The following is a 57,671-nucleotide window of genomic DNA, read 5'->3' on the forward strand; positions in this document are numbered from 1 at the left end:
AGTACATTTGTATGATATAAATGCGAAGGCCGGACTTGCAAACGGTTATTCCGATGGTGTTTTAAATCTTTTCGTGCAAGTTTGGAATCAATCCGAGCAAAGTAAAGCAGATTATCAACTTGAAGCATCAATTTTTGATGATAAAAATAAAAAGATTTGGGCAGAAACAAAAAATATTCCGCAAATAAAACGAAGTAATAGTAAAACGGAACTCAACTTTTTCGCTAACATTCCGTTTGTAAAACAGTGGAGTGCCGAGATGCCTAATCTGTACAGATTGGAACTTCTGTTGAAAGATGAAAAACAACAAGTAAATGAGGTAGTTAGTCTTTTTGTCGGATTCAGAAGTATTGAAATCAAAGGGAGTGATTTGCTTGTTAACGGAAAACGAATTTTCATAAAAGGGGTTAATCGACACGAAACAGACCCTACCTTAGGACAGGTAATTACTCGCGAAAGTATGGAAAAAGATGTGCTGTTAATGAAGCAATTAAATGTTAATAGCGTGCGTACATCGCATTATCCGAATGACCCATATTTTTATGAACTTTGTGATAAATACGGACTTTACGTGATGGATGAAGCCAATGTAGAAACTCACGGAATGGGATACAGACCTGAGAGAACGTTGGCAACAAATCCTGTTTGGGAAGAAGCTCATACACTTCGGATTAGAAGAATGATAGAACGAGATAAAAACTATCCGAGCATCATTATATGGAGCTTAGGAAACGAAGCTGGCAACGGTTGGAATTTTTATCAAGCCTATAAAATGGCAAAAGGATTAGATTCAAGTCGTCCTATTCATCACGAATTGGCTCATTATGATTGGAATACAGATATAGAATCACGAATGTATCGTCGCATTCCTTTTTTGGTAGATTACGGATTGTCGCATCCTAAAAAACCGTTTTTATTATGTGAATATGCACACGCGATGGGGAACAGTGTCGGAAACTTCCAAGAATATTGGGACGTTTTTGAGAGCTATCCGGGGTTGCAAGGTGGCTACATTTGGGATTGGGTTGACCAAGGTTTTTATAAGAAAAATTCCAAAAATCAAACGATTTTAGCCTACGGAGGAGATTACGGCGATGAAACTACACCAAGTGATAATAACTTTTTGATTAATGGAGTGATAGCCTCTGACAGAACTTTCCATCCGCATTCTTTTGAGGTGAGAAAAGTATATCAAGAAATAGGATTTTCTTACAAAGACCAAAAATTGACGATACAAAACAAATATTTCTTTAAAGATTTATCAAATTTTGAATTCACTTGGAAGATTTTCAAGAACGGAATTTTTGTAAAAGAAGGAAAAATAAATAACGTAGATGTTTTGCCTCGTTCCAAAGCAGAATTTTATATTGATTTTGATGAAAATTCATCGAAAAATGCAGCTTCCCTAACGGAAACTATAGCTTCTGATAAAGAAAATGAATATTTTTTACAAATAGAAGCCAAATTGAAATCAAAAGAAGGTATTTTGGATGAACACACACCGCTTGCTTTTGCTGAATTTCAGTTAAGTACGTATAAAAAACCTGTTTATAAACCTAACAATACATCTATTATCGTTAAACAATCGGATAAAGAGATAATTCTTCAGAATAAAAACTTCAAAGCCGTTGTTTCAACTGAAAAAGGGAAACTCGTATCATATGAGGCAGGTAAAAATATTCTGCAAGCAGACGGATTGTTTTTGAATTTATGGAGACCGGCAACAGATAATGATTTTGGGGCAGGTTTGCCGAAAAAACTCAAAGATTTACAACACGCCGATGCTAATGCAAAAGTGGAAAGTGTAGAAATTTCCAATTTGGAAGACGGACAAAAACAAGTGTGTATTACTAAAAAAGTCTTGGAAAGCATCACATATACACAAAAATTAACTTTTGACGGAAAAGGAAGTGTTTTGGTTGAAAATGAGCTTCTTCCATTGAAAGAAAGTAATGAATTGACTTTCAAAATAGGAAATCATTTAATTCTTCCGAAGGATTTTGTAAATGTGGAATGGTATGGACGAGGTCCTTGGGAAAGCTACGAGGACAGAAAAACTTCTGCCTTTGTTGGTTATTACAAAGGAACTATTGACGAACAATATCATCCATACGTTCGTCCGCAGGAATCGGGCAACAAAACACAAGTGCGTTATGCGAAAATTCTTCGCAAGGACGGAAGCGGAATTCTGATACAGTCGGAAAGTAATTTGCTTAATGTGAACGTATTGCCTTATAGTCCGCAATCGCTTTATCCGGGCGAAGAGAAAAAACAAACGCACTCAGCCGAGCTTGAAAAAGACAAGTACATTCACTTGGATATTGATTATCAACAATTAGGGTTAGGCGGAGATAACAGCTGGGGTAATCTGCCTATGGAGCAATATCTGTTGTACTTACACAAACCATACAAATATTCTTACCGAATTATTCCAATAGAAAAATAAAATAAAAAGGGAAGCGAAAGAAAGTACTTATAAAAATTTTAAAGTACTTTCTTTCGCCCAACCTATTTTTCCGTCAGCTAATTTTATTTTTACCCAATCATTTAAACTTTCAATAATCTCAACCTTTGTGCCTTCGTGTAATAAAAAAGCCTCTGCACTGAAAGCATTGGGTTCAGAGAATACACGAACTGTTTTTTCAAACAAAATAGCATATTTCTCATTTTCGATATTTTTTCTGTGAAAATCAGCAATAAAATATGTTCCGATGCTACAAATTAGCCCGAGTAACATTGTTGTAAAGAAAAGGCGTTTGAAGATGGTTTTTTCCAGAAAATAATATAATAAGAAGCTAATTACGAACACAAATACTCCGATGATGGGAAAAATTGCCCACGTGCTTAATGAAAATAGTGAAACTATGGAATCAGAAAGATTCTTGAACCACGTTTTCGGAAGAGGCGTAATGGCATCAACGGTCATTTGATTAGCAAAAACCAAATTATTTTTAGCATCTTCATTTTCAGGATTGAGTTTCAACGCTTTTTCATAATAATAAATACTTTCGGGTACGTGATTGAGTTTGTAATGTGCATTCGCCAAGTTGTAATACAATGCCGATGATTCAAATCCCGAATCTAAAATGGACATATAACTCTCTACAGCTTTCTGAAAATTCCCAGAATTGTAGCTTTCAGTAGCTTGTGAGAAAAGAGCATCGTTGTTTTGTGAGAAAAGTAAAAGAGGGTTGGATAATATAGCAAGAAAAATATATTTTTTCATCATAATATTACATTTTTGTGACTAATAAAATTTTGATAATTCATTTGAGATTTTTCGGCAGTCATTCAAATAATCATCTGCATAACTTTCAATGAACTCATATTCTTCAAATTCAGTTACATTATTGATGAAGTAATCCAAACAAGTTTTTATGAGTTGTACTTCTTCTTTTGTCGCAATTATTCGGATAGTTATGTCATAAGGAAAGCTATTATCCTCATTTTTCATTGTAAACTTTCCTTCTTTAAGGCTTTCTGATAAAATCATAGCTAAGCTGACTAAAACGGAGGTAGATAAATTAAAATGAGGAATGAAATCTTCACTTTCTTTGTAGTACAAATCTCCATCTTTGAATGTTTTTTTCTCAATAACAGATTCTAAATGAATGTCCCTTATTATCTCCGATAAAGTGAACTCTTTTTGATTTTTCCACTTAAAATAATCCAATAACAATAGAGCATCATCGCTAACCCATTCGTTCCATAAATCAGTTATATATGACATATTTTCAAATTTTTAGTGTTTTATTTGCTTGTCTAATTCGGATAAAATTTTAACCGATTTTTGATAATCGTTTTCCATTGAAACGGTGTCAAATGGGGAATAACGTGCCATTTCACAATTTTTGAGCAATCCTAAAAATTCAGAAATGGTTTGTTGGCTTACATTTTTAAGTGAAAGTAATTCCGATATTTTTTCTTTACTCATTTCCGAAGTTTCAATTTTTAGTTTGGCTTTCAGATAATTATGTAAAGCTCTCTCTAATGCCTCATAGAATGTGTTTTTATCGTTTAGTTTTCGTTTAGCCTCACTCAAGTATTTCTTTGCCAATCGATTGGCGGCTCTGACCTTATTTCCTTCAATATCTCCGGCCCTTGTTTGTCTGGCTTTCCACAGAATCAAAGCCATTGGGATTAAGAGCAAAGGTAAAAATAACCATAAATAATAGTTTGTTGAACCGAAAAATAATTTTTTTCCAATAGGTTGTAAATCAGAATTAAGTTGTAAGAAGCGGAATTGGTTGCCTTGTGTCTTAACATCTTGCTTAACAACGTTGCTTGAAGAGTTTTGACTGCTTCCTGTTGGTCCTTCAGTAACATCAATCCATATTTCGTCAGAATTTAAAGTTTCATATTTTTCAGTTCTTGGGTTGAAATATGAAAATGACACGCTTGCAACAGGATATTTTCCTTTAAACTGAGGAACTACGGTGTAAAATTCACTGACTTGCCCTCTCATTCCTGAGATAGAGGTGGTTATATTATCTTTCTTTTCAGGATTATATACTTCCAAAGCGGTAGGGAAGGTAAGTTTTGGTATGTCAAACAATTTAAGATTTCCGCTACCTGAAATTTCCACCTTCGCTTGTAAACTTTCGTTGGATTTAAGCGTTGTTTTAGAGGTTGTTACATTGAAAGAGAATTCTCCCACAGCTCCCGAAAAGTTTTCCGGCTTACCAGCTTCTGGTAAATTTCGCACATTTAGGTTTTTGTTACCGGAAGTTACCCGCTTTGCCACTTGCTCCATAATGGGTCTTCCGAAGAAGTCGCGTTGTGTAGTGGGTATACTCAGGATAGCATCTAATGTGAGAGGCTCAAGGGTAATATTTCCGGATTTTTGCGGATACAACACCACCTTTTTCACTACAATGCAACGGAAAGGTTTGCCGTCATAGGTACAATTTTCCGGTTCGTAGCTTTGCAGTCGGATTTCTTGGCTCCAAAAGTTCGGATATTTGGGATTATCTACCTGACGTAAATCATTTAAAGCTACTTGCCCACCAACGTAAAGACGGTAAACAATGCTTACAGCTTCATTCAAGTATGGATTTGGTTTTGAAACTTCCGCAACCAAAAACAAATTGTCCTTGGCTACATCGTTGGTAGTTTTATTTATTGAGGGGGAGCTGACAGCTTCTGTAACAGTTATTTGAATGGGGGTTGTTTTGTAAGTTTTTCCATCAATTTCAATGGTAGCTTGCCCAATGGTAAATTTTCCTTTGGCTGTGGGTTGTAAAATATACCCGTAAGTTTTTGAAAAACTACGTTTTCCGTTTATCCACGACTCGGAAACGGATTGAGAAGGTCCCATCACAACCGAAAAATCTTTGAAATTTGGCGGGGTGAAGTTATCTCCATTTTTGTTCATCGAAAATTCAATTCGTAAACGCTCATTTACTCCCAAAGTTTCTTTACTTACTTTGGCAGTGAATTCTATATTTTGTGAGTGTAATAGATTGATTACAAAACTAATAAAAAATAATATGCGGTATTTCATCTTCATTGTGTTTTTAGCTTAGTCTGCTTTTCATTAGTATATTATTTTCTCGCTACCAGTCTTTTTCTGATTTTGAACGATTTCCTTTCACTTTTTGTGCATTGATTTTTTCTTGTGTTTTTTGGTCTTCGTTGTTCATTGCCTCTAAAATGCGTTCCATTTGTTGAGGTGATAATGAAGAAGGTCGATTTTGTCCTTTTCTTTCATTGTTTTCGTTTTTGTCTTTCCCATCTTGATTAGGGGCTTTGGATTCTTTTCCTTGGTCTTTATCTTGATTTTGCTTGTTTTCGTCTTGATTTTGTTTGTTTTGATTGTCTTTTTCTTTGTTTTTATCGTTGTTTTTGTCTTTTTCGTCTTGTTTATCTTTATTGTTTTGATTGTTTTGTTGGTCTTTATTATCCTGATTTTGCTGATTGTTTTTATTTTGGTCTTTGTTTTCCTCAGGTTTGGGCGGATTTTTCTTTAATAGGTCTTGTGCTACTGCCAGATTGTATCGAGTTTGTTCATCGGTGGGGTTATTACGAAGTGCCTCTTTGTAAGCCTGTACAGCTTTATCGTATGCTTTTTCCTGCATAAAGGTATTTCCGATATTATGAAATATTTGATGCTTTTCTTCATTGCTCATTTCACCGGAAGTTGATGCGTTTTTCAGACGTGTAAAAGCCTCATCGTAGCTTTTTTGTTTATAGTACATCGTACCTAAATTATACTGAGCTACACCATTATCCTTGTTTTTGGCAATAGCGTTGCGATAATCCACTTCGGCTTGTATGGGTTGGTCGTTTTTCAGTGCGTCATTGCCTTTATGTGTATATTTTTTTGATATTTCTTTTGATTTTACCGATTGAATTTCGTTATTATTCTGTGCAAAAGAAGTAAATCCTATCAAAAATACTATGTAGTAAAATAAATTTCGTTTCATTTTTCTTCTAAAATATATGATAATTCATAAAAGAATGGGTGAAAATGTAATATTATGATTCATTAAACAGATTTAACATCTTAACCCATAATGTTTTTCTCTCAAAAATAAACAAATCTAACACCAAAAGAAATAATGCTCCTGCCAAAAACCATTGAAATTGGTCTTTGTAGTCCACAAACTTTTGTGTTTCAAACTCACTTTTTTCGGTTCCGTCCAAAATTTTCACGATTTGCTCAACGGCTTGCTTGGTATTGTTTCCGTCTATATACTTTCCTCCCGCATTTTGGGCGATTTGCCGTAGTAATTCTTCGTTTAGGCGGGTAATGACCACCTCTCCGTTTCGGTCGCGTTTGTAGGTTTGTGTGTTTCCTTCCTTAATTGATATGGGTGCCCCTTTTTCCGTCCCTACTCCGATGGTGTAGATGGTAATTCCTTGATTTAGTGCCTCTGTTGCAATTTCCGCTGCTCCCATTTCGTGGTCTTCTCCGTCTGAAATGATAATAAGAATGCGTGCTGTAGGCTGACCTTCGTCGAAATAGCTGCTTCCCATTCGGATTGCTTCCTGAATAGCCGTGCCTTGCGATGAAAGCATATCGGTATTCATACTTCGCAAAAACATTTTCGCTGCCGAGTGGTCAGTGGTTAAAGGTAGCTGCGGATAAGCACTCGCCGCATACGCAACTATCCCGATGCGGTCGCCTTTTAGCTCGTTCATCGTTTCAAATACCAAGCGTTTGGCTTTTTCGAGGCGATTGGGAGCTACGTCTTCGGCTAACATACTTTTTGATACGTCGATGGCAAAGACAACATCTACGCCCTCACGCTTAACGGTCTCAATTTTCGTGCCGATTTTCGGGTTTGCCAATGCAACACACAGAAGTATGATGACAACAGCCAATAAACTGAACTTAACCCAAGATTTGAAGCGGGAACGATTGGGAGCCAGACGTTTTAAAAGATGTTCGTCGGCAAAATGTTTCTGTTTTCTTCTTTTTCGAATTTGTGATAATGCGAAAACAAAAAACATCAATACTATAATGGGAATAAACCATAAATATATCTTTTCATCAATATGTATCATAATTGTTATTTTGAAATAAGATATTGCAATTTTTTTAGTGAAGAAAGATAAACGAATTAAATATCATTCCTGAAAAGAGTGTGTTTGAGCAAAAACTCAACCAATAGTAACAATCCTGCAATGATAACCAAAAGCCGAAACTTTTCATCAACCTGTGTATATTTAAATTCTTCAATCTTTGTGGTTTCCATCTTGTTGATTTCAGCGTATATTTCCTCTAATTTTTTATTGTTTGTGGCACGAAAATAGCGTCCTTCGGTAGTTTTGGCAATATTTTTCATTAGTTGCTCATCAATTTCGACCTGTTGCATCCGATACATAATGCTCCCGTCGGCGTTCAGGGCGTATGGAGAAAGAGCCATACCGTTTGTACCAATGCCTATGGTATAAACTTTAATGCCATATTCCGCTGCTATTCCCGCTGCGGTCTGCGGGTCAATGAAACCACTGTTGTTCACCCCGTCGGTAAGCAGGATAATCACGCGACTTTTGGCTTTACTGTCTTTTAGACGATTAACTGCTGTTGCGAGTCCCATTCCTATGGCGGTTCCGTCCTCAATCTGTCCGTAAGTAAGTTCTTTAAGGGCATTCAATATAATGGATTTGTCGCTGGTTACCGGTGTTTTGGTGTAGCTTTCACCCGAATAGATGACCAATCCGATGCGATCGGAGATGCGGTCTTTTACAAATTGCGAAGCCACCTTTTTTAAAGCCTCGAAACGGTTTGGTTTTAAATCCTGTGAGAGCATACTTGCCGAAACATCGATTGCCATAACAATGTCTATACCGTCTGTGATTTTGGTCTTTGCCGAATGCGAACGTGTTTGGGGGCGTGCCAAGGCGATAATGATTAAAACTATTGCCAATATTCTTAAAACGAATAAGGAATGGTATAATCTGCTTTCCCAAGAGGTCATTTTTTTAAAGGCACTGGTTGTTGAGACCGTAAGCGAGGCTCTTGACTTTTTATTCCAGAAGAAATAAGCCAAAATCATCAGCGGAATGAGCAACAATAGCCAAAAAAAGGTCGGATTTGCAAAAGTTATATCTTTGAACATAAGTAAATTTCTTTATCAATCGCGTTTAAAGTTAATGGAAAGCAATACTCGCTGAGCAATTTCTTTTGCCTGCGGGGTATCAACATAGGTAATGAGCAGTTGTTGTAAGGCTCCATTTTCCGTAAAGCTATATAATTCATAATTAGCATCGAAAGTTTTTTGATTTCTCTCATCGTTCAGCTTCATTTTGCCCGAAACTTTAATCCCTTGCACCCCGTTTGGAGCAGTATATTCCTCTTTAAGGGTTGTAATGTTCTTGGCTCCGGCTGCATCTAACTGTGAAAGTACGATTTCATTAACCATATCAGGGTCTAAGTTGATATTCTGGTCTGAACTCGTTTGCTTGAAGGTAATAACGCTGGTCATAATGTACAATTCGGAATTAATGCTCCCGAAATCAAACACGTACTGTTTTTTTATCTGTTCATTAAAGCCTTTAATATCGATTATCTGCCTACGGGTTAATATCTTTGGAGTCGAAAGCTCTGTAATGGGATACCCGTAATCACTTGTTACCCATTCGGTTTTACTGATTTTCTCAATATAATTACCGCCAAAGAAGTTATATGTAAGGTAGTAAGCCAAAGCTCCGGCAAGGATGGCAGCTGTTACCGCTACAACTATATTTGTAATCTTTTTCTTTTTGTGTTTTTTCTTCTGTAAAATTTCGATTTGTTGTTTGTCGGAGTTGTCAATATTCTCGGAAACTTCAGGAATTGCACTCTTTGTTTTTACAACCACATCTTTGATAGTCTCTCGGTCATATTCCGCAATAGTATCTTCAGGCTTACTTTTTGCGAATTTTACCAAATCGGCGGTTTGCAATACCCTTTTCAGATTGTAAATGGTTTCAAGCGTAAGATTAAGTTTTCCGCTTTCTTGAAGAAGATGAATTTTTTCTAACAATTCATCGCTGGTACTTTCTTTGGCGGATATATGCACTTCATCTTCCAAGTAGTTTCGGATAATATCGGTCAGTTCCGAGTAATATTCTTTGTGTTTTGACTCTATAAGATACTTGGATTCTTGTAATTTTTTAAGTTCTTCAATGGCACGTTCAAATGGCGGGAGATTTTTTATTCTTTCCGTTTCCGAAATTTGTTTCTTGCGGAACATTACCAAATAAACAATGAGCAAAGCCAGAGCAATCACGGCTATAACGGAGCCGATCCAGAGCCATAAATTCATACTTTTAGGCGGAGTTACCTCCATTATAGGCTTGATGTCATATAATGGCTGCTTTAAGGTATCCACCGCTATTGAGTGTACCTCAATTCGGAGTGAATCCGTATAAAAATCTTTGGAGTTTATGCTGATTCGTTGGCGAGGTATGGTGTAATTTCCCGCATCGAACTGGGTTAAGAAGTATTCCTTCTCTAAACGTATTTTTTCTCCTTTGCTAATGGTGTCAGTAGGGGAGGTTCTGACCATTTCCAACGGCATAAAGGTTTGTCCGTCAGGAAACAAAACAGGTTCTCCTTCCGATGCCTCTACGGATATTTTGTATTTTATTTGTTCTCCTATCTTTATCTCTTTGGTGTCGGTTTCAAACTGAATTTCCTGTGCCTTTAAGCCCGAAACCAATAGCAACAGAGCGTATAAAATCTTATTTTTCATTCTGCTTTTGCATTATTCGTCCAAATCTTTCTCTAATTTATCATTTATTCTTCCTTTTTTATTGAAGAATTTTCTTACTTCATTGCTAATTGTTCATTCTTTATTGAAAAACTACCCTCTTCGTTTAAAATATCCTAATAGTTTCTGTGTGTAACTCTCATCACAACGACAACTTACGGTGCCTGCTCCTGATTTTTGCAGTAAATGTTCAAAATAAGATACCGTTTCTCGATAATGTTTCTCGTATTCGAGCCGTGTTGCTTTTGAACTGGTATTGACCAGCAGTAATTCGCCCGTTTCTGCATCCTTTACCGTGATGTAGCCCAAATTAGGTAAGGTCGTTTCTTTTGCATCATAGACCCGAATGCCCGTAACATCGTGCTTACGTGAGGCAATACGAACCGGTTTTTCGTAGTTTCTGTCCATAAAATCGGATAACACGAAAACAATCGCCTTTTTTTTCATTACACTGCTCAAAAACTGAAACGCTTGGGCAATGTTTGTTTTGTAACTCTTCGGTTCAAATTCAATAAGCTCACGAATGATACGCAAAACGTGTGATTTTCCTTTTTTGGGAGGGATATACAGTTCTATTTGGTCGGAAAACAGAATGAGTCCGGTCTTGTCATTGTTTTGAAGAGCCGAGAAAGCCAGTGTCGCGGCAATTTCAGTAATCATTTCGCTTTTGAATTGCTGTGAAGTTCCGAAAAGTTCACTTCCACTAACGTCCACCATCAGCATAAGGGTAAGTTCGCGTTCTTCTTCAAAGACTTTCACGAAAGGTTCGTTATAGCGAGCCGTAACATTCCAGTCAATTGAGCGAATATCATCACCATATTGATACGGACGCACTTCGGAAAAAGTCATTCCACGTCCTTTAAAGGTAGAATGGTATTCTCCCCCGAATATATTATCGCTAAGCCTACGCGTTTTTATCTCAATCTTCCGTACTTTTTTTAATATTTCTTTGGTGTCCATTTTGTTTTGAATTAATAAATAATTCGTATTACAAATATTTATCCTAATTATAGACTATAACATTCTATTTTTGACAGTGTTTCAATCCAGTTATTAAATCGGGGTGCTTTATTGCGTATGCGATGTAGTCCGATAGTCTCTGCAAGGATATTTCCATACACTACTTTATCGTATCCCTTGATAATTCTTGCCAAACGATGTGACGGAGACGTCTCTTTCTTGTCATTTATCATCTCAGGATTATCAAAATTAGCAAAGATATAGGCTAACTCGTCCTTGCCAATGAGTTCATCGGTCGGGATTATTTGTAAAAATACCTCTTTTTCACAGAAAAGCAAGCCTTCAAATTCGTGTAATTGCATATATGGAATAAAACGGTGTTGTAAATCGCTTGAAATACCAGCTTTCATTTTCATTTCCAGATGTTTTAACTTTAGGTTTTTATCTGTTATACGTTTGGCTTGTTCCCAACCCGGAAATTTATATCCGGAATGAAGCCCATAGTAATCAATAAATGTACTGACGATGCTATTTTTGTCTTGTATTAGATGATTTTCAATCTGTTTTTTTAACAATTGCCAATCAACCATCCCACCTCGTGAGTGTTTTATCAAGGGAGCATCCAGAATAATGTGCTTACCGATAAAAAACGGATACATTATTTTCCGAACGAACTCTTGTTCGGTCTGTCCTTCACATATTATGATAATTCGTTTCATCAAGTCTTAAAAATTAGGCTGCCCTTTGGTGATGATATTACGTTTCCATAGGTCGTCAAGGGTATAATCTTCCAACCAAACTTGCAATTCTTCTGACTTTAATCGCTGAAAATGACTCTCACCATCAATTTGGTCAACGGTAATGACATCTTCCGGTTCAAAATGACTGATTAAATCCGTTGATTGAGTTGCGATAATCACTTGAACATCTTTTTTCGCTACTGATTTGATAAGACCTGACAGCTTAGCAATGGCAGTTGGGTGTAGTCCCAACTCGGGTTCATCTATGATAATGACTTCCGGAAGTTGAGGTTGTAAGAACAAGGTTGCCAACGCAATAAAACGTATCGTTCCGTCTGACAAATCATTCACACCATATACTGTGTCAGCATATTTACTACGCCATTTTAGTCTGATACTTCCATTACTTTCAGGTTTCAGGAAGAAATCGAAGAAGTACGAAGCAATACTCTGCACGGTTTTGACAATAAACTGATACGAAACAGGATGTTTATGTTGTATATCGAATAAGAATGCAGCTAAATTCTCTCCCTTTTCATACAGAAAATACTTGTCATTCTCCACATTAGAAGCTTTTCCAAAGGGGGAATGCTCACCTGTGTCGTGAAAATGATATTTTTTCAATCCTGATATGTAGTTCTCTATATATCTTGCTCTGGGGGCATTATTATAATACAAATTAGATTCTGTATTAAAAGATGCAATATCAATAGGATTTATAAAATGTATATTATCATACCATAGTCCTTCTTCTGTGAATATGAAGCTATCATCTCCTTTTTTAAGAGTAAATGAATACGCATTGGTATTTTCAAACTCCAATTTAGCTGAAATTTCTTGCGTAATCTTATCTCCTTTATGTAAAAAGGTGTCAATTCCTTTCAGGGCAACATATTCACGCAAATTTCTACGATAAATCTGCTTTAAAAAGTCAAAAAATGACAAGAAATTACTTTTACCACTGCCGTTAGCACCAATAAAAATATTGATGTTTTGCATTGTAAGGGAAAGTTCCCGAATGGATTTATAACCTTTTATCGTTATTCTTTTCATTCTTACTTTAATTTATGGTAATTCCTTGTCATTCTTTGTCAGATTCATTATAGTATGATATCAAATCTTTATAAAAAGATTGCTTATCAGGCTAAACGAAGTCAATACGTTTTTATTTTTATTAATTTTGATTTTGTTTATAATAATAAAATATTGTATTACAGACTATATCACTCTTTGTTTGTAACGTGTGATGATGCTATTGATGTTTGTGATACAATTTACGTATTCGGTTTCGCCTTCCACGATGGCAAGAGCGTTGATGAGTTTTACCAATTGCCTGTAAATAGTATCGACCTCTTTACGTGCTTCCTTCATCGTTCCCTTTTTTCCTGATTTTTTCTCCTCATCACGTTCCGACATTCCGTTTACCACTCGGTCATTGGTTTGTTTTAAAGGAGTAACAATCTTTTTCAGCCCTAAAACCTCTACATCGGAAGCGTATTTGGTCTCTAATTCTTCAATGAACTTCACGAGCAATCCTGTTTGCTTGTCGAGTTGCATTGAAGTTTTGATGCCGTAATCTTTGATTAACTGTGAAAGTCTTTTTTGAGCTTCCTTTATGTCCGTATCAGGCACAGAACCAAATGCAGCAACAGCACTTTTGAATCCCATATAGAGTTTATCACGTTCTTTATCGGCAATTTTAATCTCATCGGTCTTAAAACTTTTTTGAGATTGATTCATCGCTTCCTTTTCCTTTGCGATTGCAGCTTTGTAAGGACTTAACAGCCTTTGAACCTTTTCAGAAACAAGTGTATCGGTCTCCACAAAGTTTAAAACTTGATTATGAAATGCAAAATGTGCTCCGTTTGCAATGGTACGTAAGGTTAATTCTTGTATTTCCATATGATTTCAAATTTAATTGTGTTTATATTACGCTAAAAATTACTTCTACATAATCAAAAATTATACCAAATTATATTGAAAATCAGTTTCTGTTGATTTAAAATAAAATACAAACAGATTGTGTTTTGTTTATTTTTATTTTGATATATTTTCATTATAGAGTATAAATTACATATTTTTATTTTCAAATATGTTTTATATGTTCTGTAAGTTTTTTAATATTTGAGTTTAATGCGTAATATGTATTCTGTAATTTTTGTGTTTTTGTATTTTTACAGATGAGTTATACTCTGTTTTTGCGATAATTTTATATGAAACGTGATTGTTTATAGTCTATAACTGTTCTATTTTTGTTTGTGAAATTATTCTGATAATTCTGTCTTTGTGATGTTGTTTGTCTCAGATAGGTTTGTGTTTTGTTGTTTTTTTAATTTATTTCTGAAAAATAAGGTTGCTATAATGATTTCCGGTGTCGGTAAATATTGAATGTGTCCAACTTCATATTGTATTGCTTTTGATGTTTAATTTAAATCATTCTTCTGTATTAAAGATGTTGTTTGTTTTTATGTTTAAACATTGTGTGAATAGCCTGAAAAACGTTCTGATTTCATCATATTTAAATTCAAAAGTTTTGGTGAACTTCATATCGGTCGTGAAAACTTTGTGTTTTGAGTCTGTAATCGTTCGTTCTTTCAGAAAATATTATGATTCCGAGTTGATGTTTGTTTGTTTTTGTGTTAAAATAGGCTGTCTCGTCGGGAAAATAGTGTTGTTTTGTGTCTTTTGATTAAGGAACTTCAATGGTATTGACAATTTTGTGAATGATTTCAACCGAAGTGATGTTTTCGGATTCGGCTTCGTAAGTAATTCCAATACGATGACGGAGTACATCGAACACCACAGCACGTACATCTTCCGGAATCACGTAGCCGCGACGCTTGATGAAAGCATAACATTTCGATGCCATTGCCAAATTGATGCTACCACGAGGTGAAGCACCGAAGCTAATGAGTGGTTTTAGCTCCGACAAACCGTATTTTTCAGGATAACGCGTTGCAAATATGATGTCCAAGATGTATTTTTCGATTTTTTCATCCATATACACCTCCCGAACGGCTTGTTGTGCTCGCAGAATTTGTTCGAGCGATACCGTTTGATTAACGATTGTTTGCGTATTTAGCAAGTTATCACGCATAATGCGTTGTTCTTCGTCGAGTTTCGGATAATCGATGACGGTTTTCAGCATAAAACGGTCTACTTGTGCCTCCGGAAGTGGGTAAGTTCCTTCTTGTTCTACGGGGTTTTGCGTTGCCATTACCATAAACGGGGCATCAAGTTTGAAGGTTGAGTCTCCAATGGTTACCTGTCGTTCCTGCATTGCCTCCAACAAAGCGGATTGTACCTTAGCTGGGGCTCGGTTTATCTCGTCTGCCAGTACGAAATTAGCAAAAATAGGTCCTTTCTTGATGGAAAATTCATTTTGCTTGATGTTGTAGGTCATTGTCCCGATAACATCGGCGGGAAGTAGGTCGGGCGTAAACTGAATGCGGCTAAAACTTCCGTGAACTGCCTTCGCCAAAGTGTTGATGGAGAGTGTTTTTGCAAGTCCCGGCACCCCTTCGAGCAAAATATGCCCTTTTCCGAGTAATCCGATAAGCAATGCGTTCACCATATGCCTTTGCCCAACAATGACTTTGTTCATTTCGTTAGTAAGTGCGTCAATAAAAACGCTTTCCCGTTCAATTCGTTCGTTGATTTGGCTGATATCAACTGATGTTCTATGTTCCATAATAAAAAAATATGTCTGTATTAAGTTCGTTTTGTTAATAATGTGTTTATTACGTTATAGATGCACGCAAGTTATGAATATTTTCTGTGTTTGATGTTAAATTTTTTCTAAAAGTTTAATCTGTTTTTAAAAACAATGAATTGTTAAAAATAATTGTCTTTAAATAATACATATTACATAAGGCTTTTTTTCTTGTTTTTGGATATGAAAATACGTTATTTATACATCTTTCGGATAGCAAAGATAATGTTTTACAACGGGTTCGGACAGTGCTTCTAAGTTTAACTGGTCAGATGCTTTAATAACATCTATGATTTTGCCTTTTTTAGTTAGAATATGTATTGTTTGTTGTTGTGCATTGTATGCAGTGTTTGAGATTTTGTCCGAGAACACAAAATATGCAGCCTCTTCCTTTGATATTCCATAAGCAGAAGAAACCTTTTCATATAAAATTAAGGTCTTTTCAGCATCAAATGGTACGTTCTGCAATTTTACTTTTGGCAAATCGCGATTTAAAATCATCTTGCTTAATTTTGAAAGTACGAAATTAGGGTGGAATTGCCATTCTTTCATCGCCGAAATGATGTCGGTATCGTCTAAAAGAGCGAATTTATTGAGTATATCCTTACTGAATTGCTGTTTGTTTATCTTATTTTGAATGAAAAACAGTAATGCGTTTGACATCGGCAGGCTTTCTCCGCTTTTAACTAATTCCTTGGCACGTTTTAACACTCTGATTAGTAGTTGTTCTCCGGCAACGCTGGTTTTATGAAGATATACTTGCCAATACATTAATCGGCGGGCTACTAAGAATTTCTCCACTGAATAAATTCCCTTTTCTTCAACAACCAATTCATCATTTCTGACATTGAGCATCGAAATGATTCGTTCCGGATTGATGTTTCCTTCTGCCACACCAGTATAAAAACTATCACGTTTTAGGTAGTCTGACCTATCCATATCCAATTGACTTGAAATAAGTTGGTGCAAAAATTTACGAGGATAACTACCTTTGAAAATTTCGATGGCAACTTCCAATCTTCCTTTAAATTCACGATTAAGTTCTTGCATAAACAACAATGAAATTTCTTCGTGTGCTATGTTACTCACGATGCTGTGTTCCATTGCGTGAGAAAAAGGTCCGTGACCAATATCGTGTAATAAAATGGAAATATAAAGTCCTTCTGCTTCTTTATCGGAAATCTCAATTCCTTTATAGCGAAGATTTTCAACAGCTTTTTGCATCAGATGCATACATCCTAATGCGTGCTGAAACCGCGTATGCCTCGCTCCGGGATATACTAAATAGGATAATCCCATCTGAGTAATGCGTCGTAATCGTTGAAAATAAGGGTGTTCTATTAGGTCAAAGATAAGGCTGTTGGGAATGTGAATAAATCCGTGAACAGGGTCATTGATGATTTTTAATTTGTTTCTTTTCACAATTGAAAAATTAATTCGCAAACTTACGGAAAATCAATGAATTTCACAAGTAGAAAGCAAACGAGAGTTGCTCACTAATTTTTAATTTATGATTCAAAACAAAAAACTTTGGCAAAAGTATAAGTTTCACCAAAGTCAATATTTATAAATTGTTTATAATGAGATTATTTTTTTCTCAAAATCGGATTAAGTTCCTCATCATTGTACATTTTCATTTGTTTATATACTTTCATATATTTTCTGCCCGCTTCAATGTCCTCCAAAAGTTGATTGAGAGCCAGTGAAAGGTCTTTTTTCTGCTCCAAAAGAATGTCAAGTTTTTCCTTACATTTTGCTTTGTGCTCAGTTGATGCTTCAGGACGATTTACCTCCTCTTGCATATGGTATATTTTTAAAGCAAGAATTGATAATCTATCAATTGCCCAAGCCGGACTTTCCGTGTTTATTGTAGCATTGATTTGAGGTTTAACATTTTTGTACAGATTAAGGAAATAACTATCAATATATTCCACAGTATCAGTTCTATCCTGATTTGAAGCGTCTATTTTACGTTTTAAATCCAATGCGGCTACGGGGTCAATTTCAGGATCACGAATAATATCCTCGTAATGCCATTGCACTGTATCAATCCAATTTTTTCGGTAGAGTAAATGCTCAATACTTCTGGAAGGATAAGGGTTTTCAAATGGCTGATATACATCATCTAAGATATGATATTTGTTGATACTTTCTTCGAAAACTTTAAAAGCTCTTTCACTAAACATAATCAGATTATTTTTTACAAAGATAGAATTAATTTTTGAAATTTCTAAAATTTGAGAAATTCAAGATATGTTTTTGCCAAAATACATATTTTTAGTAAAAAATTAACCTGAAACAGAAAAGGTTTCCCTTTTTTGAGAAACCTTCTTTTGAGTTTTTAGATTATTCTGTTTTCAGTTTAATTTCTGCTCCTTTCACTCCTTTTGACTCGGCTTTGAAAGTGATTGTTCCTGCCTTTTCGGAAGACTGTACAATGGCAACTAATTTTCCGTTGAAAAGTTTCATTTTCGGCAGGTGAAATTGCTCCAATGAAGTAGCATCACCGTTGGCTGCGGCTCGATAACTTCCTGCTCCGCTCACTTTGAATTGAACCGAAAAATCAGCTGTAGGGCATACATTTCCGTCTTTATCTACCGCCTCTACTGTGATGAAAGCAAGGTCTTTTCCGTCAGCAGAAATTATGTTTCTGTCAGCTGTAAGTCGCAAAGAATGCGGTTTTCCTGCGGTTTTTATCACTTTTTCGGCAACGGCTTTTCCGTTTTTGTCATACGCCACCACTTTCACTTCGCCTTTTTCGTATTTGGTATCCAACCACATTAGGCGATAACGTTTCTGACGCTCAAACGATTGCTGGGCTTCTTTGGTATAACTTCCGTTAAGCGGAATGCTCAAATCTTTGGTACGTTTGCCTTGGCTTTTTCCGTTGATGAAAACTTCCGCCGAAGGGTAATTCGTATAAACGAAAATCGGAGTTACCTCGCCCTCGCGTCCTTCCCAATTCCAATGCGGTAGAACGTGTAGCGTTTCGGCTTCTTTGTTCCAATGGCTTCGGTACAAATAAAATCTATCTTTGGGAAGCCCTGCCAAATCCACCGCCCCGAAGTACGAACTATGTGCCGGCCATTCTACATAATAAGGAGTCGGTTCGCCCAAATAATCAAATCCTGTCCAGATAAATTCACCAATGGTGTAAGGCAAATCCTCGTGCTGAATCCAATCGTCTTCGGGAAGATTTGACCAACCACAATGCTCCACATCGTAAGAAGAGGTTTGTTGGTCTTCATACTTTGGCATTGATTTTCTTTCCACAGGAAATTTATAAACGCCTCGCGAACTGATGGTTGAAGCCGTTTCGCTTCCTAAAATGATTTGTTGCGGTAATTTTTTGTACGCCTCTTGGTATCGGAACGGACGATAGTTGAACCCTGCCACTTGCATCGTTGCCGCCATATTGTTTTTGAAAACGTGGTCGGGTCTGTCCATTCCGTTGGAAACAGGACGCGTGCCATCGTGCTTGTGGATAATATCTTGCAACCATCGAGCCACTTTGGCACCTTCTTCAATGCTTTGCTCTTCCACTTCGTTTCCGATGAACCACATCACCACGCTGGGGTCGTTACGGAAATGACGCACCAAATTGGTCAAATCCTTTTCTGCCCAATCCTTAAAATAGAGATGATAGCCGTTTTGTACCTTCGGAATTGCCCATTCGTCAAAACTTTCCAAAGCGAGCATCATTCCCATTTCGTTGGCGATACGCACATACTCTGGGGCAGGCATATTGTGAGCCGTACGAATGGCATTTACGCCCATATCTTGCATTATTTTGATCTGACGACGGATAGCCGCTTCATTGACCGCTGCCCCAATCGCCCCCAAATCGTGGTGCATACATACCCCTTGAAACTTGATTTTGCGTCCGTTCAGGTACAGCCCATCGGCGGGTTTGATTTCAATACTTCGGATACCAAAAGTATTCGTTACTTTTTCAGAATTTGAATACACATCGCCCCAAGACTCATACAAAGAAACCTCTGCCGTGTATAAATTCGGTTGCCCAATGTCCCACAATTTCGGATTATCAATAAAAAAAACTTGTTCAATTACATTGCCTACATCATATTTCGTTAAATGTGTTTCTTGCTTGGCAACCACCTGCCCTTCTTTATTTTTGATTTCGGTTAAAACGAAATAATTTTGTTTCACCTCCAAGGAAAGTTCGGTTTTTACCACAACTTTGGCAAAATTCTTTTCAATGACAGGCGTTGTAATTTGCACACCCCAAATCGGAATGTGGTTTTTAGGTTTGGTGATGATATGCACATTTCGGTACAATCCCGCCCCAGGATACCAACGCGATTGTTGGGTTAAATTCTCCAAACGAACGGCAAGCGTATTGTTTTTTTCTTTCACTAAGGAAGTAATATCAAAGAAAAAAGTGTTGTATCCGTGATGCCACTGCCCTGCTTTTTGTCCGTTGACGAATACTTCGGCGTTGGACATTGCTCCGTCAAATTTGATGAACACTTTTTTGTCGGAATTGAAATCCGCTACATCAAAATGGGTTCTGTACCAGCCCACACCCACGAACGGAAGCCCCCCCGTACGCCCTGAATGCTCAATGGGAGCTACTTGTCCGTCTTGTTTGATGGCGGTGCGTTGTACATCGTTTTCAATATCGAACGGACCATAGATAGCCCAATCGTGAGGTACAACTACATTTTGCCATTTTTTGTCATTTACGGAAATTTGCGAGAAGTTTTTGCTGTCTTCACGCGTAAACTTCCAATTCTTTTCGAGGGTTTGCGAAGTCTGTGCAATACTTAGGGAACTCATTCCCACTAAAATAGTTGATAAAAATATATTTTTCATTGGCTTAAAAATTATCGGTTTATCATTTTATCAGTCAATTTTTAGACCTCAAAGATAGTAATTTATTTTGAGTTGGAAAACTTTAGTCTTTTTAACGATGAATCAGATGATTATATCTGTAATATTATCAATATTATAATGTTTTTAATTCTTAACTATTTAGTTAAAGGTTATTCCAAATTGTTTTTTAATTTTGATTATTTAGTTAAAAGTTATTTCATATTGTTTTTTATTTTTGACTATTTAGTTAAAGATTATTTTATATTATTTTTAGTTTTGACTATTTAGTTAAAGATTATTTCATATTGTTTTTTAGTTTTGACTGTTTAGTTAAAAGTAATTTCATATTGTTTTTTGATTTTGACTATTTAGTTAAAATTATCTTTCAAATTGTTATGAGCAATAATGTTTTAGTTTTTACTTCGATTATTTTGTATGAAGTTCTAAAAAAAATGAAATTAAGAAAAATCTGTTTTGAAGAAGTTAATTTTCAAAACAAATAAGCCTCAAGAAGAAAAGAAATAATTGAAAACTTTACATATAACTAACAGAAATAAATCCGACGTATATGGTAAGGAATAACGAAATCCCAAAATATATAAAAACTAAAATTGTTGATTTGAAAATGGTTAGAAATCGTCTTTCTTGATATAAAACTCGGTTTGAAATTATAAAATACATCATCAATCCTATGATAAAAAGTACATATAATATCCAAAACAAAGTGTTTAATCCTATATATAAAAAGATTCCCATAAAAATACTGGTAAACAGATAGATAATTGAATGTAAATGCAGGGAATGAATCAGATGTACGTATAATTTTTTATATTTTTTATGGAAGAAAGCAAGTAGGAGCAATGACACAAAGGGCATCATTAAAATAATTGTGTAAGAGACAATTGATAAATATTTCCCGATTTGTTTATCAATGAATTCAGTCATTTGAGTTATATTTCCGAAAGAAAAAATCCCCGTCTTATAAATTAAATTTTGAAGTTCAATCCGCTCAAAACGCCCAAGATTTTTCCATTTTACCGTTATTAAAGAATCCATTTTGAATTTATCATCATAAACTAATTTTAGTTCCTGACGTGTGAGTCGATGTCTTCCAATTTCAATAGTGTCAAATTCCGGTCTTTTTTTAAGAAAAATATCGTATGAAAGGAAACTTCTTTGCGTTCCGATAGAAAAATTATTCTCTGAAACATCTACTCGAAAGCTTTCAAATCCGTTTTTATTTACTAAATCGTAGAAATCTTCTTTTTTTGTTTGATTCCATTTTGTTTTATGGGTAAAAACACTGTCGATAAACGATTTTATTTCATCGGAATTGGCATTTTTAAGCTGACTGTATTCTTTTTCGGAGATATTTAGTGTTTCCGAATCGATGGTTTTATTAATTCTGTTGAAAATTCTTTTCGTGAAATCGGAATGAGAGGCTTTTTGAAAAGAAAAACTCATCATTACAAAGAAAATGAAGGAAAAAAACAGATACAACTTGAAAGGCGGTACAAAACGAATGCGTTTGCCTTCAATATATTGTTTGGTAATTTGTCCGGGACGGAAGATGGTTTTGAGCGTGTTCCAGATTTTGTTGTCGAAGTTTATGAATGACCCAAAAAAGTCGTTTGACAATTCTTTGACGGAGAAATCATTATAGTGGTTCTCTTGTCCGCAATTGGGGCAAAAATTATCCCTAACCGAAAGCATCGTTTGGCAATTCGGGCATTGGGATATTCTTTTTCTTTTCTTCATACAGAAAATTATCTCAAACTTTTGTTGATATTATCGATGTATTGCAGAAGTTCCTCTTTTCCTGTTTTATTTTCTGAAGAAGTAACGAAATACGGAGGGAATTCTTCCCAAGTTTCGAGCAGAATTTGTTTGTACACTTCCACATTTCGTTCAATAGCAGCAGGTTTCAGCTTGTCGGCTTTGGTAAAAATGATTCCAAAAGGAATGTTATTTTCGCCCAGCCATTGCATAAACTCCAAATCTATTTTCTGAGGTTCGTGACGAATATCCACCAGCACGAAAGCACAAACCAATTGATGACGTTTTTCAAAATATTGAGTGATAAACTTTTGAAATACTTTTTTGGTACTTTTTGACACACGTGCGTATCCGTAGCCCGGCAAATCGACCAAAAACCAATTATTATTGATTTTAAAATGATTGATGAGTTGTGTTTTTCCGGGTCTGCCCGAAGTTTTTGCCAAATTTTTATTGTTGGTAAGCATATTAATGAGCGAAGATTTCCCCACGTTCGATCGCCCGATGAAGGCATACTCCGGAAGCGGTTCGTTAGGGCATTTACTCACATCGGAATTGCTGATGATAAATTCGGCTTTGGTGATAATCATTTTTCTAAAAGTTTATGGGATTAAAAGCAAAAAATCACCGTTTTAGTGATTTTTCGTTTTTTTAATTAATGTATATTTTGTTTGAGAAACCAACTGTTTAGCAATTCGTTAAACTCATCAGGGTGTTCCATCATTGGTGCGTGTCCGCATTTGTCAATCCAAAACAAATCAGAATTGGGCAATAACTGATGAAATTCCTCAGCCACCTTTGGCGGGGTTACGGTATCGTTCTTTCCCCAAATCAAGCAAGTAGGCGTATGCATTTTGGGTAAATCTTTTGCCATATTGTGGCGAATGGCACTTTTTGCTATTGCCAGTGTTTTTATTAGCTTGCCTCTGTCGTTTACATTCTGAAAAACCTCATCTACAATCTCTTGGGTGGCTATGGCAGGGTCGTAAAATACTTCCTCGCATTTCTTTTTGATAAAATCATAATCGCCTCGACGTGGATAGCCATCACCCATAGCACTTTCGTAAAGTCCTGAACTTCCGGTCAAAATGAGAGCTTTAACATTCTGCGGATGCATTTTTGTATAGAGAAGCCCTACGTGTCCTCCTAATGAATTTCCTAAGAGAATAACATTTTCAAACTTTTTGTGTTTGATGAATTTCCGTAAGAATTTTGCTAAGGTTTTGACAGATGTTGTTAGCAAAGGCATTGAAAATAAAGGCAACTCGGGGATAACCACTTTATAGTTTGCCTTTGAAAAAAATGAAAGGACTCCTTCAAAATTGCTCAATCCCCCCATAAGCCCGTGCAGAATAATAATTGGAGTTCCTTCTCCTTGTTCTATGTACGAAAATTTACCCTCTTTTTTTACTTCTGTTATCATCAATTTTGGCTGAAAAATCCGTAAGCAAATATACTACTTATATTGAAATGACATAAAAAAATAATGTCTTTTTTCTCAAAAAGTGTTATTTTTTTCTGACAAAGAAGATTCTGTGTTTTGTAAAACTCACATTATCATATTTTTAAACCTGAATTGACAAGCAATCCTACTACTAAATTATAACTTTCAATGCCTTGTTGTTGTTTGTTGGCTTTTAGGAAAGTATCATAACTCTTCTTAAAAACGGGCTCCGCTCTGTTTTCATATTGCTTCCAAAAGTTACGAGTTTCCGCATAATTTTGAAAGATTCCGGGACGTATCCTCGCTTTCATTTCTTCATATTTTTCGGGAGCAAATTTATATACTTCGTTAAGCAAATAACGCAGAGCAAATATCGAAGCACTATATTTAAAGTATAAATTATCACTGCTTTTGGCTGCTAAATATCCTATGTAATTGGCTTCTTCCTCAGCGGCATATCCCATCTGATGGGCAATTTCGTGGCAAGCGGTAATGGGGGTGGAGTAGCCTATTAGCTTTCCGTTTACTTGAGCTTCATTGGTAAACGGGTTGATATATCCGCTGTACCCCATATAAGTCAAAAACAGACTGTACAATGATGGTTTTATACTTTTAAAGGAAGAAAAATCGGTCATATTTTCTATATCAAGCGGAAAGTTTTTTTGGGCAATTTCATAAATTTCGCGATGTGTTATTTGAAAATTGACTTTTACACTATCATTTTCTGCCAGTAATTTATGAAAGTCATTAGCTTGTAAAATGTATTTTTCGGTAACCTGAAAAAGAGCTTCTTTGGTATATTTTGTGTCTATTTTTAATGATTCCGATAGTGAAATACGAAAATAATTAAAACCCCATAGCGTAAAAAAGCAAAAAAAGAGTATAAAAATAAATAAAAATGCTTTATCAGCAAACCAAATGGGCTTTTTCCATATTTTTTTTCTGTTTTTTATTACAAAATATACAGCAAAACCTCCTAAAATGGTATAAAAAACGTCTCCGAATGAAAAAGGTATCCAACCGAAAGCAAAATGAAGCGTTTTTGCGATGTAAGGATATATATTTCTGCTATAAAAAGTCTCTGTTATTTGAGGTGAGTTTCGCAGTAATATCCAAATTCCGATAAAAAAGATATAAAAAATGTACTTATATTTCATCTTGTTAAAATAATTTTGTACGGAAAGCAAAAATAATAAATTTTATCATTAACTTTGAGCCTTACTTTACAATAATTGTTTTTAAAAAATTTATCAGATATGAATACAGAAATAAGGAAGTTAGAGCCCCAAGCACTTTGGGAGAGCTTTTCCGATTTGAATGCCGTACCGCGTCCGTCAAAAAAAGAAGAAAAAGTAATTGCTTTTATGATGGATTTCGGAAAGAAATTAGGTTTGGAAACCATAAAAGATGATGTTGGCAATGTAATTATCCGAAAGCCAGCAACAAACGGAATGGAAAATCGAAAAACTATCGTGTTGCAATCACATTTGGATATGGTTCATCAAAAAAATAATGATACTGTTTTTGATTTTGACACGGAGGGCATCAAAATGAAAATCGAAGGCGATTGGGTGAAAGCCGAAGGAACCACACTCGGTGCTGATAACGGAATCGGGGTGGCAGCCATAATGGCGATTTTGCAAAGTACCGATATTGCTCATCCTGCTATCGAAGCTCTTTTTACCATTGATGAAGAAACGGGAATGACAGGAGCAATGGGGCTTAAAGGCGGATTGCTAAAAGGCGATATTCTTTTAAATTTGGACACGGAAGAAGATGACGAAATCGACATAGGATGTGCCGGAGGTGTAGATGTTACCGCTTTCCGTGAATACGATGAAGAAGAAACTCCGCAAGATGTTGTTGCTTACAAAATCGCTGTAAAAGGATTGCAAGGCGGACATAGCGGAATGGATATTCATAAAGGATTTGGTAATGCCAATAAAATAATGAACCGCTTGTTATTTGACGGATTTGAAAACTTTGGATTACGAATTGCCGAAATTAACGGAGGCGGACTGCGAAATGCCATTCCTCGGGAAAGTGTTGCAATTGTGGTGGTTGATAAAGTTCAGAATGAAGCGTTTCAATTTGAATTTAAGCAACTTACCGAAGTAATTAAGCACGAATTGCAGGTAACGGAACCTAATTTGTCTATCACTTTGGAAGATGTCAATCTGCCTGATAGCGTGATGGAATTGGGCGTTCAGGAGGGAGTTTTACGCTCGATTTACACGGCTCATAACGGCGTGTATGCAATGAGCAAAAGTATTTCGGATTTGGTGGAAACCAGCAACAACATCGCTCGTGTAATTGTTAAAAACGGAGAAATTAAAATTCACTGTCTGACACGTTCTTCAGTGGAATCGGCGAAATTCGATTTGGCAAATGCGTTGCGTTCGGCGTTTGAACTTTCCGGATTTGAGGTAGAATTCACAGGAAGTTATCCTGGTTGGGAGCCTAACGTAAATGCTTCTATATTAAAAGTTTTAAAAGAACAATACGAAAAACTTTTCGGAGAAAAACCAAACGTTGTTGCCTGCCACGCAGGATTGGAATGTGGTATTTTAGGGCAGAATTACCCCAATATGGAAATGATTAGCTTCGGACCTACCATCAAAGGAGCACATTCCCCTGATGAAAAAGTAAATATCAAATCTGTTCAAAAATTCTGGAAGTATTTGTTAGAAATTTTGAAAAACACTCCGAGTTAAATTAGAAGGAGATACGATTAAAAAAGGAACTATTTCAATTAAGAAATAGTTCCTTTTATATTAATTGTTGTTTTTAATTAGTTGAATCACTGATTGATAGTTTCTTTGAATGTTTTCATTATTCATTCCCAATTGCATCGCTTTTTCAAAATGTTTTTTTGCTTGAAAATAATCTTTTTCTTCACTGTTTAACAAAGCCATAAAGTAGTAAACTTGCGGATTTTTCGGTTCGTAAGTTTGTGCCTCACTGAGTATCTGCCACGCTTTGTCGTTCTGTGATTTTGCGTTATAGAGTGTTGCTAAATTCAAACGTATGTGATTCAGTGTTTTATCTTTTTTTATGGCTCGCTCATAGAATAAGATGGCTTTGTCCGTGTCTCCTAAATGTGTAAAATAATCGGCTGCGGTGGCACTTCCTATCGGAAAATCGGCTTGTGAAAGTACAAAAATCTCATATTCTTTTCTGGCTGATTCAAAGGAAGATAACAATTTTGATTGTTCCAATCCTTTTTGTGATAGAAATACGTAGGCTGTGGCTATTCGTATGGCTTTTACTTTGTCCGAAAGTAATGGAATTAATTCATTTTCATATAAATGTATTGGGAAATTTGCCAAAGCTATAACAGCTCGGTAGCGGGTTTGTGCATCTTGGTTTTTTAATTCTTTTTTTACCAGTTGAAGGCTTTCTTCTGTGTATATTCCGCCTAAATAATGTATTGCCGCAGCCCGAATGATGTTGGGAGTGGTTGCATTTGTAAGTAATTTGTTTAAATATTCCAAACTTTTTTCATTTTGCCTGCTTCCGAGAATCAAATTCTCTGCAAAATGCGGTTTTCGTTCTTTTCCGTACCATTTTTCTACGGCTTGGCTTGCCCATTTTGCGGATTTGTCATTGTGGCAAGCATTGCAAGCATTCGGAACGCCATATTTATCCGACAAATCAGGGCGTGGGACGGCAAAATTATGGTCGTGACGGATGTCGTTGCCCATATAAGTACGTGTTGGCATATGACACGATTTACAATCGGAAGCCTCCGTATTTTCTTTATGAAAAGTGTGTGCACTTGTGGCATAATTTGGAGTATGGCATTGTAAGCAAAGCTGATTTCCCTGCATTTTTAATTTTCCAGAATGCGGCAGATGGCAATTTGTACATTTGATGGAGCTGTGATACATTTTACTTTGAAGAAAAGAACCGTATTTATAGACTTCGTCAAGAGCTTGTCCATCTGCAAAGTAAATATTAGTTATCGGGATTTCAGGGATGAAGTTATCCATAATTTCTTCGGAATGTGTGTGATATTGCGTTACTTCACCTCTTCGGGAGTGGCAAGGCATACAGGTGTTAAGTTCCGTTTTTTGAGAAGTATTTGCACCCAGATTGATAAAAAAGGTTTTGGAAATTCCGGCTTGATAGTCAGAACTTCTCATAAATTCATTGTGTTTTTTCCCAGGTCCGTGGCAACTTTCACATCCTACGGTTAATTCATCGTAAGTAGTTTTGTAGGTGTCTTCCAGCGGATTGTAATTTTTTTGCAGATTTGTACTGTGACAGTAAGCACACATTAAGTTCCAGTTTTGCCCGGCGTTTGTCCAATGCAGATAATCATCGGGAGGAATTTTTTCTCCGGCATATTGATGAAACCACTTGTTTTTTCTGCTATCCCAACTTTGTCGAAAAACTTGCATTTTTCCGCCCTCAAATTTGGTCAAATATTGCTGTAACGGATAGTGTCCAAAAGTGAAAACAATTTCAAAATCACGATATTTTCCATTTTCGTCCTCTGTATTTATATAGAATTTTCCATCTTTTTTGAAGAATCGGGAGGTAATTCCATCAGCGGTGTACGTAACATTATTGAAATCACCTAAAACAGTTTGGTCATTGGCGTGTTGCATTGCTTTGAAATGGTCGGATGTTTCCCATTCTGCATATTCTTGTTCGTGGCATTCTTTACAACTCTGAGAGCCTGCGTAACCTTGTTCGTATTCTTGGTGATTATCTTCGATTTTGGTGTAATTGTCTGTTTTGGGGAAGAATATAAAAACCAAAATTACTAATATTATGGCTGCTAATATGAAAATAAACAGATATTTTTTCGTCATTGTTTTGATTGTAAAATGTGTACAAAAATAACGAAAAAAGCATTATTGTTTTCTTAGAAAGAATCTAAAATAGAAAAACAAAAAAGGAAAGTAAATTATTTACTTCCCTTTTGTTGATAATTAAAAATGGAGTTTTTATTCAACGATTATGGTTACTTCTTTTTCCACATATTCATTTTCAAGTGTATCATAGTAAGTAGCAGTTACTTTTACAGAACCTGATTTGTAGGCATCGAAAATGTGTTCGGCATTATCACGTTCTTTTCCAAAGTAATATCCGTCAGCAGCTTTCCAACGAACGGTTGCGGTTTCACTCTTTTGTGATTTTTTTGTGATGCCGCTTTCTACTTGCTTGTCATTATTTCAAGTGGTAATGCTTAATGGAGTTTTTGACATTCTTTTTACTTTTATTTCATTGTTGTTTGTATTATCAATAGTGATTTTATTAATTCCTAAAACAGATTTCACTTCAACAGAACTTGAAATTTCTGAGCCATCATTTGCCGTAACGGTAATTCGTGCGATGCCTCCTTTCAAAGTAGTGATGTTACCTTCACTATCCACGGAAACTACATCAGGATTGCTTGACTGCCAAGAAACATTTTTGTTGGTTGCATTTTCAGGAGAAATAACATAGTTGAGCTTAAACGTAGCTCCCACTGCCAAAGAAAGATTTTCTCCTACATTTATCTCAATTTGTCTGACCAATTGTACCACATTCACAGTGTGTTGAACACTCACATTGCTTCCGTCTTTACTTTTGATTGTAATTACAGAAGATTTTCCAGGTTTGTTCATTACAAAAATTTCACCTTTTTTGGCATCAGCGATTTTTACTATATCTTTATTGCTTGATTCCCATACAAGTTCCTTATTTGTCGCATTTTCCGGATAAATTTTAAAGAAAATTGATGCATTTCCGGCTTGATAATTTCCTGATTCCAATACTTCAATTCGTTCCACTAAAACTTTAGAAATATTGACTGACAATTCTTTTGTTTTTCCGGCTGAGCTGATAGAAATAACCGCATTTCCTTCTTGTAATGCTTTGATTGTGAATTTGTTTTTGTTTTGCTTCACTTCTGCTATTGAGGGTTGTGATGAAACGATTTTAAAATTTTCGTTATCTCCTCCCATTATGGTAATTTCCTCGGAAGTTTGCCCAATTTCAAGTGTCAAATCTTTTTTCTCTGAAATAGTAATTTCTTGTGTAGTTGGGGTAATTTCTACTTCATTTTTTGTACAGGAATTAAAGGTTATTATCCCTGTAATTGCTAAAAGAATAAGTGATTTTTTCATTTGTTAAAAAAATGTAATTTTGATATTGTTTTCTTTTTTATTTCGTTAAAAATATTTTTCAGAAACAACTTAGGTAAAAGGTTTCTAAAATTCGGGGCAAAAGTATATCAAAAAAATAATGTTGTAAAGTGTTTTAGAAATCTTTAACGATGGATTTTTATAAAGGATAAACTTATTTTTCTGATTTTCAGCAAGAAGAGTTTTGTTCCAAATTCAAAAAATTATGTTTTTTGTATTTGAAAATCTTTAATTTTTTAAGAAAAAATTTTGGAAAAGCTTTGGTTTTTGAGTTAGGAATTACATTTTTAAATAAAAATCTTTGGTAAGTTCAGTATATGAATCAGTATAGATGTTGCGTTCTTTTTCTATGATTAATAGGTCAAAAATGCAAACTTCGCTTTTTCTGTCAAAAGCTATTAAACTTCGTTTTACTTCGGCGTTGGCATTGCCTTTTACACGAGTAATTTTCCTCGGGAAGAGACCTTTTTCAGAAGCCAATTGTACAAAATTTTCTTCTTCCGCGAACGGAACAATGACAGAAAAAACACCTTCGTCAGAAAGCAATGAGGCAACACCTTCTATCAATGTTTTAAAAGGTAAAGAATTTTCAAATCGGGCTTTGTTACGCGATTTGGAATCTGTTTGATAATCAGAAGTATAGAAAGGTGGATTGGAGACAATCAGGTCGTATTTTTCATCTTGCATTTCTGCTACAAATTCTTGAAATGAAGCAAAGTAACAAAAAAGTCGGTCTGCCCAAGGGCTATCTTCAAAATTTTCGGTACATTCAATGTATGCTTTTTCGTCAATTTCCACAGCGTCAATGATTTCGGCTTGCGTGCGTTGAGCCAGCATCAGTGCAAGAATGCCCGTTCCTGCCCCAACGTCCAATATGTTTTGAGGAAAATTGTCAATCGGGGTCCAAGCTCCCAAAAGTACATTATCTGTACCTATTTTCATCGCACTTTGTGCTTGTGAAACTGAAAATTGTTTGAATTTGAAAGTCATAATTACAAACGAATAAATTACGATATGCCGAATTACTGATATTTCTTTTGAGAATACTTAAATGAATAGGAATGCTTCTCCGTTTATTATCTTATTGGCGAAGAAGGCAATACTGTTTTCACTTAATTGCTTTTTGAGTTCGTCTTTAAAAGGTTTGATGGCGTAATGTATGGGGCAAGGTTCCTCTTCGGAACAGCCTTTTAAGCTCATAGAACAAGTCATAAACCTGTGTAATTCATCAATATGCTCAATGATGCTTATAAGAGGAGCTTCTTTTTCTTCATCGGATATCCAAAACCCTCCTCCCGGTCCTTTTGTGGAGTTGATAGCTCGTTTTCTGGCTAAGGTTTGGAGTATTTTAGCCAAAAAAGGTGGAGGAATGTTCAATTTTTCTGCGATTTCCTTAACGCTTATTTTCTTGGAATCAGAAGAATGAACAGCAAGATATATGACAGCATTGATTGCGTATTTGCTCGAGTTGGAAAACATAATATTTTCTGATAAATTGCGTGCAAAGGTATGAAAAAAATCTTTTTTAACATTAATATTTTCTTTTCGGGATAAAAACTGTAAGGTTATACGGATTTTTAAAACTATTTTTGCATCCTTTTAAAATTAAAATTTCTTTAAAAGACGATTGTGTATGAATTATTTGCTCTTTTTCGATGTTACGTTCGATGCCGATTTTGCTACTTTTTTGCCCAATGCTTACATTGCACAGCAAAAAGGCAGTGCGTGGTATTTCTTTAAGAAGGCAAATAAAGAAACTCTCAGAAGTTTACCTCAAATTACCTTAAATGCGGAGCAAAAAGAACTTTTGGAGTTGATAAATACACTTCATAAACCTATTTTGATTAAAAAGTTTGTCAAAAAATCCGTGTCGATAAAGGAATTGTATAAAAATGCACAGCAAAAGCAACTTATTTTATCGTATATTGAGGAAAAGACAGCACAAATTCTGCAAATTATTTCAGAAAATGACTTTTTCTTAACACTTAACGTCAGCACAAAAGACGAAATTGTCAAACAGAAAATACAAATTACCCGAAAGATACTCGAACCCTTTTTGGAGTTTGAAAAAACAGACATAGGCATTACTTATAGGCTTTATCTGTTGGACGGTAACAAGCAAATCATTCCGCATAATCACCGGGTTGAATTGCTAAACAACGAAAAGTCGTGGCTTATCATTGATAAGAAATTAATAAGGGTGGCTCATATTAAGGCAGCAAACATAAAACCTTTTTTAAATAAGGAAGAAGTTTTCATTCCGCAGAAGCTCATAGGCGAATATTTTGACAAATTTCTTAAAGGAATTCTGAAAAAAGTGGAAATCAACGCAAAAGGATTCGAAGTTATTCGCAAAGATGAAATAACAACCGTTAAACTTCGCATATTGCACGACTTTTTTGCCAATCATTACAAAATATATCTGGAATTTGATTACGGAGGATATACTTTTGCAAGCAATCAACACAAAAAAACACATTCTGTTTTGGAAATGGAGAGCGAAGGAGAGCTTCAAATCACCAATTACAGAAGAAATTCCCAACAAGAAACTGAAAAATATCAGATTTTAACCGATTTGGGATTCGCAGAAAATGATGGTACTTTCTTTTTGAAGGAAGAAAATCCGTTTGCTTCCTATTTTTATCTGTTAGAAAGAAGAAAATCCCTGCTTGAAGCCGGATTTTCCCTCGAAGATATTGAAATTGACGGGAGAAAAGTTTCCACACTTCCGTCTGAATTGATTTTTTCCGAAACAAAAAACGAAAATGATTGGTTTGACCTCAATATGCAGGTGAAACAAGGTGATTTAATCTTCCATTTTAAGGATTTAATTAAGAATATAAGAGAAAACAATCCTATTTACACACTTTCGGACGGAAATTTATTTATTATTCCGCAAGAGTGGTTCAGCAGATACGGAACTTTGATGAAGTTTGCCAAAATTTCTGACGGAAAGTTGCGACTTCCTAAAAATAATTACGCACTTTTGGAGGAATTACCCGAATTAAAAGCATCAACATTGGTCAGTAATGTGTCCTATACGCCCTCACCAAACCTAAAAGCCACACTTCGTCCGTACCAACAGGAAGGCGTGAAATGGCTTTTGGAACATCATTATAATGGCTTGGGAGCTTGCCTTGCCGATGATATGGGATTGGGGAAAACATTGCAAACCATCGCTTTGCTGGTAGATGTTCACGATAAATTACCACAAGCAAAGGAATATTACCCTGCAGATTTGTTCAGTATCGGGCAGGAACAAAAAGAACCGCTTCGGGCTTTGGTAATTCTGCCTTCATCTTTGGTATTTAACTGGTATGATGAAACCAAACGCTTCGCACCTCACTTCAAATGCACGCAATATGTGGGCAACGACCGTAAGGCAAAGGCAAATCGTTTGCAGAATTACGATATGATTTTCACGAGTTATCCCATCGTTACCCGAGATGCGAAAATCTTTCAAAAACAAGAGTTCCGATACATTATTTTGGACGAAAGCCAACGCATAAAGAATAAAAATTCGCAAACATTTAAAACCATTCACGAGATAAAGGCTCAGCACAAAATATCTTTGAGTGGAACGCCCATAGAAAACTCTTTGAGCGATTTATGGTCGCAAATGCAATTCATCAACCCAAATATTTTGGGGAGTTTTTCGCATTTCAGCAAGTATTTTAAGTATAATATCGAGAAAAAAGGCGACCTTGTGGCTTTGGAAGAGCTAAAAACCATCATCAGTCCGTTTCTTTTGCGTCGGACAAAGGAACAAGTACTTGATGATTTGCCTGAAATGATAGAACAAATCATATATTGCGAACTTTCTGAGGCACAGGAGCAGTGGTATGAGAGAGAAAAATCAAAAGCACGGAATGAACTCTTGCGGATAGATGGTAAAATCTCTCAATTTAACGCATTGAATGTTTTGATGAAGCTCCGACAAATAAGTAATCATCCTAAATTATTGGACGAAACCAGTGAAATCCCGTCAGGAAAGTATGAGGAAGTGATTAATTATATGGAACTTGTATTACATTCCGACCAAAAAGCACTTCTTTTCAGTAGCTTTGTTTCACATTTGGAAATATTTGAAAAATGGTGCAATGAGCAAGGGGTACAATACGCTAAACTTACGGGAAAAGTGCCTACGCAACAGCGAAAAGCAGAAGTGGAAGCCTTTCAGAACAATAAACAAGTGAAATTTTTCTTCATTTCGCTTAAAGCAGGGGAAGTAGGGCTGAATCTTACCGAAGCTTCTCACGTACTTTTGCTTGATCCGTGGTGGAATCCCTTTTCAGAAAGGCAAGCCATCGCTCGTGCACATCGATTAGGGCAAAAAAATAAAGTAAATGTTGCTCGTTTCGTGTCTAAAAACACTATTGAAGAGAAAATCATCAAATTACAACAAACTAAAAAGGAACTTTCACAAAACATTGTGGAAGAAAATGCTTTGGCTGCTGAAGTTATACAACATATTGATGAAATTCTGGAATAATAGTTCGATTATCTTTTTTCATACAAAATAAAACTATCTGTTAAATTCTATTTTACTTCTGTTTAATACATATTTCTATAATCGGAAATGTGTTAAATTACTATATAAATATATTTTTTCATTGTATAGATGAATGATTTTATGTTTTAAACAGATGATTTGTATTTACTTTTTATGTTTTTTTATATGTAAATGATAAATTCAGTATCAAAAATGATATTTTATAGATTAAATATGATAAAAATAAGTTTAGAAATCATTTATCATACTTGTTGAATCATTTCTGTAATTTGATAAATCATTTTTTCGTATTGTTGAATCGTTTCTATATCTTGATAAGTTATTTTTACAACTTGATAACTTATTTCTTTATTCTGATACTTGATTTTTGTTACTTGCTAATTTGTTTCTTTACCTTGCTACTTGATTTTTGTTACTTGTAAACTTGTTTCTTTATCTTGCTACTTGATTTTTGTTACTTGTAAACTTATTTCTTTACCTTGCTACTTGATTTTTGTTACTTGTAAACTTATTTCTTTACCTTGTTACTTGGTTTTTATTGCTTGTAAACTTGTTTCTTTATCTTGCTAACTTCTTTCTGTTTGATGAAATGTTAAAAAAAGAAAGACAAGAATATTTCTTGTCTTTCAGTTATGAATTATTATGTGTTGATGTTTATTTCTAATGTGATTTATAATATTTCTACATCGTTATTCATTCTTTCTGATATGTTTCTAAAGATATTAACTTTGTGTGAATGAATAAAAATAGTTTGAAAACTCATTACTTGTAGATTAAATACTTTTCCCGTATCTTTTTGAACTTTTCCAACTCGGGTTGCCACGTTTTTCGTATTTCGTCATCGCTTTTCTGCTCGATGATTTGTTGTTTCAGTGTGGCATTACCTGCGATTCGGTTAAAGGAGGAAGTGAAAAAAGGTGTTTTTACTCCTTTTGATTGTTCGTGAGCCTTTTTCAGCCAAGTGAAATTCAATTTTGATAGAGTAGGATGCTTTCTCAAGTCTTCTCCGTAGCAAATCTTTCCGTTAAACTTCGGATTCTTGTCGCCTTCATTCGGTTTTGGAGTAAAGTTGAAGGACGTCTTTTCGAGGTAGGGCGAGCCATACACCTGAAATTGCCACGAAGTACCGCGTCCCATACTCATATTGGTGCCTTCAAAGAAACAAAGGCTGGGGTATAGGTTGATTGAGACATCGTTGGGTAAGTTCGGAGAGGGTTTTACGGGTAAGCTGTAGGGCGTTTGATGCGTGTAGTTGGCAAGAGGGATAACCTTTAGGTTGGCGACCGTGTTATTATTCAACCATCTTTCTCCGTTAATCATTTGCCCGTATTCCCCGATGGTCATTGCGTAAACCACAGGCACGGGATGCATACCTATGAAGCTTTTGAACTCGGGTTCAAGTACGGGACCGTCAATGTAATGGGCATTGGGGTTGGGGCGGTCAAGAACCACGATGGGTAATTGTTGTTCGCCACAGGCTTCCATAACATAATGGAGTGTAGATATGTAGGTATAGAAACGTACCCCGATATCTTGCAAATCAAAAAGGATTATGTCAATATCTGCGAGTTGTTCTTTGGTTGGTTTTTTGTTTTTCCCGTAAAGAGACACGATGGGAAGCCCTGTTTTGAGGTCTTTGCCGTCTTTTACCACTTCACCGGCATCGGCTTGCCCGCGAAAACCGTGTTCCGGAGCAAAAACCTTGATAACTTTGATGTCTTTCTTTAAAAGTGTATCAACCAGATGCACATAATTGCCTTTCTGTGTTTTTACAATTCCGGTTTGGTTGGTAACTATTCCTACTTTTTTGTTCTGTAACAGAGGAAGATACAGTTCCATTCGGTTGGCTCCCAAAATGATTTCTTGGGAAGTTTTCTCGGCGGGTGTGAATGTTTTGTTTGTGATTTTTTGTCCATTATTTTTACAAGAAGCCATCAGAAATAGCAAAAAAATTGTATTTTTGACCTTTCTAATAAAAAAATTACGATTGAATTTTCCATTTTTCATAGCTCGACGAATCATATTTTCAAAATCGCACAAAAGTACGGTATCTTCTCCAATTATCAAAATGGCAATAGTAGCCATTGCGGTGGGGGTTATGATGATGCTTATCGCGATTGCCACGGGAATGGGATTGCAACGAAAAATACGCGAGAAAATTGTAGCTTTTCAGGGGCATATTCAAATATATAATTACGATAATAACGCTTCGCAAGTTTCCATCAAACCCATTTCGGTTCATCAGGATTTTTATCCGAAATTTTCCAACATTCCTGAAATTACGCACATTCAGGCGGTGGCTACCAAAGGAGGCATCGTCCGAACGGAAAACAGTTATGAGGCAATTTTAGCCAAAGGAGTAGGGAAGGATTACGATTGGGAATTGATGAAAGAATTTATAAAGGAAGGTCGGACTCCTGATTTTAATGCGGAAGAAATCAGTAATGAAATTCTCATTTCGGAATATTTTGCCAATCGTTTACAACTGAAATTGGGGGATAATTGTCACGCTATTTTTTTAAGAGATGAAAGCTCGCAAATGCCCAATCAGAGAAATTTTAAAATTGTTGGGATTTATAATAGTGGTTTTCAGGAGTTTGATGCAGCGTATATCTTTACGGACATTAGGCAAATTCAGCGTATTAATCAATGGAAACCTGATGAGGTGGGGAGTTTTGAGGTTTTTATTGATGATTTTGATAAAATAGAAGAAGTAGGAGCGAAAGTTTACGGACAAACGGTTTCTCATCTTGATTCTCAGACCATCATTCAGAAGTATCCTTTTATTTTTGAGTGGTTGGGAATGTTTGATTTTAATATTTATCTCATCATCGGGATAATGATTGTTGTTGGCGGGTTTAATATGATAACTGCTATTTTAGTGTTGATTTTGGAAAAAACGCCGATGATAGGCATTTTGAAGAGCTTGGGAGCGACGGATAAAAGTATTCAAGGAATATTTTTGTATAATGCTACATATATTATTTCTTTGGGACTTTTTTGGGGAAATATATTGGGATTGTTGTTGCTTTTCCTTCAACAGAAATACAGCTTGCTAAAACTTGACCCAGATACTTATTATGTTACGGAAGTTCCGATTTACATTTCTCCATTGATTATTTTGCTTTTAAATATAGGCGTGTTGTTACTTTGCTTGGTTATTTTGCTTTTACCTACGTATGTAATAACTAAAATATCTCCAACAAAGTCGATGAAATTTTCATAAGTTTAAATATTTTTTGCACAGTTTGCCACTGTATTCCGTGATTCTTTTTTGTATATTTGCATCTTCAGTTAAGTTGTTTGCAACATAAATAGTTTTATCATTTATGAAACAGTTAATCGGGAGATGGATTTCACCTGAAAAGAGGCAAGAATACCTAAAAGCGTATAAAGAGGCGATGCAGACAATGCCTCAGGCTGAGTCTTTGCGAATAAAGACTTCGTTTGGCAATGTACAGGTGTATCGCTGGGGGAAAGACTATGTCGGTAGCAAGAATCCTATTCTTCTTTTGCCTGGAAAATCATCAGGTACGCCTATGTGGTATGCTAATTTGCCCGATTTTAGTGAGAATAGAACAGTGTATGCTTTTGATGTTTTGGGAGATGCAGGGTTGAGTGAACAAAATCACCCGATACTGAATAATTTTGAACAAGCAAAATGGATAGCAGAAACAATGGAAGGGCTTAGCGTGCCTCAGTTTCATATAATAGGGCACTCTTTTGGAGGATGGTTGTCGGCAAATTTCGCTTCGTTTTATTCAGATAAAGTTGCTTCTTTGATTTTAATTGAACCTGTTTTTACTTTTCAGATGATAAAATTCAGTATTATCTTAAAATCAATACCTTACAATATGCGATGTTTGCCTAAAAAATGGAGACAAGGATTATTGAAGGAAATAAGTGGTTCGCAATGTATTGATACAACCAACCCGATAGCTAAGATGATTGATGATGCGGCGAATTATTATATATCCAAGCTGCCTCCGCCAAAAATGATTACTTTTCAGCAAATGCGTGAATGGGATTTTCCTGTGTATGTTGCTTTTGCAGATAATAGTGGTGTACATAATTCTTTTAAGGCAATAGAAGTTGCTAAACAGAATGTAAAAAATGTGGTATGTAAATTGTGGGAAAATGCAACCCATTCATTGCCAATGGAGAATTCAAAAGAACTAAATTACGAAATCATACGGTTTATTGAAAGAAATGAAATTTAGAAGACGTGATTTGGTAAGGATTTGATGTTAAATAAGTTGTTGAAAAATGAAGTTTTTAGCAATAAATTAATAAAGTCCATCAGAATATAAAACGATTATGAATGAAGTCAAGAAAATTATTGATAGTATCAAAAAGGGAAATATTGCTCCGATTTACTTCTTAATGGGCGAAGAGCCTTATTTCATTGATGTGATTTCGGATTATGTTGAGAATAACATTCTTTCGGAAGATGAAAAGGGATTCAATCAAATGGTGCTTTACGGGCAAGACGTGTCGGTTTCGGATATTGTCAATAACGCTAAACGTTTCCCGATGATGGCTCCTTATCAGGTGATTATCGTTAAAGAAGCTCAGAATTTAGGAAATTCAGTAGAAGATTTGGTTTCATACGTGGAGAATTATACGCCAACAACCATTTTGGTAATTTGTTACAAGTATAAAACGCTTGACAAACGTAAAAAGTTGGTAAAGGTTCTGGGAAAAAGTAGTGTTCTTTTTGAAAGTAAGAAACTTTATGACAGAGATGTGATGAATTGGATTCCGGATGTTTTGAAAGAAAAAGGTTATACGATTCATCCGAAGGCGACACAGATGCTTGTAGAATTCTTGGGAACGGATTTGAGTCGAATTCGTAACGAAATGGAAAAACTTACTTTGGTAGTTACACAAAATACGGAAATTACGCCTGATGTTATTGAAAAAAATATAGGAATCAGCAAAGAATTTAATAATTTTGAACTACGTAAAGCCATTGGTGAGAAAGATGAGGCAAAAGCGGTACGAATCGTGCGGTATTTTGCCGACAATCCGAAAGATAATCCCATTGTGGTTACACTTGGCACTCTTTATACATTTTTTCAACAACTATTAACATATCACGGGCTTAGCGACCAAACCGACAGAAATGTGGCAAGTACCTTGAAAATCAATCCTTATTTTGTGAAAGAATATCATACAGCGGCTCGTAATTATCCGATGAAGCGAGTAAGTGCTATTATCGCCGGGCTTCGGGAAATAGATATGAAAAGCAAAGGAGTAGGAGCAGTTAATACTCCGCAATCCGATTTGTTGAAAGAATTAATAATAAATATACTAAGAAGTTAAGTGTTTGTATATTAGCTGTTTTAGTAGTAAATTCTTTGAAAAAATATATCAAAAATGTCAGAAAATCCAAAAAGCAATAAACATACCTTCAAACAACTTTATGAATCTGTAAAGCCTTATCGCTTTACTTTTTTTGTTGTTGCTTTTCTTTCTGTTTTAGCATCAGTATTATCGACAGCTCAGCCTTATCTGATAAAAATAGCCATTGATGATTACATTGTTCCTAAAAACTATGACGGACTTATTGTTGTTACCTATGTTTTAGTGGGGTTGTTGGCAACGGAAGTGCTTGTACAATTTTTGTTTGTTTATCTTGCCAGTTGGCTGGGGCAAACGGTTATTAGGGATATTCGTAAAAAACTTTTTGCACATTTATTGCGTTTTAAAATGGCATATTATGACAAATCTTCTGTGGGAGTGTTGGTTACGCGTGCGGTAAACGATATGGAGCGTATTGCGGAAGTTTTCAGTTCGGGACTTTTTGAAATTGTGAGCGACCTGCTCAAAATGGTAGTGATAACTGTGGTTATGTTCGTGATTGATTGGCGATTAGCGTTAATAAGTTTTATGACAATGCCTTTCATTTTGTATATGACACGATGGTTTCAAAAATCAATGAAATCAGCCTTTATTGAGGTTCGTAAAGAGGTTGCCAATCTGAATGCTTTTGTGCAAGAAAGAATTTCAGGAATAAAAATCGTGCAGCTTTTTACACAAGAGAAAGGAGAGTTTGAGAAATTCAAACAAATCAATGAAAAGCACAAAAAAGGTTGGCTCAGAACTATTTGGTATAACTCTATTTTCTTTCCTGTCGGAGATTTGTGTGTATCTATCACGATAGCTGTAATTGTCTGGTATGGAGGTTTTAATGCTATTTCTAAAAATACATTTGATTTAGGGATTATATTTTTATTTATCCAACTTACACAAATGTTGTTTCGTCCGTTGAGGCATATCGCCGATAAATTTAATACCTTGCAAATGGGGGTAATAGCCTCTCAACGTGTATTTTCTATTTTAAATACAACGGAAGATATTGAAAAAGAAGGAATTAAAAGTCTTACAAATGTAAAAGGCAATATCCGATTTGAAAACGTTCGTTTTGAATATGTTGAAGGAGAGGAAATCCTGCGTGGAATTAGTTTTGAAGCCAAGCAAGGCGAAACAATTGCCATTGTCGGAGCAACAGGAGCCGGTAAAACAACGATTATCAATCTGTTGAATCGTTTTTATGATATTAAATCAGGTGCAATATATATTGATGATATTGACATCAGAACGCTTACTTTATCTTCATTGCGTGAGCATATTGCGGTAGTGTTGCAGGATGTGTTTTTGTTTGCTGATAGCGTTTTGAACAACATTACATTGAAAAATCCTGATATTAAAGAGGAAGATGTTATTGAAGCAGCAAAGAGCATTGGTGTACACGAATTTTTGATGAAGCTTCCTGATGGGTATCATTACAATGTAAAAGAAAGAGGAACAATGCTTTCGGCAGGGCAACGTCAGTTGATAGCCTTTTTACGTGCGTATATGTCTAAGCCTGAAATACTTATCCTTGATGAGGCTACCTCTTCAATAGATTCACATTCCGAAAAGATGATTCAGGAAGCTACCGACAAATTAACTCAAGGACGTACTTCTATCATCATCGCTCACCGACTTACCACAGTTAAAAAGGCAGACAAAATCATTGTGTTGGATAAAGGAAATATTGTGGAAATAGGTACTCACGATGAGCTACTTCAGCTTGAAAACGGATATTACAGAAATCTTTATGAGGTGCAATTCAAAGCAGAAAACGTTTAAAAATTTTGCTTTGTAATCAGTTAAATTTGATCATCGAAAAATAAAAAATCTGCCAAAAGGTGTCTTAAGGCAGATTTTTTCGAGTTAAAGTACTTGTTTTAAACCAAAATATTCACTTCTAATTTGTTAGAAATCAATTTGCTGATATATTCCTCTAATTCTGGGATTTTCACGCTTTCCAGAACTGTGTTTGCAAAAGCGTAAGTGAGCAATGCTTCCCCTTCTTTTTTAGGAATTCCTCGTGTTTGTAGATAGAAAAGTGCATCTTTGTTAAGTTCCCCTACCGTACATCCGTGTGAGCATTTTACATCGTCAGCGAAGATTTCCAACTGTGGTTTTGTATTGATATTTGCTTTATCTGAAAGCAAAATAGTATCATTTTGCTGATAAGCATTGGTTTTCTGAGCAATTTTCTCAACCATAATTTTCCCATTGAAAACACCTGTGCTTTTGTCAGATAAAATCGCTTTATAATCTTGATGACTTTCGCAGTTTGGTTCAGCGTGATTAACCAATGTGTAATGGTCAACGTGCTGATTTCCTGACAGAATTGTAACGCCTTTCAAAGTAGATTCCAAATGTTCTCCGTGATGGAAGAAGTTTAAGTTATTACGTGTTACGTCTCCTCCAAATGAAAATGTGTGTACCGATGCGTTGCTGTTTTCGTGTTGTGAAATGTATGTATTGTCAATGAGAGATGCCTGCAAATTATCATTTTGAATTTTGTAATAGTCCAAAATAGCATTTTTTCCTACAAAAATTTCGGTTACGGCATTGGTAAGCACAGGATTTTGAGATAAACTTCGGTGTGTTTCAACGATTTTTACTTGTGCATTTTCTCCCACTTCTACAACATTTCGAGGTTGATGGCAAACTGCTCTGTCCGAATCAGTTGTGATGTACAGTAACTGTATTGGTTTTTCAATTACTTTGCTTTTAGGAATGTAAATGCAAATTCCTTCTTTGGCAAAGGCTGTATTCAATGCTGTAAATACATCGTCCTTGCGGGTTTCTTGGTTGAAATATTTCTCAACAAATGTTTTATTATCAGAAGATTGCAGAATATCACTTAAAGGCGAAACTAAAAAATCATCTGTTTGGAAATTGGATAATTCCGAAGCGAAATTTCCATCAACAAAAACAACATTATAACCGTCACATTCTGCCAAAAACGGACGAATCTGCTCTTTTGTAACCCGATTCTTTGTTTCGGGAAATAGGGCGAAATCATTTTTCAATAATGCAGAAAGCGAGGTGTATTTCCACGCTTCATCCTTTTTTGTAGGAAACCCTTTCTTTTCAAAAACAGAGATTGCTTCTTTACGTGTATCTTTTAATATATCTTCCTTATTTTCAAACGCTTCAAAGGATGATAGCCAATTTTCTTTTAAGTTCATTTTTTTAGTATAGTAAATTTTTTTAAATAAATTTTCTTCTTTATTCTAAGAAGTCCGCAAAGGTATGAAAAAAAACAATTTGATGAACAAAATATTTCCTCCAATGATTTAAAAATCTGTATTTCTGTGTGCAAAACTTAAAAAGATTTTCCTCAAAAAAGGCAACTTTGGTTAATTCTGTTAGTTGTTTCAAAAAAATTATTCATTAATTTTAATTTTCCAAAGTCCGCGTAACTCGCCCATTTTATAGTTGGTAGCTTTATCATAGGGATATTTTTGCGTTGTCATTTGCAGGGCTTCGGGAGTAATTTCGGTTTGCGGATTACCGTGACAAGCCAAGCAAGTGGGCATTCCCAGCGGAATGGCTTTGTAGTAATAAACCTCATTTTCTTTCTGCAAAATCAAATGTTTCTCTTTGGAAGAATCTTGCATCAAAATTGAAATTTCATCCCACGCTTTTTTGTCTAACTCAGAAGCCATACCATTGTTAGGGTTGCGGTTTTTGTTGGAAACCCTTTGAATATGATGCTTATTAGAAAGAGAATCTGTCAGGAAAACAGCTTTTTCACTGCAGAAATCCACAGCGTGAACAGCCCCGCCTTCTTTCATTTTTGCAGAAACGTTCATTAGCAAAACTTTCTGTGTTTGGGAGGCTATGCTGTCGCCCAACGTCAAATATTTAGCAATTTCAGTTTCTGTTAACTTTCTTGAATGGTTGCAACTTACTAAAAGAACCCCTGCTATGACAAAAAATATCCGTTTCATTTTAATAGAAATTAAAATCCAAATGTATAATAAAAAACGAGAAAATAAAAGTATTTACCGCCAAATTTTCTCCACGATTTCGTTAGCGGAAAGTTCTTGCCAGTTGCCATTTTTGTCTTTCTTACGGCTGAAAAAATCATACGTAAAGTTGGGGAAATTCAATTCCAAGAATTGATAAAAATAATTATGACTGTAAAACATATACATCATAAATTGCTCTTGAAACTCACTTTCGCATCTAAATTCATTATTCTTAAGGATTTCCACTATAGCCTTCAGGTCATTTTTGGTCAGGTTGTCGTGCTTTTTAGGAAAAGGCATCGCTAAATCAAAGGCAAAGACCTCAATCCCATTGCTCTCCCACCATTCCCATAGCCAAACATCGGACAAGTCTTTACCGGTAAGGTTGCTTAGGTATGTTTCCATTGCTTTGTATTCTTTGTCAAAAACTTCCTCAGGAGTGTCATCGGGTTGTGCGTCCCAAAAGGTTTCATATTCCTGTAGTCTTTTTAAAATCAACGGGTACAATTTTTCAGTGGCTTCCCAATCAGGTTGTAATTCTTTTCGTAAAGTGTGCATAATTAGCAAATAAAATTTAAAAAATTAAAAGGATATATAGAATTAAAAACACGGTTGTTTTATTTAAATATAAGGTGTTAAATCAATAATTTCTCCTGAGCTGTCATCTTTGAAAATTAATTGAAATCCTTCAAATGCTTTGAGCTTTTGAAGACGTGGCAAGAAGGCACTCAATATTTCCTTTTGTCGGGTAGCCCAATCCGTATGGGGAGTAAACTGACTTAGTTTGCGTTGATAAGCCAATTTATCCGTTATGCTTTTATCTTTACTCCAGTTGAGTTGCTTTAAAAGTTCGTACACAGGCGAGTTTTCCTCAGGTTTAGGCAAGAAATAGAGCCATAGTATTCCTTCTATTTTATGTAATTCAAGGGGAGGAGTATCTGTATCTTTGTCATAGTAGTAAGTTTGATTTTGATACTCAAAACCTATTTCTTTCTCTAAAAGTTCCTCTAAATCTTCACGAGTGATAAGTCCCTGATAGCTGTCTTCTCCTTTTCCATAACTTACTTTAAACGTGTGAGTAAACCATTCTCGCTGGTAAAGTTCGGAAACAACTCGTTGTTTTTCTTCGGATAGATAAGGCAAATGTGTGCGAAGCATATTAGTACTATTCTCTTTGAAACTGCCGTCCATTATCAATCCTTCTTCGTAAACATCACAAACCGACTTGCAAAGCTCGGAAAAGATAAAGTCCTCTAAGTTCTTTGCTAATATCTCAAGCTCTACATCATCGTGAGGAAGTAACACAATCAGCGGCTGGTCTGCTTCAATTTCTTCGGGGAAGTGATACCAAAAGCAATAATAATCGCCTCCTCCGGTTTGTCCAAAAGGTACAAACAGATAGTCAGGATTAATTTCACGATAGTCATCAGGGTCACGCATCTCTTCGATTATCGATTGAATTTCATCTATTGGTGTTAGTTCAAAATCCTGACCATAAAACAATAAAGGCGGGTTTTCTTTTAACTTTGGGTAGGTCAGTTGTAACCAATCAGACGAATATTCTCCGCTATCAAGCATATTGTTTTTGTATAATTCTTTGTATAATTCAGGATATTTAAACCCAAATTCTTGTTCTAAGGCTTCTAACTTTTTCATTATTTGTATTTTTTATTTATTTCTTTTACTATGTTTATTTATAAAATTACTAAGGTAGTTTGTTATCCTTGCATTCCTCCAAAAGATAATTTTTTCTTTTTGTTTGCTTCAATTACAAGGGTGTGTCCATTGAAATAATCAGGAGAAGTTATAAGATTTATCTCAGTACTTTCTATTGAACCATCTTCCAAATATACTGAAATATCCTCAATATAAATTCCTTTTGTCAGTGTTTCTTCAGTGATTGGTTCTGTTAAAACAGTTTTATCATAAAGAACTGCTTTTCCTTTTTTCCTTATTTCTTCCGAAATCCAATCGTTGAAAGTAGCTAAAAAGTCTTCATATTCTAAAGCAAAGCTAAGGATAGTTTCACGATTATCTTCTATCCATTGCATATAATTTACAATGGCTTTTTCGGAATCATAATCGCCAATGATGTCAATATTCGTTTGTTTTCCCCAGATAATAGCCGAAGTTTGATATGTATCTTCCTTATCAATAACTGTAATCTGACCTAAAGTTATTTTATTTCCTACAGAAGAAATAGTTTTTTTCTCCTTAACTTTTTTCTGAAAGATTTCAGGAATTGGCTCATTTTTACTAATGGCTAAAGCTCTTTGATACGATGCAGTATCTTCTTTTACACATTTTGTAGGAGTTGTTACTCGTTGTTTTTTAAAATAATCCAACAGTTGATTTTTCTTGATAAGCAGTATTTCCATTGCCGAAGTTAAGAAGATTGTTTGCGGAAAGCCTAAATAAGTTACTCCTTCTTCTTGCTCGGGATTGTCAAATTTCTCGTTGATATAAAGGCAAACTAAATTTTGATTTTCTAAAAAGAATCGGTGAATTTCATCAATTGCAAGGTCGGAAAACTTACATTGATTACTGATGATATTATACAATTGTAATTCCATTTTATTGTAAATATCAATATGATATTGTTGGCTTAACTGTTTTATCAGTTCTTGATATTCGGAAGTTTCTACTATTTTCTTTAAATCTTGAATGCTGATACTCATAGGTTTTGATGTGTATTATACAGATGATTTATTTTTGTTGTACGTGTAAAATAATTGTTTTATACGGATATTTTTATCAATATATAAATAACCTTAAAAGGCTTTCTACGTATGTTTTTATAGAAAGCCTTATAGGTTTTAATTACATCATTGGTAGCAAATTACTTTTTCTTAAAGGTGGCTACCTTAATCATATCTGACAACATCTTACCGGGGCGAAAGAGAATGTGAGCAGACTTCACTTTGGCTCCCGTAACATCTTCTTCTTTTTCTGACGGACTCCCCGTAATTCCCATCTGAAGCGTAAAGTGCTCTCCCACGCGTACTATTTTCCCTTCAGATAAATCGTGCGTTACTTTAGTCAAAACCGTTTCAAGTACTGCCAGAATATCTGCTTTTGATACCGTTGAAACCGACGAAGCATACATAGCCAAGTCGCTGAGGTTTATTTCGCCATCTCCCACAGCTTGCGGATACCACTTAGTAGGTTCTGTTGGTTTTTGTGGGTTTCTTTTCTGAACTGCTTTAATTTTAATTGCCATAATCAACTTTCTTTTTAAATTAAATAAAATGAGTTTTTGTTTTCTGTCTCATCGGATTTATAAATGAGATACAGGACAAAGTTATACAATTAAAATGATAAAAACCAATATTTTAACAAATGTTTAATAGTGTTTCTTCTTTCTATTCTGATAAATCCTACTTTGAAAGAAAATGACTTTCCATTGCTAAATAAAAGAATGAAAAATCATCTTCTTAAAAACCCAAAGGAAGACATATGAAAAACATCAGGAGCTTTTTAGCAAAACATCAGGAGCTTTTCTTAAAAAGATGCTGAGCTTTTTGGTAAAACATCAGGAACTATCAGAGGAAAGGGCATTAGAGAGAGAATGAGAGGTAAGTAAATGGAAATGAGGGTAATTTGCGCCATATCTCGGTGGTTTGCATTGAGGGATAAAGTGCAGAAAGCGTGGATTTGTGCAGAAGTTCCGTTACCAAATCGTTAGTCCATTCTCCGAATGGTAACGAAGAGGCAGGAGAAGGTAACCGACAGAAGAGTATTCGGTAACTCACCTTTCCGTCGTTACGGTACTTATGCTTTGTACCACAATGTTTTGCGTAGCTGAAAACGCTTCGGTAACGGGTAACTTTGCCCATAAAAAAGAAGCGTATGCAAACAGACAAATTCAAGGTGTTGCTCTACCTCAAAAAGAGCGGATTGGACAAATCGGGGCAAGCTCCGATAATGGGGCGTATAACCTATGGGCGAACCATCGCCCAATTCAGTTGTAAACTCTCGTGCGACCCGAAGTTGTGGAATGCTCGTGAGAGCAGGTTGAACGGCAAAAGCCGTGAAGCGGTGGCAACGAATGGCAAGTTGGAACGCTTGCTTCTCTCGGTGCAGTCGGCTTATCGACTCCTTTGCGAGCGAGGTGCAGTCTTTACGGCAACTGACATCAAGGAGCAGTTTCAAGGAAGTATGCAAAGCCAGACAACCTTCTTGGAGCGATACGACCGAATGGTCAAGGAGATGGAGCAAAAGGTGGGTATAGAAATAAAGGCGACGACTTTAAACAGTTACTACACTACTCGTAAGCATCTGCAAGCCTTTATCTGTGAGAAGTACCACACGACAGATATTTCTTTCGGACAGATAGAGGAAGATTTCTTGGAATGCTTGCAACATTATTCTGTTGGGAAGCTGGGGCATTCGCAAGGTCATTATCGTAAGATGGCTTTGGCGGTGAAGAAAGTCTGCCGCTTGGCGTATCGTGAGGGCTTGACAGAGCGACAACTATTCGCTCACGTAGAGATAGAACGAGGAGAGAACAAACAACCTCGTGCGTTGGACAGAGCTTCATTGGATAAGTTGCAAGCCTTGATTTTTGAACCGCATGAAATAGAGTTGGAGACTGCTCACAATCTCTTTCTCTTTTCTTGCTTTACGGGGGTCGCCTATTGCGATATGGTCGCCCTTGGTCGGGAGCATCTCTTTACGGACGATGAGGGGGCGTTGTGGCTGAAGTTCCGCAGACAAAAGACCGATACGCTTTGTCGTGTAAAGCTCTTGCCTGAAGCCGTACACTTGATAGAGCATTTTCAATCTGACGAACGAAACACGCTCTTTGCTCCCATTGCCTATTCGGCTTATCTTACCCAAATCAAAGCCTTACAACTTCGGGCTGGCATTTCTATTCCCCTTTCGGCACATGTCGGGAGGCACACCTTTGCCACGCTAATAACATTGGAGCGAGGTGTTCCCATCGAGACGGTCAGCCGAATGCTGGGGCATAGCAACATCCAAACGACCGAACGATACGCCCACGTCACCCCGAAAAAGCTCTTCGATGAGTTCGAGCGATTTCTCTCTTTCACCGAAAACTTAACCTTAACTCTATAAGCCTTATGCGTAGTACATTCAAAATTCTATTCTATATCAATAAGAATAAAACGAAAGCAGACGGCACAACAGCCATCCTTTGTCGTATTACTATTGATGGTTCAAACGTGGTAATAACCACAGGCGAAAGCATTGTTCCCCACGGTTGGTGTGCGAAGCGAGGAGAAACAACGGACAAGAAAACCAATCAACGCCTGAAAAACTTTCGGGAAGAAATCGAACAAGGTTACAATACTTTGCTCTACAAATATGGAGCAGTGAGTGCCGAGCTTCTGAAGAACTACTTACAAGGCATCGGACGGAATCCAACGACACTTCTTGCCCTTAGTACAGAGGAACTCAATGCCCAAAGAGAAAGCAAGAGTAAGGGAACGTATAGCAACAATCGAAGTTCCGATAAACAGCTCAATGCTTTTGTGCGAAATCGTGGCGAAGAGGATATTTCTCTAACGGCTCTAACGATAGAGTTCTTTGATGATTATCGCTTCCATTTGAAGAAGGAAGGCTATGCCCCTGCAACGATAAACAGGCATTTGTGCTGGTTGAGTCGGTTGATGTATCGAGCCGTTGGTCAAGGGACTATCCGCTTCAATCCATTTGAGGGGATGAAGTATGAAGCCGTGGAGAATAAACCTCGTTTCCTAGGCAAAGGAGATATAGTTAAGCTCTTGGCATTCCCATTGCAAGACGAAGGAGCGGAACTAAGCCGAAGAATGTTTCTTTTCTCCGTCTTTACGGGTTTGGCATTTGCCGACTTACAGAGTTTGAGAGCTTCGCAAATCGAAACGAACAGCGATGGGAAACGATATATCCGCAAGGCACGCCAAAAGACAGAAGTCGAGAGCCTGACACCATTGCATCCGATAGCGGAGCAGATACTTTCTCTCTACACAAAGGAGAAAAGCAAAGGAGACTACAAGATATTCCCCGATACTGTGAGCAAAGGTAAGCTGTCTTCTCACCTTAAAACCGTTGGCTTGGCGTGTGGCATTCGTACTCCGCTGACTTGGCATATGGCAAGACATAGCTTCGGTACGCTGACTTTGGAGGCAGGTATCCCGATAGAAAGCATTGCCAAGATGATGGGACATTCGTCCATTGCCAGCACGCAAATCTATGCTCAAATCACTGACCAAAAGATTGCAAGAGATATGGAGAGGTTGATGTAACGATAGGTGTAGTATACAATAGAAAAAGAGCCTGAGCTCTAGGCTCTTTTGATGAGACTTCATAAGTCACGACATAGGGTTATGTGTGTGAAAAATATTTGAGCTCTATACCCTATGCTTGTTTGGGGCATACATCTATCAAGAATAAACTTCTTGACTGATTTTTGCGTTTAGTTCCTTCGTAATATCAATGCTTGTCCATTTTGTAAACATGTATTTCTGCTCTTTCATATAATTAACAATCTGCTGTCCTTCTGCTCTTGAAACACCTACAGCTTGAAGAAATTTTATTCTCTTACTCGGATAAATATAAGGACAAGCAGCCATATCTAGTGCAAATATAATATATTCAGCAGATATATATCTTCTATTAGCAGGTATTTCATTTATCTTTTTCAGAGCGTGGTCAACAATAAGATTCTTTAGATCTATAAACTGTTTCACATTACCGAAGTAATATACCAGAATTGTAACTGCTAACATATTCAACTTCGGGAATGTTTTTATCGTTCTATCGTTGTTATACCTTATTCTAAGATATCGTTCTATTTCAAGTAGGGACAAATGGTATTTGCTATTCATACTGCGTAGTATGATTAAGAAATATAATGTTTCTAGCTGGACATTGTCATCCATGGGGGCTGTTTGTAGTACTACGCTTATTTCATCTCGCATCTTCTTGAACACTATCTCACGAGTGTATTCGGTAAAACGATGAACTATTGATTTATTCTTGCCTACCCTCAAACTATAATTATTGTCCAAATAAATCAAAATAATATTTAGAATTTGCATTACCTTGAGAGTCGTGTTAATACGTTTGCTGTTCGCATAGAGGAAGAAAACTGCATCAAGAATATTAAAAAGGTATTTCGACAAAACCTTTTCAAGTTGTCTTCTTTTCTTTTCTACTTGTGGATATAAATCCCTTAAATTCAAATCAACTGCCGATAAGCACAGGACTTTATAGTATCCATCAAGCTTTTTCAGGTTTCTCTCTAGTCGAATGGCTAAGCGAGCCATTGTGTAGTTGAGGACATCTTTAGCTTCTACATTATTGGCAGATACAATAGCCTTAAATCGTTTATTGAAATCAGTTGCATTTAAGCGAAAATAAATATCAGTAGTTAAACAACTGAGCGTTTTTTCACGATCAATCTTTAGAAGTTGCTCCTCTGCTTCCATTGATGTGTCCTGTTCTGTTTCTTCTATTTCTTCTTCAATAGATTGCTCAGATTCAGGTTCGTTGGTATATAGTTTGATAGTATCATTGAGTAAACTGTCTATCGCAATTTTTGTTTTTGTTATATCTGTAACAAAAGGACGTTCAAGAGTCTTACTCTTTTCTTGACTAAGACTCAACTTAAACTCTTTTAGATACATTTGAAATAGCTGTTCGGCATCAACCTTAACAGCTTCGCTATTGTAGAAAAAGAAATAATCATCCACATAGCGATAACATTCATAATCCACTTTGTTTCGGTAACCTTTTTCATATAATTGCTGCTCTACCATTTGATCAACATGTTGCATAATAACTTCTGCAAATATGCGTGAACACTCTGGTCCAATGACTATGCCATTTGTTTCGTTATAGTTCATCTCTTGCATCATCTTATCCCATAATGCACCAACGGATCCATCACACTTACCTTCAAATGTGTCTTTATATATGTCCACACCACCACTAATTGCCCAAGCTATTGAATGCGTATATATACTGTCGAAGCAGTTCTGTACATCCATCTTTAGTAGATGAGAGAACTTCTTTTCAGCACGCTGATATCTATAATCTTCATAGAATTTATAGATATTAGTGTATTGTTTATAGCTAAAGAATGTTTTTAGATTCTCATATTCGTTGAAGTACATTTCCATTTTATCTGTTTTCTTTCCCATAAGCACGTGATGGAGCCGATCTTTATAATAAAAATAACAAGCTACTTTATTGGGGTATCTTATGGAAAAATTACTTTTAGAACAGAGATATATGATGGTATCCTTATATCTGTTGTATAAATCAACCACTTTAATTTGATTGGCAGGATGTATCAATGAAAGATATCTATGTTTCAGAGGTTTGTGCTGTATGCTATATACGAATGGAATACGTTTGAGGTCATGTGTTCTGAGCTCCAAAGAGTTCCTACCTTCGAATTCAGAAATCTTTCGGCAAAAGATTATAGCCAACACACCCAATATACCTTTGTCGTCTGTTCTATTCCAATGTAATGTATCTTGCCCTTCTCTACCTATTTCTATCCAGATACCATTACGCACTAGAAATCGATAAAAGTAACGATTACTAAAAATCAATGGAAGTTCGTATGGTAGTACATCCGAGAATACTACTCGTTCTTTCTTGTAGCGAAGTCTGATTTTCTTTCTTCTCATAACCATTTCTTTATTTCCTGAATACGCTGAATACTGAAGGAAAACATTTTACGTTCTCTCCATCTATGATTGAAATCTATGCTTGATATACGCTTAACGAGCTTAGCCTTTACTTTTGCGTAATCTTTTAATCCCGCATAAGGTTCTATGGGGTGCTCTTTTAGGTATGTTGTAAGTTCATCAAGATCTTCCTTGCGATCCAGCAAATCATTACTATAGAACAAGCCAACCTTTACGCTATTCTTCGATTTGAATAGTTTGAAATTACCAGTAAGAATATTCAATGAGTCAAATAGATCACAATATGCTTGCTTAATATTGTACTTGCAGAGAGTTTCAAAATGGTCTATTGCATGATCAATTTTTTTATGGTATCGCTCCTTCTTTTTATCTGAAAGCCCATACGAAACTGACAGTTTTTTTGCGGTTCGATTCATGTACAAACAGTATCCTAGATAGTTCATAGGGTTTTCGACATAATTGTCTTTGGTAAAATCCATAATGCGACACTTGCCGGATCTATCTCCAGATGGTTTCAAAGATAAACCATAAGTTTGGAAAAAAGCTGTCATATCGGCATAATACTGGTCTATAGAAGATTCAATAGGCAATGAGGAAAGAATGATAAAAATATCATCAACATACCTTGCATAGAACATCACCTCCTTTCGAGAAGATATTTTAGCGTCAATATCCCTCATATATAACTCACTTAAGTATGAACTGATCCCTATACCACGAGGTACTCCTCGTGATGGAGAAGCGAATTCATGACCTTTGATTTTCTCATATTCTCCCAATATACCTTTAATAAACGCTTTAGATTTATTAGATAGTAAGGTGTTGTCAAATATCATCGGCATTAGTTTGTCATGAGGTATAGACTCATAGAAACTTGAGATATCTGTTCGAATAACATAAACTGGAATATCAGAATTCAAAAAAGTCTTGATGTTTGCCAATATGCTATGTCGGTTAGCCTGCTTTACCTTGAAGGTTTGTCGAATATTATATTGAAGTTGCTTAATGGCAAATAGATATGCGTGAGATGTCACATCTAACGTATAAACTTCTTTGTTGTCATCGGCAACAAATTTATTCAAAGAAAACTTAAAGCCATGAGCATTTACTTGTTTGTCGATAGTTTCCAAATAAATGCGTAATACATCCTTTTTTTGCTCTATAAGGTTCTTTAATTCGACTTTTTTTATTTCAAGTTCTAATGCTTCCTCCTGTGTTCTGTCTTTTTTCTGCCTAAGAACTGACACCGCTTTCTTTAGCTCCTCAGATCTTGCTAAAACATCACGATACTCTTCAGGCATAGTCTGTATGTCTATATTGCCTTTACGACTCTCAAGGCAATAAATGGTTTCAAAATTATGTGCAGAAAAAGATTGATCAAGCATGTTGTTATTCTATAGCAAAGTTGAATTTCTATTTTAATAATTTTGTTGCAAGTTTGTAGGTAAACATAATTCGAGGATTAGATAAGTCCCATTGCTCCACTTCTTGCCGTATCAAGTCTGAATGTTTCTTGCTTATATCCCTTAAAGCGTTTCCAACAGATTTACGAAGATATTCGCTTTCGTGTCCTTTGTGCTTAGCGATTAGAGCAATAGCAACTAATGGGTTTTCTTTGAAGAACGGGCGACTTGTCCAAATTCTCAACCCCTCCGTTACAGCACGGATAACATTCGGTTTGTTATCATTCAACCATTCTTCAATGAGAGGTAAAGATGCTTCATACCCCCTGTGTTTGCAAACTTCATCAAAAGCCTTTGCAAGCATTTCCTGCACTCTCCAATTCTCATCGGTGCTTATTCGCTTTTTCAGAAGACAAAGTGCGTTATTATCTTCTGTTGCCAATCTGCCCAAGATTGTTGTTGCCAACATTCGTGCTTGATAGGCTTCGTGTTCAAACAAAGTGAGTGCAAGTTCAAAACATTGTTCTTTCGGGTGTGTGGAAACAACCTCGCCAGCTCCATCAATAATATGCTGAAACCCATGTTCAATTTGCTGTATCTTATTCAAGATATTGTCTATTCCCATTGTCATAAATCCTTTCTAAGGTAAATCATATCTACGAGTTGTATATCTCGTTCGAAAATTGGATGGTCGTAATTGTCAGTGAAGAAATTCTCTATCCGATGAGACTTTTCAAAACCACAGCCTTCATAAAACGATAGGATTGCAGGAACTTCACCAGTACCGACAAGCATTGCCCTATAGTCTTTTTTGTAGAAATCGGAAATATAATCTATCAATCTTCTACCGTAACCTTTACCCTGATATTGCTCGTATGTCGCTATGTTCTTCAATTCACAGGTATCACTGCTTACAGGCACTACAACGCAAATGCTTTTCAAGTCATCGTCGTATAAGGCAAACAAGTCTCCACACGACAAATACTTGTCAATCATATTTTCCTGTTCGTCCGCTAACAGCAATAAATCAAGAAATTGTTTCTTGTTTTTGGTAACTCGTTCTATTTTCATGATGTCTGTTACGTTGAGGAACTACCTATGTCGTTCTTGATTAGTTGGCGCATACTTTCGTTGAAACTTTCTCGCTCGGTGCGGAGAACTCCAAAGAACTCTCTATCTGTTTGCTCCACTGCAACTACTGCTTTTTGTACAAGGTCTAAGGCTTTTCGAGTGAGGGTTATTTCTTTGGCTCGCGTATCCGTTCTATGCTCTCTTCTCTCTATCAGTCCTTTTGATTGTAGTGTGCGCAAAACCTTAGAGACCATCATACGATCGGTTTTACTTTGATTTGCAATATCAATCTGTGTTACGATATTACCATTTTGAGAAAGCGAAGCAGCGGTTGCCAATAGCACGAATTGCGTGTGTGTCAAATCCAATAAATCCAATGATTGCTTTATGCGACGCTGCCAAAGTGTTGTAACCTGCCAAAGCAGAAACCCCGAACTATCTTCTGCCTTTTCGGCTCCAAAAACAATGTCTGTCTTATTCATAGTGTCTTGGCTATGTTTATTTGTTTTACAACATCTTTTGGAATTGAATTGAACAGATTTTGGGCAATAAGTTTCACCCACAAGAAACTCAACACTCCTTTTACCGTGATAGTATATGAAATTCTCAACCCATCAGAGGTTTCCTCAAACAAATGCTCGTGATAAATTTTTGCCAAAGGAAAAGAGGAAACCGTGATAAACATTTTTTTCTCTATTATTTCTGAAATGACAATCTTTATCTTCGGACCTCCCTTAGGTTTCAATAGAATGTGACTACCTTGTTCAAACGATCCATTCAATTGGGCATATTCCACCCCGCTATCCCATGTATGCCAGCCATTGACATCAGCAAATAGCTTCCACATTTGTTCTCTTGCAACTTCGTTCGTTGTAATAGAATACGTTTTTGACCACATATTTAAATTGTCTTATGTTCTGAATATTTCAGGAAATGAATGAACCGAAAAAATCGACGTTTCGCATCCCTATTCTTTCTATCTTCATGTGAGAAATCGTTTTGTAGCCACAAAGATAATATACCCGACAACAATAATCAAAGAATATAGAGCAATTTTGTCATAAAGAGTTTCATCTCCGATAATTCTCTTGCAGTAATCGGTTGATGTCGGAGAGGCGATAGAGGATTTTCCCTGCAATTTGGGTGTAGGGAATAATGCCCTTGTCGCGATAATCCTGCAAGGTGCGGGGGCTGACGAAAAGCCGTTCGCACACTTCTCTCCCCGTGAGATAGATTTCTCCTCCGAACAGCGGACGATGCGTTTGGGCAATCTCCCGAATACGTTTGCTTACTTCTTGAATGCCCGAAATGAGTTGTTTCATTTCGGGCGTTTCTTTATTTATGATTTCGTGTTCCATAGTCATTGTATTTTTCGGTTCGACTTTTCGAGGAGTGCTTCCACATCCTCACGTTTGTAGTAGCACTTATGCCCGATTTGAATGAAGGGCAATACGGAAGTATCCCGATAATGCTGGAGCGTCCGTTTGCTGATGTTGAGTATTCGGCACACGTCCCCATTGTGCAACAGATCAGGGACTTCGGGCTTCGTGCCGAAATTCTCTCTCATACAAAGAGCCAGTTCTTCGATGCTCTTTTTCAGTTCCTCCCAAGCGGAGGAGTCGATGGCTGTAAATCTCATATCAATATCGTTTTAATTGTTGTTATTTCCTCTTTTTGATGCAAATGTATGCAGTCGAAATCCTTGTTCCCAGACCTGATGAAAGCAAGGGAAATAGCAGGAACTTGCAGGCAAATGTATAAGTAAAACCTATCTGTTTTCAGAAGGGATTCCCTGCCATTTCTCTCTGTTCCCCCGAATTCCTTTCGAGGGAAAAAATCCTGTTTCGATGCGAAAATAACGAACCGACATATACTGTTTACCCCATTCCTGTTAAGTGGATACTTCTGGCGTCGAAATGGTATGAAGTGGCTCTCCTGCCAATGAAAATAGACGCTCCTCTCCCGTCCGAAGAAAAAGGATGCAGACGTTGGCAATCCGATGAAGTCGCTTTCCGAATCGTTCTCCTCGCTGTTCTCTCCTTGTGAGCCTTTTCGTCCCGATTTCCCCTGTTTGTGTCGCCCATTCTCGGAGCATTTCTCTGTACCTCGAAGCAACAGACACACTAACCTTTGGACTCTGTGCTCGCCTCTGTAACTTGGTTTCAGCATCCCATTTCGGGTGAAAGTTCAAAACCAAGCAAACAGAAGAAGAACGAACAATGAAAAAAGAAGAGAAGGACAGCCCCTCCAAGAACGCCCAAATAGAAGAGTTCCTTTCGGCTCGCTACGAGTTTCGGTACAACACCGTATTACACCGAGCGGAGTACCGTCCACGAGGAACGGACGATTACACAGCCATAGACCGCTACCGTATCAATACCCTTAAACGTGCGTTGGACAAAGAAGCCGATGTACAGACCTCGCCCGAGAATCTGTATAGTATCATCGAAAGCGATTTCTCCCCACGTGTTAATCCTGTACAAACCTATTTCCAAGCGTTACCACTGACGAAAGGAAATGCGGAAGCTATCACCGCCCTTGCCGACTGCGTGAGCGTAACCAATCCCGAGAAGTGGAGGGAATACCTCACCAAGTGGCTGGTTGCAGTGGTCGCCAACGCAATGGACGACAAGCAATGTCGTAACCATACCTGCCTTGTGCTGACAGGTGAGCAGGGAAAATTCAAAACCACGTTCCTAGACCTGCTCTGCCCTCCGTCTCTCTCCGATTACCGCTATACGGGAAAGATATATCCACAGGAGAAGGACGTGTTGAGTCTTATCGGGCAAAATCTCATTATCAACATTGACGACCAACTCAAGGCCCTCAACAAGCGGGACGAGAACGAACTGAAGAACCTCATTACCTGTCCGCAGGTGAAGTACCGTATGCCT

50 protein-coding genes (2 of these 50 running past the window's edge) are annotated in these 57,671 nt (G+C 36.3%); 10 read left to right on the top strand and 40 right to left on the bottom strand.

Annotated elements, in window-relative coordinates; genetic code table 11:
- On the top strand, positions 1–2,446 hold the 3' portion of the coding sequence (locus GN105_RS06130) for a glycoside hydrolase family 2 TIM barrel-domain containing protein (protein ID WP_155284537.1). Its footprint begins 725 nt before the window's first position; only the last 2,446 of its 3,171 coding nucleotides appear in the window; its start codon lies beyond the left edge, outside the window; the stop codon is at positions 2,444–2,446.
- A 27-nt stretch (positions 2,447–2,473) separates the two neighbouring features.
- Here the strand turns inward: GN105_RS06130 and GN105_RS06135 are convergent, their stop codons facing one another.
- The 19 genes from GN105_RS06135 to GN105_RS06225 all read right to left on the bottom strand — a co-directional run bounded on the left by GN105_RS06135 (position 2,474) and on the right by GN105_RS06225 (position 24,827).
- Complete coding sequence (locus tag GN105_RS06135) at positions 2,474–3,226, bottom strand: tetratricopeptide repeat protein (protein ID WP_155284681.1); 753 nt, start codon at positions 3,224–3,226, stop codon at positions 2,474–2,476.
- A gap of 21 nt (positions 3,227–3,247) precedes the next feature.
- Entirely contained in the window at positions 3,248–3,730 is a 483-nt protein-coding gene (locus GN105_RS06140; protein ID WP_155284538.1) for an imm68 putative immunity domain-containing protein, read from the bottom strand.
- 12 nt (positions 3,731–3,742) lie between these two features.
- Positions 3,743–5,503 (bottom strand): BatD family protein, encoded by a 1,761-nt coding sequence (locus GN105_RS06145; protein WP_155284539.1) that lies wholly within the window; start codon positions 5,501–5,503, stop codon positions 3,743–3,745.
- Between the two features lie 52 nt (positions 5,504–5,555).
- Positions 5,556–6,425, bottom strand: coding sequence for a tetratricopeptide repeat protein (locus GN105_RS06150; RefSeq protein ID WP_155284540.1), 870 nt, complete (start codon positions 6,423–6,425; stop codon positions 5,556–5,558).
- Between the two features lie 52 nt (positions 6,426–6,477).
- Positions 6,478–7,509, bottom strand: coding sequence for a VWA domain-containing protein (locus GN105_RS06155; RefSeq protein WP_155284541.1), 1,032 nt, complete (start codon positions 7,507–7,509; stop codon positions 6,478–6,480).
- Between the two features lie 56 nt (positions 7,510–7,565).
- Entirely contained in the window at positions 7,566–8,567 is a 1,002-nt protein-coding gene (locus GN105_RS06160) for a vWA domain-containing protein (protein WP_155284542.1), read from the bottom strand.
- A gap of 15 nt (positions 8,568–8,582) precedes the next feature.
- Positions 8,583–10,184 (bottom strand): BatD family protein, encoded by a 1,602-nt coding sequence (locus GN105_RS06165; protein ID WP_155284543.1) that lies wholly within the window; start codon positions 10,182–10,184, stop codon positions 8,583–8,585.
- 111 nt (positions 10,185–10,295) lie between these two features.
- Entirely contained in the window at positions 10,296–11,162 is an 867-nt protein-coding gene (locus tag GN105_RS06170; RefSeq protein WP_155284544.1) for a DUF58 domain-containing protein, read from the bottom strand.
- 47 nt (positions 11,163–11,209) lie between these two features.
- Positions 11,210–11,881 carry a DUF4276 family protein gene (locus GN105_RS06175; protein WP_155284545.1) on the bottom strand — a complete coding sequence of 224 codons (672 nt, stop codon included), beginning with the start codon at positions 11,879–11,881 and terminating at the stop codon, positions 11,210–11,212.
- A gap of 6 nt (positions 11,882–11,887) precedes the next feature.
- Complete coding sequence (locus GN105_RS06180) at positions 11,888–12,955, bottom strand: AAA family ATPase (protein ID WP_155284546.1); 1,068 nt, start codon at positions 12,953–12,955, stop codon at positions 11,888–11,890.
- Positions 12,956–13,120: 165 nt separating this feature from the next.
- Entirely contained in the window at positions 13,121–13,804 is a 684-nt protein-coding gene (locus GN105_RS06185) for a DUF6261 family protein (protein WP_155284547.1), read from the bottom strand.
- Between the two features lie 787 nt (positions 13,805–14,591).
- On the bottom strand, positions 14,592–15,593 hold the full coding sequence (locus GN105_RS06190; RefSeq protein ID WP_155284548.1) for an AAA family ATPase: 1,002 nt from the start codon (positions 15,591–15,593) through the stop codon (positions 14,592–14,594).
- Positions 15,594–15,812: 219 nt separating this feature from the next.
- Entirely contained in the window at positions 15,813–17,039 is a 1,227-nt protein-coding gene (locus GN105_RS06195; protein WP_155284682.1) for an HD domain-containing protein, read from the bottom strand.
- A gap of 161 nt (positions 17,040–17,200) precedes the next feature.
- Complete coding sequence (locus tag GN105_RS06200) at positions 17,201–17,800, bottom strand: DUF4254 domain-containing protein (protein ID WP_155284549.1); 600 nt, start codon at positions 17,798–17,800, stop codon at positions 17,201–17,203.
- A 160-nt stretch (positions 17,801–17,960) separates the two neighbouring features.
- On the bottom strand, positions 17,961–20,450 hold the full coding sequence (locus GN105_RS06205; protein WP_155284550.1) for a DUF4982 domain-containing protein: 2,490 nt from the start codon (positions 20,448–20,450) through the stop codon (positions 17,961–17,963).
- A gap of 534 nt (positions 20,451–20,984) precedes the next feature.
- Entirely contained in the window at positions 20,985–22,208 is a 1,224-nt protein-coding gene (locus tag GN105_RS06210) for a DUF3667 domain-containing protein (RefSeq protein ID WP_155284551.1), read from the bottom strand.
- Positions 22,209–22,216: 8 nt separating this feature from the next.
- Positions 22,217–22,813 (bottom strand): ribosome biogenesis GTP-binding protein YihA/YsxC, encoded by a 597-nt coding sequence (yihA, locus tag GN105_RS06215; protein WP_155284683.1) that lies wholly within the window; start codon positions 22,811–22,813, stop codon positions 22,217–22,219.
- Positions 22,814–22,881: 68 nt separating this feature from the next.
- The gene (locus tag GN105_RS06220; protein ID WP_155284552.1) at positions 22,882–23,649 is read right to left on the bottom strand and encodes an alpha/beta fold hydrolase; all 768 of its coding nucleotides are present in this window, start codon (positions 23,647–23,649) and stop codon (positions 22,882–22,884) included.
- Positions 23,650–23,783: 134 nt separating this feature from the next.
- The gene (locus GN105_RS06225) at positions 23,784–24,827 is read right to left on the bottom strand and encodes a DUF3810 domain-containing protein (protein ID WP_155284553.1); all 1,044 of its coding nucleotides are present in this window, start codon (positions 24,825–24,827) and stop codon (positions 23,784–23,786) included.
- 99 nt (positions 24,828–24,926) lie between these two features.
- On the opposite strand from GN105_RS06225, the gene GN105_RS06230 reads away from it, so the two are divergent.
- Positions 24,927–26,384 (top strand): aminoacyl-histidine dipeptidase, encoded by a 1,458-nt coding sequence (locus GN105_RS06230; protein WP_155284554.1) that lies wholly within the window; start codon positions 24,927–24,929, stop codon positions 26,382–26,384.
- A gap of 60 nt (positions 26,385–26,444) precedes the next feature.
- Here the strand turns inward: GN105_RS06230 and GN105_RS06235 are convergent, their stop codons facing one another.
- The 4 genes from GN105_RS06235 to GN105_RS06250 all read right to left on the bottom strand — a co-directional run bounded on the left by GN105_RS06235 (position 26,445) and on the right by GN105_RS06250 (position 31,286).
- Positions 26,445–28,490 carry a multiheme c-type cytochrome gene (locus tag GN105_RS06235; RefSeq protein WP_155284555.1) on the bottom strand — a complete coding sequence of 682 codons (2,046 nt, stop codon included), beginning with the start codon at positions 28,488–28,490 and terminating at the stop codon, positions 26,445–26,447.
- 363 nt (positions 28,491–28,853) lie between these two features.
- The gene (locus GN105_RS06240) at positions 28,854–29,789 is read right to left on the bottom strand and encodes an Ig-like domain-containing protein (RefSeq protein ID WP_155284556.1); all 936 of its coding nucleotides are present in this window, start codon (positions 29,787–29,789) and stop codon (positions 28,854–28,856) included.
- 297 nt (positions 29,790–30,086) lie between these two features.
- Positions 30,087–30,797 carry a tRNA1(Val) (adenine(37)-N6)-methyltransferase gene (locus tag GN105_RS06245; protein ID WP_155284557.1) on the bottom strand — a complete coding sequence of 237 codons (711 nt, stop codon included), beginning with the start codon at positions 30,795–30,797 and terminating at the stop codon, positions 30,087–30,089.
- A 57-nt stretch (positions 30,798–30,854) separates the two neighbouring features.
- Entirely contained in the window at positions 30,855–31,286 is a 432-nt protein-coding gene (locus tag GN105_RS06250) for an RrF2 family transcriptional regulator (RefSeq protein ID WP_155284558.1), read from the bottom strand.
- A 154-nt stretch (positions 31,287–31,440) separates the two neighbouring features.
- Here GN105_RS06250 and GN105_RS06255 point away from each other — a divergent pair, with 154 nt between their 5' ends.
- Entirely contained in the window at positions 31,441–34,299 is a 2,859-nt protein-coding gene (locus GN105_RS06255; RefSeq protein ID WP_155284559.1) for a DEAD/DEAH box helicase, read from the top strand.
- 783 nt (positions 34,300–35,082) lie between these two features.
- On the opposite strand, the gene GN105_RS06260 is transcribed toward GN105_RS06255, so the two are convergent.
- Complete coding sequence (locus tag GN105_RS06260) at positions 35,083–36,405, bottom strand: exo-beta-N-acetylmuramidase NamZ family protein (protein ID WP_173014973.1); 1,323 nt, start codon at positions 36,403–36,405, stop codon at positions 35,083–35,085.
- Here GN105_RS06260 and GN105_RS06265 point away from each other — a divergent pair.
- The 4 genes from GN105_RS06265 (at position 36,389) to GN105_RS06280 (ending at position 41,457) form a co-directional block, all read left to right on the top strand.
- Positions 36,389–37,546, top strand: coding sequence for an ABC transporter permease (locus GN105_RS06265; RefSeq protein WP_155284560.1), 1,158 nt, complete (start codon positions 36,389–36,391; stop codon positions 37,544–37,546). The genes GN105_RS06260 and GN105_RS06265 overlap by 17 nt on opposite strands.
- Positions 37,547–37,649: 103 nt before the next feature.
- Positions 37,650–38,540 carry an alpha/beta fold hydrolase gene (locus GN105_RS06270; protein ID WP_155284561.1) on the top strand — a complete coding sequence of 297 codons (891 nt, stop codon included), beginning with the start codon at positions 37,650–37,652 and terminating at the stop codon, positions 38,538–38,540.
- Positions 38,541–38,637: 97 nt separating this feature from the next.
- A complete protein-coding gene (gene holA / locus GN105_RS06275) occupies positions 38,638–39,645 on the top strand; it encodes a DNA polymerase III subunit delta (RefSeq protein ID WP_155284562.1) in 1,008 nt (335 codons plus the stop codon).
- Positions 39,646–39,699: 54 nt separating this feature from the next.
- Positions 39,700–41,457, top strand: coding sequence for an ABC transporter ATP-binding protein (locus GN105_RS06280; RefSeq protein WP_155284563.1), 1,758 nt, complete (start codon positions 39,700–39,702; stop codon positions 41,455–41,457).
- Between the two features lie 98 nt (positions 41,458–41,555).
- On the opposite strand, the gene sufD is transcribed toward GN105_RS06280, so the two are convergent.
- The 7 genes from sufD to GN105_RS06315 form a co-directional block, all read right to left on the bottom strand.
- Positions 41,556–42,854 carry a Fe-S cluster assembly protein SufD gene (gene sufD, locus GN105_RS06285; RefSeq protein WP_155284564.1) on the bottom strand — a complete coding sequence of 433 codons (1,299 nt, stop codon included), beginning with the start codon at positions 42,852–42,854 and terminating at the stop codon, positions 41,556–41,558.
- Positions 42,855–43,052: 198 nt separating this feature from the next.
- Entirely contained in the window at positions 43,053–43,619 is a 567-nt protein-coding gene (locus GN105_RS06290) for a Tll0287-like domain-containing protein (RefSeq protein ID WP_155284565.1), read from the bottom strand.
- Between the two features lie 54 nt (positions 43,620–43,673).
- A complete protein-coding gene (locus GN105_RS06295) occupies positions 43,674–44,198 on the bottom strand; it encodes a hypothetical protein (RefSeq protein ID WP_155284566.1) in 525 nt (174 codons plus the stop codon).
- A gap of 63 nt (positions 44,199–44,261) precedes the next feature.
- Positions 44,262–45,296 carry an SMI1/KNR4 family protein gene (locus GN105_RS06300; protein ID WP_155284567.1) on the bottom strand — a complete coding sequence of 345 codons (1,035 nt, stop codon included), beginning with the start codon at positions 45,294–45,296 and terminating at the stop codon, positions 44,262–44,264.
- Between the two features lie 62 nt (positions 45,297–45,358).
- A complete protein-coding gene (locus GN105_RS06305; RefSeq protein ID WP_155284568.1) occupies positions 45,359–46,318 on the bottom strand; it encodes a DUF2262 domain-containing protein in 960 nt (319 codons plus the stop codon).
- A gap of 161 nt (positions 46,319–46,479) precedes the next feature.
- Positions 46,480–46,860 (bottom strand): HU family DNA-binding protein, encoded by a 381-nt coding sequence (locus tag GN105_RS06310; protein ID WP_155284569.1) that lies wholly within the window; start codon positions 46,858–46,860, stop codon positions 46,480–46,482.
- Positions 46,861–47,197: 337 nt separating this feature from the next.
- Positions 47,198–47,476 carry a hypothetical protein gene (locus tag GN105_RS06315; RefSeq protein ID WP_155284570.1) on the bottom strand — a complete coding sequence of 93 codons (279 nt, stop codon included), beginning with the start codon at positions 47,474–47,476 and terminating at the stop codon, positions 47,198–47,200.
- Positions 47,477–47,489: 13 nt separating this feature from the next.
- Here GN105_RS06315 and GN105_RS06320 point away from each other — a divergent pair, with 13 nt between their 5' ends.
- The gene (locus GN105_RS06320) at positions 47,490–48,719 is read left to right on the top strand and encodes a site-specific integrase (protein WP_155284571.1); all 1,230 of its coding nucleotides are present in this window, start codon (positions 47,490–47,492) and stop codon (positions 48,717–48,719) included.
- A 5-nt stretch (positions 48,720–48,724) separates the two neighbouring features.
- Entirely contained in the window at positions 48,725–49,888 is a 1,164-nt protein-coding gene (locus GN105_RS06325; protein ID WP_095896425.1) for a site-specific integrase, read from the top strand.
- Positions 49,889–50,026: 138 nt separating this feature from the next.
- Here GN105_RS06325 and drt3b read toward each other — a convergent pair whose 3' ends face one another.
- The 9 genes from drt3b to GN105_RS06370 form a co-directional block, all read right to left on the bottom strand.
- Positions 50,027–52,282 carry an antiviral reverse transcriptase Drt3b gene (gene drt3b, locus GN105_RS06330; RefSeq protein WP_173014974.1) on the bottom strand — a complete coding sequence of 752 codons (2,256 nt, stop codon included), beginning with the start codon at positions 52,280–52,282 and terminating at the stop codon, positions 50,027–50,029.
- The gene (drt3a, locus tag GN105_RS06335) at positions 52,279–53,688 is read right to left on the bottom strand and encodes an antiviral reverse transcriptase Drt3a (protein WP_155284573.1); all 1,410 of its coding nucleotides are present in this window, start codon (positions 53,686–53,688) and stop codon (positions 52,279–52,281) included. Before drt3a ends, drt3b begins: the two co-directional genes overlap by 4 nt.
- Positions 53,689–53,716: 28 nt before the next feature.
- The gene (locus GN105_RS06340; protein WP_095897182.1) at positions 53,717–54,331 is read right to left on the bottom strand and encodes a DNA alkylation repair protein; all 615 of its coding nucleotides are present in this window, start codon (positions 54,329–54,331) and stop codon (positions 53,717–53,719) included.
- Positions 54,332–54,333: 2 nt separating this feature from the next.
- On the bottom strand, positions 54,334–54,777 hold the full coding sequence (locus GN105_RS06345) for a GNAT family N-acetyltransferase (protein WP_078737567.1): 444 nt from the start codon (positions 54,775–54,777) through the stop codon (positions 54,334–54,336).
- Positions 54,778–54,785: 8 nt separating this feature from the next.
- Positions 54,786–55,259 carry a MarR family winged helix-turn-helix transcriptional regulator gene (locus tag GN105_RS06350; RefSeq protein ID WP_095896428.1) on the bottom strand — a complete coding sequence of 158 codons (474 nt, stop codon included), beginning with the start codon at positions 55,257–55,259 and terminating at the stop codon, positions 54,786–54,788.
- On the bottom strand, positions 55,256–55,675 hold the full coding sequence (locus GN105_RS06355; protein ID WP_095896429.1) for an SRPBCC family protein: 420 nt from the start codon (positions 55,673–55,675) through the stop codon (positions 55,256–55,258). Before GN105_RS06355 ends, GN105_RS06350 begins: the two co-directional genes overlap by 4 nt.
- A 172-nt stretch (positions 55,676–55,847) precedes the next feature.
- On the bottom strand, positions 55,848–56,141 hold the full coding sequence (locus GN105_RS06360) for a helix-turn-helix domain-containing protein (protein WP_227978806.1): 294 nt from the start codon (positions 56,139–56,141) through the stop codon (positions 55,848–55,850).
- Positions 56,138–56,278, bottom strand: a complete 141-nt coding sequence (locus tag GN105_RS12965) for a helix-turn-helix domain-containing protein (RefSeq protein WP_227977415.1) — start codon at positions 56,276–56,278, stop codon at positions 56,138–56,140. The genes GN105_RS06360 and GN105_RS12965 overlap by 4 nt, the downstream gene beginning before the upstream one ends.
- 390 nt (positions 56,279–56,668) lie before the next feature.
- On the bottom strand, positions 56,669–56,968 hold the full coding sequence (locus tag GN105_RS06370) for a hypothetical protein (protein ID WP_155284574.1): 300 nt from the start codon (positions 56,966–56,968) through the stop codon (positions 56,669–56,671).
- 28 nt (positions 56,969–56,996) lie between these two features.
- On the opposite strand from GN105_RS06370, the gene GN105_RS06375 reads away from it, so the two are divergent.
- A protein-coding gene (locus tag GN105_RS06375; protein WP_155284575.1) for a virulence-associated E family protein crosses the window boundary here: on the top strand, positions 56,997–57,671 show its 5' portion. Its footprint extends 516 nt past the window's final position; 675 of the gene's 1,191 nt are visible here — the first part of the coding sequence; the start codon lies at positions 56,997–56,999; its stop codon lies off the right edge, out of view.

This window comes from Capnocytophaga felis (assembly GCF_009684755.1).
Classification (GTDB): Bacteria; Bacteroidota; Bacteroidia; order Flavobacteriales; family Flavobacteriaceae; genus Capnocytophaga; species Capnocytophaga felis.

Excerpts from the sequence above, each read along its gene's own strand:
- GN105_RS06135 (WP_155284681.1), bottom strand. The coding sequence starts at position 3,226 with ATGAAAAAATATATTTTTCTTGCTATATTATCCAACCCTCTTTTACTT.
- GN105_RS06140 (WP_155284538.1), bottom strand. The coding sequence starts at position 3,730 with ATGTCATATATAACTGATTTATGGAACGAATGGGTTAGCGATGATGCT.
- GN105_RS06145 (WP_155284539.1), bottom strand. The coding sequence starts at position 5,503 with ATGAAATACCGCATATTATTTTTTATTAGTTTTGTAATCAATCTATTA.
- GN105_RS06150 (WP_155284540.1), bottom strand. The coding sequence starts at position 6,425 with ATGAAACGAAATTTATTTTACTACATAGTATTTTTGATAGGATTTACT.
- GN105_RS06155 (WP_155284541.1), bottom strand. The coding sequence starts at position 7,509 with ATGATACATATTGATGAAAAGATATATTTATGGTTTATTCCCATTATA.
- GN105_RS06160 (WP_155284542.1), bottom strand. The coding sequence starts at position 8,567 with ATGTTCAAAGATATAACTTTTGCAAATCCGACCTTTTTTTGGCTATTG.
- GN105_RS06165 (WP_155284543.1), bottom strand. The coding sequence starts at position 10,184 with ATGAAAAATAAGATTTTATACGCTCTGTTGCTATTGGTTTCGGGCTTA.
- GN105_RS06170 (WP_155284544.1), bottom strand. The coding sequence starts at position 11,162 with ATGGACACCAAAGAAATATTAAAAAAAGTACGGAAGATTGAGATAAAA.
- GN105_RS06175 (WP_155284545.1), bottom strand. The coding sequence starts at position 11,881 with ATGAAACGAATTATCATAATATGTGAAGGACAGACCGAACAAGAGTTC.
- GN105_RS06180 (WP_155284546.1), bottom strand. The coding sequence starts at position 12,955 with ATGAAAAGAATAACGATAAAAGGTTATAAATCCATTCGGGAACTTTCC.
- GN105_RS06185 (WP_155284547.1), bottom strand. The coding sequence starts at position 13,804 with ATGGAAATACAAGAATTAACCTTACGTACCATTGCAAACGGAGCACAT.
- GN105_RS06190 (WP_155284548.1), bottom strand. The coding sequence starts at position 15,593 with ATGGAACATAGAACATCAGTTGATATCAGCCAAATCAACGAACGAATT.
- GN105_RS06200 (WP_155284549.1), bottom strand. The coding sequence starts at position 17,800 with ATGTTTAGTGAAAGAGCTTTTAAAGTTTTCGAAGAAAGTATCAACAAA.
- GN105_RS06205 (WP_155284550.1), bottom strand. The coding sequence starts at position 20,450 with ATGAAAAATATATTTTTATCAACTATTTTAGTGGGAATGAGTTCCCTA.
- GN105_RS06210 (WP_155284551.1), bottom strand. The coding sequence starts at position 22,208 with ATGAAGAAAAGAAAAAGAATATCCCAATGCCCGAATTGCCAAACGATG.
- GN105_RS06220 (WP_155284552.1), bottom strand. The coding sequence starts at position 23,649 with ATGATAACAGAAGTAAAAAAAGAGGGTAAATTTTCGTACATAGAACAA.
- GN105_RS06225 (WP_155284553.1), bottom strand. The coding sequence starts at position 24,827 with ATGAAATATAAGTACATTTTTTATATCTTTTTTATCGGAATTTGGATA.
- GN105_RS06230 (WP_155284554.1), top strand. The coding sequence starts at position 24,927 with ATGAATACAGAAATAAGGAAGTTAGAGCCCCAAGCACTTTGGGAGAGC.
- GN105_RS06235 (WP_155284555.1), bottom strand. The coding sequence starts at position 28,490 with ATGACGAAAAAATATCTGTTTATTTTCATATTAGCAGCCATAATATTA.
- GN105_RS06240 (WP_155284556.1), bottom strand. The coding sequence starts at position 29,789 with ATGAAAAAATCACTTATTCTTTTAGCAATTACAGGGATAATAACCTTT.
- GN105_RS06245 (WP_155284557.1), bottom strand. The coding sequence starts at position 30,797 with ATGACTTTCAAATTCAAACAATTTTCAGTTTCACAAGCACAAAGTGCG.
- GN105_RS06250 (WP_155284558.1), bottom strand. The coding sequence starts at position 31,286 with ATGTTTTCCAACTCGAGCAAATACGCAATCAATGCTGTCATATATCTT.
- GN105_RS06255 (WP_155284559.1), top strand. The coding sequence starts at position 31,441 with ATGAATTATTTGCTCTTTTTCGATGTTACGTTCGATGCCGATTTTGCT.
- GN105_RS06265 (WP_155284560.1), top strand. The coding sequence starts at position 36,389 with ATGGCAATAGTAGCCATTGCGGTGGGGGTTATGATGATGCTTATCGCG.
- GN105_RS06260 (WP_173014973.1), bottom strand. The coding sequence starts at position 36,405 with ATGGCTACTATTGCCATTTTGATAATTGGAGAAGATACCGTACTTTTG.
- GN105_RS06270 (WP_155284561.1), top strand. The coding sequence starts at position 37,650 with ATGAAACAGTTAATCGGGAGATGGATTTCACCTGAAAAGAGGCAAGAA.
- holA (WP_155284562.1), top strand. The coding sequence starts at position 38,638 with ATGAATGAAGTCAAGAAAATTATTGATAGTATCAAAAAGGGAAATATT.
- GN105_RS06280 (WP_155284563.1), top strand. The coding sequence starts at position 39,700 with ATGTCAGAAAATCCAAAAAGCAATAAACATACCTTCAAACAACTTTAT.
- sufD (WP_155284564.1), bottom strand. The coding sequence starts at position 42,854 with ATGAACTTAAAAGAAAATTGGCTATCATCCTTTGAAGCGTTTGAAAAT.
- GN105_RS06290 (WP_155284565.1), bottom strand. The coding sequence starts at position 43,619 with ATGAAACGGATATTTTTTGTCATAGCAGGGGTTCTTTTAGTAAGTTGC.
- GN105_RS06295 (WP_155284566.1), bottom strand. The coding sequence starts at position 44,198 with ATGCACACTTTACGAAAAGAATTACAACCTGATTGGGAAGCCACTGAA.
- GN105_RS06300 (WP_155284567.1), bottom strand. The coding sequence starts at position 45,296 with ATGAAAAAGTTAGAAGCCTTAGAACAAGAATTTGGGTTTAAATATCCT.
- GN105_RS06305 (WP_155284568.1), bottom strand. The coding sequence starts at position 46,318 with ATGAGTATCAGCATTCAAGATTTAAAGAAAATAGTAGAAACTTCCGAA.
- GN105_RS06310 (WP_155284569.1), bottom strand. The coding sequence starts at position 46,860 with ATGGCAATTAAAATTAAAGCAGTTCAGAAAAGAAACCCACAAAAACCA.
- GN105_RS06315 (WP_155284570.1), bottom strand. The coding sequence starts at position 47,476 with ATGGGCAAAGTTACCCGTTACCGAAGCGTTTTCAGCTACGCAAAACAT.
- GN105_RS06320 (WP_155284571.1), top strand. The coding sequence starts at position 47,490 with ATGCAAACAGACAAATTCAAGGTGTTGCTCTACCTCAAAAAGAGCGGA.
- GN105_RS06325 (WP_095896425.1), top strand. The coding sequence starts at position 48,725 with ATGCGTAGTACATTCAAAATTCTATTCTATATCAATAAGAATAAAACG.
- drt3b (WP_173014974.1), bottom strand. The coding sequence starts at position 52,282 with ATGAGAAGAAAGAAAATCAGACTTCGCTACAAGAAAGAACGAGTAGTA.
- drt3a (WP_155284573.1), bottom strand. The coding sequence starts at position 53,688 with ATGCTTGATCAATCTTTTTCTGCACATAATTTTGAAACCATTTATTGC.
- GN105_RS06340 (WP_095897182.1), bottom strand. The coding sequence starts at position 54,331 with ATGGGAATAGACAATATCTTGAATAAGATACAGCAAATTGAACATGGG.
- GN105_RS06345 (WP_078737567.1), bottom strand. The coding sequence starts at position 54,777 with ATGAAAATAGAACGAGTTACCAAAAACAAGAAACAATTTCTTGATTTA.
- GN105_RS06350 (WP_095896428.1), bottom strand. The coding sequence starts at position 55,259 with ATGAATAAGACAGACATTGTTTTTGGAGCCGAAAAGGCAGAAGATAGT.
- GN105_RS06355 (WP_095896429.1), bottom strand. The coding sequence starts at position 55,675 with ATGTGGTCAAAAACGTATTCTATTACAACGAACGAAGTTGCAAGAGAA.
- GN105_RS06360 (WP_227978806.1), bottom strand. The coding sequence starts at position 56,141 with ATGACTATGGAACACGAAATCATAAATAAAGAAACGCCCGAAATGAAA.